We start from the raw sequence: 57416 nt of genomic DNA, 5'->3' as shown, positions 1-57416 counted from the left end.
ACATGACCCGCAAGGGCCAGCTGGGATCTTCGACAAGCGGATTCCGTCAATTCGCAGGGCTCGCTGGATAACAACACCCAATCAGAGCGTTAGCTTTGATCAAGGCAAAAGTTTGCGACACAACCGTTCGATCCGTCGTCGGACAAAAAGAAAATCACCGTGTTGTCCAGTTCCCCGATGTCGTCGAGAAAATCCAGAACGCGCCCGATGTGATAGTCAAGATTGTCGACCATCCCGGCATAGACTTCCATTCCGCGGACCTCGACCGCCTGTTCTTCCTTTGAAAGTGTGTCCCGAGGTTTTACCTGTGGCTGCATTTCAGACACCGGAGCATTCGATGGCACCAGTCCGATATCCTTCGCGGCTTCTACCCGTCGCTGGCGGAGAACTTCATATCCTTCGTCATAAGCCGACTGGTATTTCGATTTCCACGGCTCTGGCACATGCAGCGGGTCGTGGGGCGCCGTGAGCGCGAAGTAGCCAAGGAGAGGCTTGCCATTACCCCGGTTGGAGCGGATCGCATCCATCAGGAAATCCGCATAACTCCGGCTTGAATAGAACGTCGGGGGGAGTTCCCACAGCCGCTCTCCATTTAGTGTGTAGGCGGCGGGGGACTCTAACTCTCTGACTCCGGTCATGTCGTCAAAATGGCTCGCCCCTCCGTACAGCATCGAAAAGGTTTTCTCGAACCCCCTGTTGTAGGGATAATGGTCGGGTTCGTGCCCGAGGTGCCACTTGCCTGCCATGTAGGTATGGTACCCATTGTCTCGCAGCACTTCGGCCAGCGTCACGACACGGTTGTTTAAGTGGCCCTCATACCCCGGCTTGCCGATCTGGTTGGGCGCAAGCAACTCGCCCATGTTGCCCATACCCGCAATGTGGTTGTCTGTGCCGGTCAGCAGCATCGAACGGGTCGGTGAACAGGCAACGGATGCATGGAAATCGGTGAAGAGGACGGCTTTATCAGCTAACGCGTCGAGCGCCGGTGTGTCGATTTCTCCGCCATAAGCGCCGATGTCGGTCCAACCCAAGTCATCCACCATGATCAACAGAAAGTTGGGCGGGTCATCTTGTGCAACGGCAGCGATCGGAGCGCATAACAGGATCACCGCTCCTAAAAAGTTCAGGTTCAGAGTGTTAGTAAGCCTAGTCATAATAGCCTCGCTTTAGGTTCTTGATTGCCCTGTCCGTTGAGAAAACAAAACCAGCGCCGGAGGTCAGCGCCCTTTGGGCAAGACGACCTGAGCCTGCAAACGCAAGCGAACACCCTCGGCACCCACTTCGGGCGCCTCCAGCCAATAGCCGAGCCCGCCTTGCAGATTGACGGGTACCCCTCCCCATTGCACCAACTTTGAGACCGAGGCGTTTACCGGCACAGACCAGGCTTCCGCCTCCCAGTCATAGGTGCTTTCGCTTTGCAGCGAATAAGTCCAGGCACCCTCGGTAGAGTACGCAACAAAGGGCTGGAGAAAGCTTACATTTGTGGGGGTGTCGGGGTTGCTTTCCAAATCCCAAAGATGATTGGCCAGTGCACCATAGGTCCACGGCCCGGTCTGACGCAGAGCAATTCCGGTGATCCCAGCGGCCCATGTATCACTCGAAACGTCGCTGAAGGTCGGAATCCGCACAACTGGACCAACGCCCCAGGTCACGTCCCCGGTTCCGGTTGGCGAGAACCACGCAGAGAACAGGATATCGCCGAACCCCTCTTGACGCGTCCCTGGCACAACGTCTTCCTGCCAGATGTAAGGAATGATCGTACGGGTGATCAGATTGACGTTGTCATTCAGCTGAAATGGCACCACCGGTTGAAAGTTCAGCGTGGTGCGTGATCCCTGATCGGCGACGCCCAGATTATCATCATAATTCAATTGAAACGGAACCGAGATGATTGCAGCAAGCGGGTTGGCTAGTTCCTGGGCCAGATCGGCGGCTTCGTCTGCGGGGGATGATGTCGCTGCACAGATCGCGCACAACAAACTGGCACATGCAAGGGATCGTCGCATCTGAGTATGTTCCTTTTAGAGTGCCTCTGGCTAGTTGGCCGAACTAACCTGTTCGATACGCGGGAACGTCCAACTGCCGTCCAAGATCGATTGGTCTGGTTCGTAAAGGCGGATTGCGTAGTTCCAGCCTGGAGTAATCGGCAGACAGTTCACGCGGCCATCGTCGCACCCACCGAAATGCAACGTGACTGAGCCGTCTTCTGCTGCTTCGGCTGTGTAGCCGTTATAGCTGTTTACTCCCAGATCATTGGCTTCCAGAAAGCCGTCACCGTTATAGACAGTCACCGACCAGAACGCTCGAACCGGCACATCCTTGACCGTTACCGCATGTGGTACTTCGCCGTCATTCTGATCGACCGCGTCCAACAGATAGATCGCTGCCTCGGGGGGAAGTCCGCCCCAGCCCGAGAGCGCACCGACCAGAAACTGAACCGGATCAATATCGTCCTTGGTTCTGCCAAAGGCTCGTGCTGTATCGACGCCCAGCAAAGACAGGTCGTTTACCGCCTTACGCGCAGTGGCAAGCTGTTCGGTATTCCAGTTGGGCGCGTCAAACGGACCCGTTCCACCGCCGCTGACGACAATTCCATCCTGTGCCGCCTGTGCGGCAGCAATGTCAGCCGGGTCGTTCACATCAACAAAGGTGCGAAACGCGATGAAACCAAAGCGCGTACCAAGGTCTTCCTGTGTGATTTGGTAAGTGCCGGGCTCTGCCTCGGCGTACATGAAATGGTCCTGATTGATCACATGCATCGAAATGTAACGCCCCTCTGCCTCGGGCAGTGTCACTTCGACGGGTTCACTCAAATCCAGCAGTACGGCTGAATACAGCGTGTCCTGGTTCATGCGGATAACCGGCTGGTTGTCCGGTGTGGTGGCTTCGCGCATATGCCCCAGCTCGCCAACAGCGAGGCTGAGATTGGCCATGTTGGTGCGAAACATGTGATCTGTCTCGGCGCGCACAAGGGTGTCGACGGTCACATCGACCATGTCTTCGGCCCAAACGCCTGTCGGTAGAGCAAGTGCGACTGTCAGAAGAAGCTTTTTCATCATGAGCGTCCTGTTGTTCAGTTGACGGGTTCTACGGAGGGGAAGACCCAGATTCCGTCGATGACCTCTGGGCCGGGCTGATAGAGGCGCACGATATAGTTCCAGCCATCCATGATCGGGAGACAGTTCACGCGCCCGTCGTCGCAGCCGCCGAAATGCACGGTCACAATGTCATCGTCACTCTTGGTGCCCGAGACGGAATTGACCACATAAGAATCGCGGGCGTTGAGTTCAAAAAACCCGTCCGCATTATACAGGCTCACCGACCAGAATGCGTTCACCGGCACATCCGCTGGTACATGGATCTTGTATTCTCCGAGCGGCAGACCGGGCTCGATATTAAGATAATAGGCCTCGTCTTCGGGCAGGCCACCAAAGCCAACGGCAGTGCCAAGGAAATGGCGCAGTGGGTCTACATGATCGGCCGTACCGAAGGTTCGAACGCTGTCTACGGAGAACCTGCCCAGCTCTATCGCGGCCCGGCGCACGGCCTCGTAACTCTCGGTGTCGTAATTGGGCATCTCGAAGGGCGTCGCCGAGGCAGCATCGATGGTGAACCCATCCTGAATTGCGTTGACTGCTGCAACATCCTCGGGGCTTTGAGCATCCACCAGTATTCTCATGAAAACAAGTACGTAGGGGGTATGGAACGTATCCATGTCAAGCTGGAACTCGCCGCCACCGTCGAACACTTCATTGATGAAATGATCCTGATTGACCACCATCGTCGTCATGTACCGGCCGCCCACATCGGGCAGTGTCAAGGTTGCGCCGTTGCTGATATCAATAACCGCAACGCTGTAGAGTGTGTCGCGGTTCATCCGAATGGTGGGTTGATTGTCGATGGGGGTGGGTTCTTTGAAGTGGAAGAACTGATTTACGCCTCCAGCCAGGCCATTGTACGTCTTCAGTTCGATGTCTGTCGCAGCCCGAACAAAGTTGCTTATGGTAACGGGTACCTCATATGTCTCTCCAAGCGTATCGACTGTAAGGTCAAAGCTCTGAGCAGTGGCCGTGGTTCCAAGAAGAACAGCCAATGCAGCAAGTTTCCAGCGTTTGTGCGTGAGATTCATGTTTTGCTCGCTTCACTAGCCAATTACAGAAATGCATTACTTGATGGTCCCGGCACCTGATCAAAAGCGCACTCTCGCGCCTCTCATTTTGTGGTTTTGAAAATGCTACAATTGGAGCCGTGGCCAACTCTCTCCAACAAACCACAAAGTTCGAATGTATGCCCTGACAGTTAGAAGCCGCCGTCTCAGAAAATAGGCTCAAAATGACAGGTCGTTTGAAACTTTGACCCTTCGGTTGATGATTCCAGATCCACCATGGCGGTGCGAGGGCAAGTGTTTTTGTATATTCTTAACTGGCGTTTAGTCTTCGGCGAGATGAGCGCTGTCGTTGTGTGTCTGACACTGCCTGCGTAACCATGCCTGACATTATTGCTCTCAGAACTGTACCTGACGTTGACGCAGGTCAGGGACACCCGGCGTAGCCGCATTATACTGCAGCTGCTCGGCCGTGCAGTCGCAGCAGTTTAGGATGTGAAATGACGGAGCAAGACGCACAAGCTCAAGGCAAAACGCCATCGCTGGTACGTGGGCGTGTTATCCTGCCGCTTTTGTTGGCGTATCGGGAATCCGGTCAATCCGCAGAAGATCTTCTTGCGGGTTTCGATCTATCGTTTCCAGAACTGAGCGCGCCGAATTGCTTAATTTCGCACGATACAGTCTACGCCGTATTCGAAGCAGTTGCTCAAAAGACATCGCCAGACTTTCCGGCACTAGTTGGTCAGACTTCTGACCCGACCACCTTTTCCCCATTCGGTCAGGCCTTTCGCAACGCAAAGTCCCTGGCCGATTTCATCGCCCGGTTCTGTGTGCATGCTGGGAACAACACAAATGCGGTCACAATGACACTGGATGTCTCTGGAGAGTTCGCCGCGCTGTCTGCCAAACGCAGGTTTACGCCACGCAGCTCTCCGGCCTACATGGATGCGTTTCAAATCAGTCGGTGGGCCGCGTTGCTGCATGAAACCGCTGGTCAGCATTGGGAGGCAAAAAAGGTTCTTGTACGGGTGAACCGTCCTGACCTGCTCCCGTCCTACTTCTACGGTATCCGGGCGGTTGGTGCTGGACCAGATGGGTATTCCATCCGCTTCCCAAGCGCATGGCTTCTATTTGATTTGGTAGATCGAGCAGCGCCCGAAGGCGTATCGATAGCTCAGGACGACAATAATCCAGTACCGACAGACCTGTTGAGTTCGATCCAGAGCGTCGCCAACTCAATGGCAGGGCGGACTGATTTGTCAGCCATCACGCTCGCCCATGCATGCGGTGCGCGAGGTGCGGTTCTCAATCGACGGCTTGCAGCCTATGGCACATCACTCTCCCGCATCGTTCTCGAAGCCAAATGCGACCGAGCGAAGCATCTGCTTTCTAAGACTGCGACATCCGTGGGCGATCTTGCTGATCAGCTAGGGTATTCTGATGCGACTGCGATGACACGCGCATTCAAGAAATGGACCGGTCAAACACCGTCGGAATTTCGTGCCCGCAAACTGAACGGCGACGAGGCATCTGTTCCGATACTCGATCCGGTCGAGTGCAATTGTGAGAGATAACCGGAATTCGGCGCGGCTCAGCTGTCGCAGCGCTTCAAGCTTGAGAACGCCAAAGAGGAGCACGGTATGGAACGCAGGCAGGTTCGGAGTTTCGTTGGCAAAGTATTAGCCATCACAACTGCCCTTTGCTGTGGGTCGGCAGTGGTGGCACAAGACACGGGTTGGCGTTTTCACGGTAGCTTTTACATTTACGGCGCAGATACCGACACAACCATTGGCTCGTTGGAGTCCGAGCTCGGTTTCAGTGATGCGTTTGATAACCTGGACCTCGCCTTCATGGGCACAGTTGAAGCGCGGAATGGCAGATGGTCGTTGATAGCCGATTACATGCGCACAGATCTGTCTTTTGAAGGAGATACCCCTGGTCCAGTGTTCAGCGGCGCAGAAACAAGCCTGAAGACACAGTTCTTCAGCGGATACGCAGCTTACACGGCCTAACAGGACCAAACCCTGGCCTTGGATGTGGGGGCCGGATTTCGTTGGTTCGAGACAAGCAGCACAATCGCTCTGGTCGGCGGTCCCACCCCAGCGCCGAGCTCAATAACCAGCGACGATTGGGTAGACCCCCTGATCGCGGCCCGTATCCGGTATCAGATCAATGACCGCTGGTCGGCAGTTGCATTGGCCGATTATGGCGGGTTCAGGTCGGATCGCGAAACTGGGCAGTTTTTGGCGACGGTGGGGTATGCCATCACACCGAAGTGGATCTTGCAGGCTGTGTCGCAAACTTTGGTCGGCGTGTTGCACCTTCGCGCGGTTTGATCCAATGGCTGGCTGGTCTTTGACAGAGTTTAGGAATGTCCGATGATCGACTTCAAAGGTGCGCACTACCCGCAATCTGTGATCCTGTTCGCGATCTACTTCTACGTCCGGTACGGCGTCTCGTATCGTGACCTGGAAGAGATCATGGCCGAGCGAGGTGTATCGGTTGATCATGCGACGCTGAATCGCTGGGTTGTGAAGTATTCACCCTTGGCCGCTCGCGCAGCTCAGAAACGGAAGGCCAATACCGCTGAATCCTGGCGTATGGATGAGACCGACCTTGTTGCATAGATAGCCGAGCCGCAGTATCGCCAACGTTCACTCAGACGCGAGCAACAGTAGATGCCCCATAAATTCAATGATGCTCGTCGCAACAAGTTTCCTAAAGCAAAGTACCGGGTCACGAACTGCCCGGACTACAACGAAAGCCTCCGGCGTCGGGGTGACGTGAATATCTGGTTTTCTGAAGATGTAGTAGAGAAGTGGGCATCGCCACGCCGCAAGACACGCGGCGGTCAGTCCCGCTACTCCGATCTGGCGATCGAGATCTGTCTCACCCTGAGGGTCGTCTTTCGACTTCCACTCCGACAAACTCAGGGTTTTGTGCGGTCGGTTGCCAGGCTGATGGGTGTGGACATCGTTGTGCCGGATTTCTCGACCTTGTCGCGACGTGGCAAGGGGTTAAAGATTGCCGAAAATCGGCGAGCTGCAAGTAAACCAATCACCCTCATTGTGGATAGCACGGGTCTGAAAGTGCATCGCGGCGACAACTGGCATGAAGAAAAGTACGGCGCCAGGAAGGCCCGCAAAACATGGCGCAAACTCCATATCGGGCTCGACCGGGAAACTGGTGATATTGTTGCCTCGAAGCTGACCACGGAACATGTAGGCGACGAAACAGCGCTGCCAGAATTGCACACTGACATTGATGCCGATGTGAGCCGGTTTCTTGCGGATGGTGCGTATGACGGCCAAGGGGTGGTCGACTGCCTGGAAAGCAGGTTCGGGTCTGGAATAGAGATCATTATCCCTCCACCAAAGAACGCAGTGCGCGGCGAGAATGCACAACGCAATCGACACGTCGCTGCCATCGCTAAACATGGCAGAATGAACTGGCAAGCCGAGACGGGGTACAACCAGCGATCACAGGTTGAAGCTCAAATCGGCAGATGGAAACAGGTTATAGGTGATGGCCTGCAAGCGCGTGATTTTGGCCGTCAAATCGCCGAAGCGAAAGTAGCGGCAAAGGCGCTCAACCGCATGACAGGTCTCGGTCGTGCGATGTATGAGCGCGTCATCTGAAGTGATGGAGTAAGGGGTAGACTCGCCTAAGTCATGATCCATGCAACACAGCCGTACCACACGGAAGCGCTCGATTTCTGGGTTTGCCGGGTATGGTGCAAAAAATCGTAGCTATGGGTCTCTGGGTGAGTTGCGTTTTTTCTTCGCATCTAGACGATGAGATACGCAACGGCAACGGCCAGAGGGAAGCCGATGATCAGTCTGAGCATGAACAGCGCGGCCAGTCGCCAGAGCCTGAAATCAATCTTGCTTTTCATCAGCACCACGCCGGTTTCAGTCATGAAAATCAGTTGCACCAAGCCCATGATAGCGATTGCCACACGGTTGACTTCTGCCGGGATGTCAGCACCGATCAGGACCGGGAACAACGGGTCGGCCACGCCGGTGACAACCGCAGTCGCGGTGGCGGCTGCAAATTCCAACCCTAGCAGCTGAACCAGCGGCACAAATGGCATCGCTACCCACTGGAAGAAGGACGTGTATTCCACCACCACCATAGCAATGGTTGCAAAGGTCAGAACCGGTGGCAGGATGTTGCACCACATTCCAACCAGGTCCCGGATGCTATTGGTAATATACATACCGAAACCGGGTCCGGAATTGCCGCGTTCGAGTGCCGCCGAACAAGCGCGTGCCAACATGTGGCCGTCCTCGGATACCTCTTCGGGGCGATTGTCGATACCGTTGTAGAAACTGTCCTCGATCAGGCTCAACGGTGGAATGCGCGCCAGGATCATAGCAAGGATCAGCAAAATGCCGATCGAAGCCAGGTAATACTGGATGTAGTAATCCATAATGCCAGCAATATCCGCCAGAACAGCGGAAAAGGGGATTGCCAGCATTGAAAAGCAGCTGGCAATGATGGCGGCCTCACGGCGGGTATAGAGCCCCATCTCGTATTGACGGCTGGACAGGATGATACCAACGGAAGCCGAACCCAGGATCGAGGACATGCTGTCAACCGCGGCGCGCCCAGGAAGCCGGAACAGGACACGGAACGGTGTTACCAGCAGGGCACCAGCAAAATCCATCAACCCATATTCGGTCAGCATTGGCAGCAAAAGCGCCGCTAGGAACAGGATAGCCATAAGCTTGATGATCACCACGTCGACAATGATCTCTCCGGTGAATTCGCTCCAGATCGCTTCGGGTCCGACTTTGAACATTACCGAAATCAGGAAAAGCGCAGCGAGCGCGCGCACCAGGATCGTGAACCAATTGAAGCTAACCAACGGCTCCAACCAGGAAGGGAAGTCATCCGACGTAGACTTTGATCGCATCACCAGGGGCAACGCGAAGGATATCGTAAGCACCAGCAGCAGAATCCAGTGCATTGCCTTGCCTAGAACAGCGACGATCGAGTTGGCGAAATAGACAAGCGGAATGGTGTATTCCCCGCCTATGTTGAGCGGGACCATGAACAGAACCACGCCGATCACCGACGGCACAATACATTTGAGGAGGATACTAACAGAAATGGATAGGCTCTCCGTATCGTCCGCTGTACTCAATTTTGAACTTTCGTGCATTGATTCCTCCTGGAGAACCGCAGTTTAGGTTAGCCGGTTCCAAGTTGATCTGATGTCTGTAAGGGCCCCAATCGAACGATAAGAAGGACCGCTGGTTCCTACGATAAGGACAACCATGTCGAGGTTGATGCGTCTGCTCTTGTTAAGAGCAGACGCTGACAAAGCGAAACTGGGGAGGGAGAGGAGCCCGCTTTGTGTTTGGTTAGTTTGCAGATGCGGCCTTTAGGGCCGATACAACACGTTCGGGCGTCATTGGCATATCCACCCAGACCCCGGTCGCATTGTAAACAGCCTGTGCGACGGCTGCGATCCCTGCGGCGATCGGAGATTCCCCGGCACCGCGTGCTCCAAACGGACCAACGGGATCGGGATCTTCGACAAACAGCACTTCGGCATCATGCGGGAAATCTGCACACCGCAGAAGCTTGTAGTCGAGCAAGTTGCCGTTCTTCAGAGCACCGGTTTCCTCGTCAAAGATCATGTGCTCATAGATCGCAAAGCCGGACCCGCAGATCGCGGCACCTATGATCTGGTTTTTGAGAACCTGGGGGTTCACCACCGTCCCGCTGTCTTGAACGCACAAGAAATCGATCAGCTTGATTTGGCCGGTTTCGACGTCCACTTCCACCTCGCAGAACTGCGCGCCGAACTGACGGGCAAAGGTGGTCGAGGGTGGCATCGGCACCCGCGGGCTGCCGGTGATCGAAGACGTCTGGCCCAACGAGTCCGACCGCAGCTCGTTCAGCACATCCGAAAAGGGAACCCGCTGGTTGTGCTTGCCCGGATCACCGTGAACAACTTCGCCATTGTCCACATCCAGCTCGGACGGATCGACGCCATCGAAAAACTCGCGGGCTGCAATAGCCAGAAGCTGGTTCTTCACATCGCGGGCAGCTTCGCGGCTGGCCCATCCGGTGCGGTACATGGTCGATGATGCCAGTGAGCCGTGGTTCCACGGGCAGCTGTCGGTATCGCCGGTTTCAATGGCGACCTGATCAAGCGACAGACCAAGTTCCTCGGCCACGACCATGGCTTGGGTGGTTTCGGCCCCCGCACCCTGGCGACCCACTGCACAATGCACCTTGGCAGAACCATCAGGATTCATGCGGACCATGGAATTTGAAGCGCCTTCAAATTCCACACCACATACATGGGCACCGGTACCGACCCCGATACCGCGACGCAGCGCGCCCTCTGTTTGGGTGGGCACGGCCCAGCCTTTCCAGCGGTCCTTCCAGTTGAACTTTTCCGACCCCTTTTCAAGCAGCGCCCTGGTGCCCCCGGCCGACAGTTTGAAAAGCTCCGGCCAATCCTTGCGGAGGTGTTCGGGGACGTTGTTGATATATTCGTCCACCTGTCCTTTAAGATTGTGGCGACTGTGCTGCATCCGCAGTTCATCGCCGGTAACAATCTGGTTCTTGATGCGGAAATCGACCGGGTCGATGCCGACCTTTTCTGCCAGCTGATCTGCGCAACGTTCCACAGAGGCGCCGAGCGTGCAGTCACCAACCCCGCGCATACAGCCCGCAGTTACCATATTGGTGTTGATGCCGTGGATGCAGTAGTCGCCGTGGCCGTTCTTACCCCACATGTCGACGCAGAAGAAACCTACGTCGTCCTTGAAGCCATAGCCCCCATTGTCGATCAGATGATCAAACTCGAAAAAGGTCAGTTCGCCATCCTTGGTGCACCCCATCGAGCCGCGCGTGCGCTCCTGGTGGCGACGCTTGACGGTAGCCATGCATTCTTCGTTATCCAGTTCGATCTTTGCAGCTCTGCCAACCTTTTTGGCCAGAAGCACAGTGATGATCATGAAATTGTTCGACCACCACTGACCAAACGAGCTTCCGCTCGGCAATGCCTGAACACGAATTTTCGAAAGTGGAATTCCAAGGGCTTCGTGCACGCCATCGCGCAATTCGCTGGGAGTTTGAGATGAAGTGATCACGTTCACCCGATCCCCCATCCATTCAGCGATGCAGGCATTCCGGCCAAGGGGCGCATATTGCTGGCTTTCATAGAAGATGTCGCAATCAACGGTGACGTCCGCTGCGACCTTTCCGGCGTCGACATCACCCCAGGCCACTCGATAAGGGTCGCGCTCGTTTCCTTCACACCGGATCTGAGGGGCATCTGCTTTACGGGCTTCCTCCATGTCGAACACGGCAGGCAGCAGTTCATATTCGATCTCGACCAATTCAGCAGCTTTGGCGGCTGCCTCAGGCGTGGTTGCCGCAACAGCGGCCATATCGTCGCCAACAAACCGCCCGATCCCGTCGAACACCTTGCCGCGATAGTTGAACCAAGCCGCTTCCCAGTCGTTCTGTGGTACGTCGTGATGCGTCAGAATGCCGACATACCCCGGTACTTCCTCGGCTTTTCTTGTGTCGATCTTGACGATTTTGGCGTGCGGGTGCGGACAGCGAACGATCTTGCCGTGCACCATGTTTTGCACTTCGTAGTCGACACCGTAACGGATTGTTCCTGTTACCTTTTCAATGGCGTCTTTCACGTGCAATCCGCGGCCAACAACCTTAAGGCTTTTGTCGTGTTTTACCATGTCTTCCTCCCGCCCTGTTCCAGGGCGTATAGCTAAATTGTCGGGCTTATTCGGCGGGTTGCGCCTGCGCGTTCATCAGCTCGGCGGCGCGCAATACGGCCTTAACGATATAGGGGTAGGCACCACATCGGCAGATGTTGCCACTCATGCCTACAGAAACCTCATCGGCGGTTGGGTTTGGGTTCTCTTCCAGAAACGCTTTGGCGCTGAGGATGAAACCAGGTGTGCAGAACCCGCACTGGAACCCCTGCTCTTCGATAAAGGCTTGTTGGATCGGATGCAGGTTTTCGCCTTCGGCCAATCCCTCGATGGTCATGATGTTCTTGCCTTCGGCCTGTTGCGCAAGCATCAGGCAGGATGTCTGCGGCCGCCCATCAACCAGAATGGTGCACGAGCCGCACTCCCCTTCTGAACAGGACACCCGGGCGCCAATCAGCCCCAGATCGGTGCGCAGTGCATCGGCCAGGGTCCGATCCCCACGATCAGAGATTTCGACATTGCGGCCGTTGACTTTGAGTACAGTCATCAGATCCTACCTCCGTGATTTTTGATGGTATCTTCCAGCGCACGGCGCAGCATGATCTCGACCATGTCCTGCCGATAATCGGCGGATGCCCTTATATCCGAAATGGGTTTTGCGTGTTTCGCGGCTGTTGCGGCAACGGCGGCCAGTTTGTCGACAGTCACATCCGCCAAGGCCGTTCCTTCCAGCTCAGCACTGGCATCAGACGCATCAAGGATGATCGGCGCCACAGCGCCAAGGCCAAAGCCGACCTTGCTGATCACACCGTCTGATCCAACGGTCACCGCAGCAGACCCGTTGACCAGCGCGATGTCTACGACGGTTCGGTCGATCCGACGATAAGAGACGTGAACTTCTCCGTCAGAGGGCAGCGGAATGGTCGCCTCTTTGAGGATCTCGGCCCCGTTCAATGCGGTTTTGTTCACGCCTTGGAAAAAATCAAACATCGACACCTCGCGCGAGCCGTCTTTGCCAAGGATCTTTGCCGTCGCCCCAAGTGCAACAAAAGCAGGGCTCAAGTCCGCGGCGGGCGATGCATTGCACAGATTGCCACCAACGGTTGCAAGTGTTCTGGTCTGCGGGGTCGCCATCAGTTTGGTGATTTTGCTCAGCGACGCCAGCACGTGGTGCTGATCTGCTGAACGCTCGAGAGTTGCAAGCGAAGTCAGTGCTCCGATACGGATCGCATCGCTTTCGATCCTGATGTAGTCAAATTCTTTCAGATCGCGAATGTCGATGCAGGCTGTCGGTTCCGTTTTTTCCTGCTGCCAATGCAGCGTCATGTCGGTCCCGCCGGCCCAGATCTTTGCACCAGCACCCTTTTCCGCAAGCAGAGCTACTGCTTCGGCGGGGCTTGTGGCACGTTGGTAGGTAAATGAAGATTTCATGGCGTATTCCACACTTGTCCAATGCGGGGGCGGCACTGCCCCCGGCTGTTGAGGTCCAGCCCGGTAGACGGGCGGATTTGGGTACAGAAAGTGATCAGATTGGCAGGCGGCCAACCCAATTGTTGTTGCTATAGGTCTCGTCATAGCCTTCAGAATCCAGCCACTCGATGATCGAAGGGTCTATTCCGTCATCAGCGGAAATCGTGGCATCGGCAACACCGGCTTCGTGATAAACGTTGCTGAAGAGGTCCCACGTGTCCGCAAGATAGCCGGCTTCGCAATCAACATCCTTGCCGACCAACGCGCCCCAACCACTTGGTTCTCCATCCGGCTGTGGTGCCTCAGTGGGAATGCTCTCGCAAAGGGGTTTGCCGTCGCCCAGGCCAAGGGCGCCCTTATTTTGATCAATGGTCAGCATGACAGCGCCAGCCTGCGTCAGGCGCACATCTTCTTCTGGCCAATCAAGCCCTTTTGCTATGATCGCGTTGCCTTCGGCGGGATTTTGTTTCCACCAGTCGACGGCCTCGAACCAAGCGCGGATGACCTCGCGGGCAACTTCGGGCTTTTCCTCCAGCCAGTTGGTCGAGCATGCAATCGAGTCAGACACCAACCCGCGTTCATAAGTCTTGTCGGTGAACGTGCTCTTCAGGACGTGCGCCCCTTGACGCTCTGCAGATTGGGTCGAGAAGGGAATGAAGTTGACGTCCACATCCAATGCGCCGCTGGAAAAGGCTGCGGTCGCGTCCTGTGGCAACATGATGCTGTGGGTAGCGCCATCAAATGGGATGCCATTCTTTTTCAGGGTCAGCAGCATCCACATGTGATTGAGGAAGCCGTAATCTGCGGCATACGTCTTGCCTGCCAGATCCGCCTCGGACTGAATCGCGCCATCGACGACCATCTCGTCAAGCCCATAGGACATCAGGGGCACAGCGACATGCTTTACCGGTACGTCCGCGGCTGCCGTAACAACCGTTGAATCCATCGTTGTCATCATGCACTGAATGGAACCGCTGACCAGACCTGCATTGCGCGCCGTGATGTCTTCGATAATTTTGACATTGATGTCGACACCGTCTGCCATGCCATTCTCTTTGGCAATGAACCAAGGGCCGTAGACTGACACAGACAGCATTGTGACGGTAAATTCTTCTTCGGCTACCGCTGTTCTAGCTGTGCCTACGATCACCGCTGCACATAGAGCCAAAGTGCTGCCGGTCGTTTTTAGGATGGGTTTGATTTTCATTTTTCCTCTCCCGTGATGGACTTCAGGCGGCCTGCAGCTGAATTTCTTCGCGCATCCAGGCAAACATTTGTTTTTCGATTTCGAGGTATCCGGGCTGGCTCAGCAAATCTTCCTTGCTGGTAAAGCGGTGGCCCTTCTTGAAATCCATGTAGACGTCTTCTTTGATCCGCCCCGGAGTGCGGGTGTAGAATACGATGCGGTCAGCCATGTAGATGGCTTCCTGAATGTCGTGGGTGACCATGATCACTGTCTTCTTCTCGACATCCATGATCTCGACCATCATTTCCTGCATTTCCCAACGAACCTGAGCGTCCAGCGCGCCAAACGGTTCGTCCATCAAAAGAACTTCGGGCTTTTGGGCGAGCGTGCGGGCAATTGCGACACGTTGCTTCATCCCACCCGACAGTTCCGCCGGATACTTATCTGCGGCCGCAATCAGGTGAACTTCTTCCAGCAACTTCTGGGCGCGCTCACGGCGCTCGGCTGCCGAAACCCCCAGAATTTTCATGCCGTATTCGACATTCTGGCGTGCGGTCAGCCAGGGAAAAGATGTATACGCCTGAAAGATCATACCGCGATCTGGACCGGGGCCCTGCACATTGTGCCCGCTGACCTGGATTCCGCCCGTGGTTGGTGTTTCCAGTCCGGCTACCATCCGCATTACAGTCGTCTTGCCGCACCCCGAGGGGCCGACGAAGGCAACGATTTCACCTTCCTTGATATTAAGGGACACGTTGTCCACGGCGGTGAACGTTCCACCAAGGTATGTCTTGGTCACTTCGTTGACGCCGATGATGTTGATTTCGCTGATTTCACGCTTTAGTTTCATGATGTCTTCCCCTCAACCCTTGCGTTTCCGGTTCCATGGAAAGGCGTAGTGAGCCGCCACTCGGAACACGATATCGGTGAGAACTCCCATGATCCCGATGGTCAGAATGCCCGCCATGATGACGTCAACCTTCAGAAACCGCCCGGCCCGCATCATCACAGCACCGATACCATCCTGAGCCGCCACAATTTCAGCAATGACCAGATACGTGTATGCAACTGCGATCATGTTGCGCATTGAGTCCATGATCGCCGGGGACGCGGCACGGCCGACAACATTGATCACGATTTCCCGTCGGGACGCGCCCATGGTTTGGGCCGCTTCGATTAACTCTTTGGCCACTGCCTCGGTGTTGTCCAAAATCAAGGCAATCAGAAAGAAGACCACGCCAAGAACCAGCAGAGCCATTTTTTGGCTATCCGTTGGCCCGAACCATACCAGCAAAAGCGGAATGAAAGACGCGGCAGGCAAGTAACGCGCGCCAGAGATCACAGGATTGATCAAGGCGCGGATCGGAGCGAAGCATCCCATAAGTATGCCCAGAGGAACCGCAATAACGCATGCAATAAAGAAACTGCCAAAGATCCGGTACGCGGAGATACCAACGTCCGCCATATAGTCTTTTTCCTGGAACAGCGTTATCAGGGCCTGAACGACAGAGAGCGGAGAGGGTAGGAACCGCTTTGCTTCTTCCGCTGTCAGCAGATGGGCCACTTCCCACAAACCAAAAAACACAAGCGCGCCAATCAGGCCGTACGTCATCGTTTGCTTGCCGCTTAGTGTGACCAGAAGCTGAAGGTTTTTTGGCTTGTCTCGCTTTTTGGTCAGCTCTGGGTTTCCAGCTTTGATACTTGTGTCCGACATCTTTCTTCCCTGCACCGAGTTCATGGATGGCCTCCATGCCTAACTCTCGTTCACAACATGGCCTCTATTATTTAGTGATTGGATTGCAAGTTATTCACAGATACATTGAGGCCTATCGATGTAACGAAGGAGCTGTTGGTGTACCGGCTAAGCGATACCGACATCCGTTTGCTGCATGTCTTTCGTGCAGTTGTTGAATGCCGTGGCTTTTCGAATGCGCAGGCTGTCCTTAATGTGGGCCAGCCAACAATCAGCAGCCATATTAACCAATTAGAGCAAAGGCTTGGGTTTCGATTGTGTGATCGGGGTCGCACTGGGTTTCGTCTTACCCGTAAGGGCGAGAGCGTCTATGAACAGATATTGGTATTGTTCAAAGCGCATGAGAATTTTCAGAACATTACCCTGGAACTCAAAGGCAAACTCAGTGGTTTTTTGAAGCTTGGTCTGATCGATAGCACGGTTACGGATTCCAGCAGCCCGATCATCCGCAGCCTGGAGATGCTTAATAACAAGGCAAATGAAATCGCGATTCGGTTATCGATCTTGACGCCCAATCATCTAGAAAAGGCAGTGCTGGATGGGGATATTGACATCGCCTTTGGAACCTTTGACCAACAGTTGCCTAACCTGAGCTACAAACCGGTCTATGTTGAACACAACACGCTGTATTGCTCACACAACCATCCGATCGCGAGCTTGACAAAAAAGTCGGATATCCGCCAGGCCATTATCGATAGTCGCAAAGTCACCAGGTCGTATCTTGAAGGTGAGGATCTGTTTCCGCTGGGCAGCGATCACAGTGTCAATCACGCCTCAGTCGAGTTTTTGGAAGCGGCAGCTATCATGTTGTTGGCCGGTGGGCATATCGGCTTTCTGCCAAACCATTATGCCAAGATGTGGGAAGAAACAGGTAAGCTGCTCCCTATCCTGCGCGATGAATACGCCTATACGTCGGAATTCTTCATTGTGACCCGAAAAAATCTGCGTGGCTCAGTCATTGTCGAAACCTTTCTGGAAGACTTGGAAATTGCCATCGCAGAAATCAATGCGGACAACGAAACTGACCAGAGCCACTAGGGTCGGCCAAGATTTCTTTTGGTTTTGAAAGGGATCGGGCTAACCGGCGCGTCATAATATGGCAGTTGATCCCGCCGCGGCGAATATATCCCGTCGGCCGTTACCTTTTCTACATGTGCGGCAATTTTTTCCATGGGCGCGAACCAGACATCGCCCCGCTGCAGAACTTCTTCGAGAAAGGCGCTCATCACCTCCCAGCGTGCCAAACGACCCGTAGCAAACGGATGTACAACAGGTATCCACAGACCACCGTGGCGGTAGGCCGCCTCGAACTCCTGCCTGAAGGTTTCGAAACCTTCCCGCGGGGCACGGATGGGCATCATGTAGTCCAGGTCACTGGACTGGACATATTGCGGCCAGTCATCCAGCCCCCAATGTGTTGGCAATTCGATCAGGGAACCCTTGCTGCATTCCAAATAGTAAGGAACGTCGTCCCCCATCAACGAAGCGTCATAGACAAAACCTCGCTCGGCCAGAAGATCTGCTGTGCTATCCGAGAAATTATAAAGCGGAGCGCGAAAACCACGAGGGGCCTGCCCGGTCGCCGTCTTGATCACATCCAGCGCCCGATCCAGCCAGTATTCTTCTTCTGAAGGAGGCAGTTCACTGGGGTGTTCGTGTATGTAACTGTGATGAGCAATCTCATTTCCGCCTTCGATTATTGCTTCCACAGCCGAAGGGTAACGTTCGATGCACCAGGCCGGAACAAAGAAGGTCTGTCGCAACCCAAGCTGCTTATAGGTTTCGACGATGCGTGGCACGCCGACCTCGGGCCCATAGCGCAACATCGACAGAGCCGACACACGCGAATGGCCATCGGTCTTGTGAGCGACGTGGATCAGACTGTCGGCATCCATATCAAACGTGACGCAGGCCGCGCACTTGGCACCATTCGGCCAGGGGACAGTGTTCTTGATCATGGCATCACACTCCCTCCGTTGACGTGCATCCCTTGGCCGGTGATGAATTGTGATGAATTCGAGGTTAGGAAGACGGCCATATCAGCGATTTCCTCGGCTGCGCCGAACCGAGATAAGGGAATGTCCTGCTCTTTCCGGCGCCATTCTTCGGTCATCTGATCCGTCGACAACATCGCGGTGTCGATTGGACCAGGACAGATCGCATTGACCAGAATCTTTGGCGCAAATTCCTTGGCCCAAGATCGCATCAAGCCGATGACACCATGTTTAGAGGCTACATACGGCGAAAACGTCTCGCGCCCGAGGTACCCTAGATCTGATGCAATCAGGATCACCCGTCCACCATGGGGATGCATCGCACGGATTCCTTCGCGGCCAACCAGAAAGGTTCCGCGCAGATTGACATCGATCACACGATCGAACTCTTCGGTTTTTGTGTCGAGCAGGGGCTTTTCATGAATGACCCCTGCACAATGAACCAGAAAATCCAGGCGCCCGATATATTGGCGCACCTGTGCAAACAGCGCCAATACATCCTCCTCGCGCGACACATCACAGGTGATCGAAACCGCCCGACCAGAAGCCGCTTCAATCTCGGCCACGGTTTCATCAGGCGGAACAATATCAACACAGGCGGTCCACACCCCATGAGACGCAAGCGCCTTGGCGCATGCAGCGCCAATTCCGCTGGATGCACCGGTTACCACGGCCCGGCGGCCAATCAATTCTGATCCATGGTTGACCGACCCCATGACGCTACGTTGTCCTGTTGTGCAGGATGCGACCAATCAGGTTCATCAGGATCTGCGCAGCAAGAGTGGATGTCGACCCTGAGTGATCATAATCCGGCGCCACTTCAACCAGATCGATACCCACGATGGTACCGCGTTTGGTCAGCCCATCCAGGAATTCAAGAACTTCGTAATACTGAAAACCACCATGGCTCGGGGTGCCAGTACCGGGTGCAATCGAGGGGTCGAAAGCGTCAATGTCGATGGAGACATAGTATCGCTTGCCCTCGGGCACGCGATCCAGCACACCTTGAACCCCCAGTTTACGCAAATGCCGAACAGACAGAATATCCGAACCCATTTCACGGGCCTGATCATATCCCTCCTTCGCCGTGGAAGACACATTCCGGATGCCCAGTTGAGTCAATCCAGTGACATGGTCTTGCTCTGCTGCCCGTCGCATCGGATTGCCATGGCCATAACGCACACCGTGACGTTCATCTACAAAATCTAAGTGAGCGTCTATTTGGACAACATGAATAGGTTCCTGATCATCAAACGCATTGATGCAAGGAATATTGACCGAATGGTCACCGCCAAGCACAACTGGCAGCGCACCGGACCGCAGAATTGCACGTACTCCTGTTTCGATATTGGCGTGGCTATTTATTGTATCTGTATGGATTATGTCGGCATCACCGATATCGACAATCTTGGTGGTGTCAGCAGGCAGGTAGGTGACGTCATCTTCGAAATCATATGCCCCACCGTGACCGAACGAGAATAGTGTGGACGCTTCACGGATCGCGCGTGGACCGAAACGGGCACCTGATCGCCACTGACAACCAAAATCGAACGGCGCGCCCAATACCGCAACATCTGCATCAATTGCGTTCCAATCTGCCACGTATTCACCCTTGGCAAAAGTACAGATGCCAACAAAGGGCAAATTCAACCGCCCACCTTCATATCCATGGCTGCTCATCAGGGGATCTTTCATGTGTTAACAGGGTCTAGCTCCGGCCACAGTAACACAGCATAAACATCGTTAAACTCGGGCTATATAAATATCTACATTGATAGATATCGATGTATCTTGCTGGTCAGGCGATTGCATGATCGAAATTCACCCGGTCGTAACACGTTGGCCAAACGCCGTGAAATTACCGATAGTGAGTTGAAACCAAATGATATCAGTCGCAATGGGCGGCCTCAGCGCGTTGTCCCTCGGTGTCGCGGACTTTATAGCCAGTCAGAACTCCACACGAATTGGTGCGGCGCGATCGCTGCTTGGAATGCTGCTGGTCAGCTCTGTCGTGCTGAGCGTATTCTTGCTTTTACAGGGCGGGTTTTCCGAACTGTTCATACCGACAAAAGTACGGTCGGTTCTGCTGGCAAGCTTGCACGGATTCACGATGGCGTTCGCATTGCTTCTGTTCTTTTATGCAATGTCCATCGGCAAAATAAGCGTCGTCGCCCCAATAGTTGCGTCACATCCTTTGGTGATTGTTATCTTTCGCGCCGCACAAGGCGAACACTTGGCGACCACTCAAATAGTCGCCGTTATAGGAGTACTAACCGGTGTCGCGCTGGTGGGAGCGAGCGGCGGAAATCACTCCCCAAACGATAGACAAGCCAGGTACCACGCCAAATGGCAGATCGTAGTATGCATTTCCCTGGCATCAAGCCTGATCTATGGGACAGCTATCCTCTTCCTTCAGTCAGCTGCCAACGACATCACAATCTCGCAAGTGTTGTGGTTCGGACGCGTTGTCGGATTTACTACTATCTTGATCTATATCCTCTCCAAGAGACGAACACCATTTCCTCCTTCTTCGAATTGGTGGCCGCTGTTCGCGTTTCATGGAATGCTGGATTCAGGTGGGCTTTTGTTTTTGCTGCTGGGCACAAACGGCAGTCCAAATGATACTCTGACTGCTGTAGTGGCTTCCACATTTCCGGTCATCACCATGGGTCTGGCATGGTTACTTTTGAACGAGCGCGTAAGACCAATTCAGTTGCTGGGTACTGGGCTTGTTTTGGCTGGCGTGTCCACGATTGTTGGCCATTGATCAGTCCTTGATCTCAACAATGGAGACTGATGCATAGACCTTTGGATATGGTCAGCAAGAGACTACGAAGGACGGTCCCGAGAACAATTGCAGGTGCGGTGTGCCAGTGGTCAACATAACCAGCGGGATGATGCATCATCAACACCCCCTCAGCGTTCATTTGAGAAGTGGTTGCGTATCCTGCAGGTGATGGCGGTGTGAATCTGCCCTCCTCAAGGCGCCAGTCATGATCTGAAAACCGCGATCCGAAATTGCCATCTTGGTTTATGCGAATGGTTTTCATAGCAAGGTCTTTCTTTGGTTGGTGATAATGTTGAAAGCCGCGTTGCCAATTCCAAAGCACCCCTTTTCCAATCGACGCGCAATCTGCACGGCCAGGGCCCGGATTTGCCAAGTGCCAAAGTCTATTATGGCGTTCTAAACGAAGTTGGGCGGACAAGACGCGATGGTTCTGGGGTCTATTAACATGGGGAGTGCTCTCGTGCTGGTGTTGTCACGTTAACTGCCGTCCGGTTTTTCATGCCCGTGATTGGACGTAGGTGACATCGATGCAGTCATCGTCAATCAGCTACAAGCGCCACCGGTTTCCTCCTCAGATCATCGCGAACGCGGTGTGGCTGTACGTTCGCTTCAATCTGAGCCTGCGTGAAGTTGAAGAGATGCTGTTGCAGCGCGGGATCGATGCGTCTTACGAGACTATCCGGCGTTGGGTCATCAAGTTTGGGCCCGCGATCGCTCGAAACGTGCGGCAGATACAGAACCGTTCAGGTGATGTCTGGCATCTGGATGAAGTTGCTGTGAGAATCTCAGGTCGCAAGTATTGGCTCTGGCGCGCGGTCGATCAGCATGGCGTTGTGCTGGACGAAATTCTCCAATCGAAACGGGACAAACGGGCGGCAAAACGGCTTTTGCGCCGCCTGATAAAGCGCCTTGGTATGGTCTGTTCGGCCTTTAGTCCGAACGTGGGATCATTCGAAGTCAACATAGCATCCGGAAAAATTGGATCTGTACCGGTGCGTTGTAGGGTCGCTGATCCAATCTGATTGCCCCGAAACGACCTCGGGGGTATTCTGATCAATAAAGGTAATCTGTTGTTGCAGACAGCCTGATCAGCCACCGAGCAAGCGCGTTCATCATCCCTTGATCTTCTGAGAAAACGACCACCCGCGCTGTCGCACCAACCCTGAGGGGCTGCTCTGTGACCGGACCTTCCGGCGCGACCCGCACCTGAAACCTCTGAGAGAAACTGACCCACCGGGAGGGGTTGTGAACTTGCGGTAGGCTTCCTGAGGCTACGCCCTGCCCTCTTTCCACGCCCCAGCCGATGCTTTCCACCCGACCTGCGAACACCTGCCCGGGTAACATATAAAGACCAAATTCCACTTTCTGGCCGTCCTGAATGACCGACAGTGCGTTTTCCTCGAAATTTGCGACAATCCACCAATTCTCTGCATCGACAAGCGTCATCACTGACTTGCCATCAGTCGCGTAGGCACCTGCATGCAGCTGCAGGTTGTCGACAAACCCGTAAGCGGACGCCCTGACCGTCGTTTGCGTCAAGCTGAGATTGGCTTTGGCAAGCATTGACTTGATCTGCCGAATTTCAGCCCGCTCACTATCTGCGGCCTCCTGCCGATTGAGCGACAATTCCGCCTGATCCAACTTGGCCTTCAGACGGTCCACTTCAAGTTGGTAGGCCTGCGGATCAATGCGGAACAGAGGGTCACCTTTTTGGACCTTGGCACCATCTTCGACAAGAACCTCGACCACCTCACCGGACACCTGCGGGACCACCGGGATAACGGCTGCCTGTACATAGGCGTCCCGCGTCATCGGCGTGAAGCGGTCGGATACAACGTAGTAGATGAAAAGAAAAATTATCAGGCAAAATAATAGAGTTACCCAGAATCTGATCGTTGTCATACCGTGCTTCAGTACCGCCATCATCCTACCCCTTCATATGTGAGCGCCAATTTTGAGGTATCCGGCAGGATCGGCGTATTTTCTGCTTCTATCGACGTCACCACCAATGCTAGCTGATGGCGCATCTCGCGAATGAAGTTGACACCAAAGAGCCACGCACGTTGGCTCTCTCTTGCTTCTACCGGCATCGATTTGACCTCTTCTATCGCTGCATCCAAGGCGGCGAGCCGTGAGCGAATTCTTCCGTCCTCCGAAACGCCCCCCACTGTCAATTCGTCTGCCAGAGCGTTGACCAAATGGCGCACCTCATCCAGGGCGCAGGCGGTCGGCGCAATCATTGCCCGGCTGGTTTCGGGATCTTTGATGCGTTGCAAGGCCTGATGCAACGTCCACATCTGGTGAAACATGTTGCCGGTTGCATGGGTCATGCCACCATAGTCATATTTCGCGCGGATTTTTCCGCGCAACATGTAGCTGAAGTCATAGAGCAGCGCGAAGTCTGTCTGCACGTCCGTCTGCAGGCGCAGCAGATGCGCATTCAACAGGGCCGGATCGGGGTCTTTGGCCGAACAGATGCGCTGCAGGGCTGGCGTTAAGGCCCGCAAATTGTCTGCGACGTTCTTTCGCAACATATCAGCCGGATGCTCGGGCCAGAGGTTTTGCCCGATCACCAATGCAACGACAAATCCCAGAACGGCACCCAACACCCGCTCCTCGGCGGAAATCACGGTTGCAACCGGAAAGGCCGCAGTGCCGAGAATGACCGCAATACCGATGCAAATCTGAAATCCGGAATAGGAGATCCGGTCATGCCCCGCACCAATATAGGCTCCGATCAGAAACCCCGCAGCAAGCCATGCCAGCAAAAGCGGAAAGTGCGGCGCGACAGAGATCAGTCCCAACCCCAAGAGGCTGTAGGCCGAGCCCGCCAGCACACCCGGAAACCACAGGCGGACCCGCAGATGAGATTTTCCGAGGTTGGGTTGCACCATCACCACAACCAACCCAAGCACCAGATAGGCACCGGCCGGCACAAAGGAAATCAGATGAAGCAGCAGCGCCACGGCAACGCCCAGCGTGAGTTTGAGCGCAGCTCTCGCGCTGTCGCGCGCAATCAGCGCCGGCTGTCCTGCTGTTGATGGCTCGACGGGGATCGGTGCCTCGGACATCTCGGGGTTGGCAAGCGCCGCAAGATTGCCCAGCAACTCGCGCGCTGCCGTCGTGAAGGCTGCCAATTTGGACGGCAACCGCCTCAACTCGCTGTCGGGTTCCTGCAGGTTCTCCGCTGCAACAATCCTGCAGCGATCAATGACTCTCAAAGGCGCATCAAAGGCACCCATGCCGCTGGGGTCGCTCATTCCCTGAGCAAGGCCACGCAGGACCGATGCCATGGCGGCACGGACCTCGCCCACCTCGTCACCCATTGGCATATCCTGCAAGGTGCGCTCCATGTGGCGGACATTGACGTATGACAGCATCAAATTGCGCATACGCTGGCGGATCGCGTCATAGTGCTGCCGCTCTCCCCGGTAACGCCATTTCAGGCTATCAACCTGATGCCGCCACTTGCCAAAGTTCATAAGGCTGACCGGGCTTGGGTGATAGGAAATCACTTGCCCGGCCTCCAAGCGCTCTGCGGTCCGGTTCAGCAACACGGCACATTCCTGCGCGATACCTAAGCACAGATTGTCAAGATCGCGCGAGCTTGGCGCCGGCCAGAGGCACAGCATAACCAGCCAGGTTACCGCTAGGCCAATACCGATTTCCAAGGTCCAGTGAAAGGCGTCGTGCTCACCCAACTCCGCCCCCCCGATGGCGGCAAAAGCGGCGCCGACAACGATCAGGTTGGCGAAAAAGGCGGCAAACGCCCACGGCCAGCGCCCACGAAAGCCCTGAGCAGCCCAATAGCCCAGAATGCAAGTCACTACTAGCGTAGCGAGCAGAAACAGGGGCCGGGCGGTCAGCAGGAGATCGATTGTGACAAATGAGATAACTGCACCCAAAGCGGATCCCGCAAGCAGAGAAAGCCCTGCCATGGGGGATTCATCATGCATCATGAATGAAATCACCAACACCGGGAATATGACAAACACGCCGGTCCGCGTGCCCAACAGCGCCGCGAACCCGATACACAGGACCATGACCAGCGCAACACGCAGCGCATTTTTGATGCGAAGACGTTCAATCTGATCACTCAGGCTCATCATTCAAATATCGAACTAACTGCCGCGGCTACTTCTTCAAATTGGTAGCAACAAATTGCCGCTCTCGAAATGGGAGTTGGAGAATTTAAGTGCGGTCATTCAAACGCCTGGATTTCAGGCCAGACCTTGTGAAACCTCGTCTGTTGGATGCCAATCCTTGATGCGGGACGTCGTTTCTAACAGGGTACTATCTCTCGCAGCCTTTCAAGGGGACCTTTCTATTGGTCGAGCAACTGCGTCCGGGTTGGTTCCGGCTGGTGATTGATCTCGATGAGGCGGTGGACGTCGTGCGGTTCGAAAGCTTCTCGAACCTGCGCAAACAGATCCGCATCGTGGTGGGGCCAGATAGCCGCTCGAAAGATCGAACATCGGACCTCCAGCCCCAGATGGGGCTGGAGGTCCGATTTACCAGGCGCCGATGCGATGGTCCAAGTTGAGTAGACCTTGGTCGGGTCCTTGCCGTTGGCAAGCCAATGATCTGCTCGGGCTCAGGGCAGACACGCAGTGCCTCTGCGGGCTAGCGAGTCTAGGAGCAGGCATAGCTTGTATCGTTCTCCGGCCCATTGCCGCCGCTGGGCAAGTCGGCTCCCGCCGCGCTGCAGCTTCCTAATAGCAGACATTAGTCACTGAGAAATCGTGGAACCTAGTCAGGGCGCAGTAGCTCAATCCATCAAAGTGCCAAACTCAAGCAAGTGGCTCTTAGGCGCTAAGAAACGGCGCAGATGTCGCATATGTTGGAGAGAAGTCGCCTTTACGAGGCCATTCTACAGCGTGTAGCTTTTTTGGATTGACTGCGGATGACCTTCGCCACCCCTCCTTATTCCACGACGGAGAGCCACAAGTACGGTGCCCGCAGGTCTGATGCGGTGTAGTTTCTAAGCGAGAACTTCGCGTCCCAATCATAAATCCGCTTCATGGCGTCACCCGATATCGATGAAGACATCTCCGCCTTCGACCTTAACGGGGTAGGTTTTCAGATTCACACAGACCGGTGAGCGCTTTGCCTCGCCGGTGCGATAGTCGAATTGGCCGTTGTGCATGGGACATTCGATCAGATGATCGATCAACAGACCGTCTTCCAGATGCACTTCTTCATGAGTGCACAAGCCGTCGGTGCAGTAAAACTCGTCCTCGGGGCTTCGGTAGATGGCAAAGGTACGATCGCCATTGTCATAACGGATAAGGTCTTCGGTTTCGATGTCATCGCAAGCGCAGGCGCGGGTCCAGTTCGTCATAGGCTTTCCTGTATTCCGGGGATTGGGTCACTCAGCCGCTATGGCTGTTGGTCGAGTGTATTCTGGGCTTGGGTTCGCGGCCTCGGGCAGCAACTGCTTGCGGTCGACAAAGTAGAACGGATCGCGCCGCTGGATCAGAATGGCCGGGAGCATTTCGCGAAACGCCGCCAGTGTTCCCGAATAGGCCGGTGGGCAGTCGTCTTTGAGTTCTTCGTGCAAGGCAGGCAGATTATAAAACGGCACCATGGGGTACATGTGGTGTTCCACATGGTAGTTCATGTTCGAATACACGAAGCGAAAGAACCTGTTCATGTAGACAGTCCGCGAGTTCAATCGGTGATCGGGGACGTCTTCTGCCAGCCCGGCATGCTGCAGTGATGCCAGCAGGTGATGCAGCCACGAACCATAGAAAGTGGGACCGCCGATCAGCACAATGGGCAGCCATGATTGCAGCACCATTGCCAAAACAAATGTCATCGCGAGGATTGCGAGGTGAACACGCGACGCCCAAAAGGCTTTTGAGCGGTCGGCTTCGATGAGGAAGGTTTTTTGATCTTTGGTCAATCGACCAGCCGCCAGCCAAAACATCTTTTTCAACTCGTTCCAGCCAGACTGCAGGTGCAACATGTTCCAGAGGATGTTGAGTGGATGCGGAGGCCGGGGAAACGCAATCTCGGGGTCTTTTCCGACGATTACCGTATCCGTGTGATGGCGTGTATGGCTCCACCGCCAAAGATATGGGTTCTTCAGGGACATGAATGAGGCCAGCTGATAGGCTGTTGTGTTCAGCCTTGGCGTTTTGAACACGGTGCCATGGCAGCATTCATGCCAGCGGCTGTCTGCGCAGGATCCGTAAAACACCCCGTAGAGGATGACAGAAGGGACGGCCCACCACGTACCCCAGGTCAGAACGACCAGAGCACCTGTTGCCAACACCAACCCCAGCCAGATCCCGTAATCGATCAGGGCCGGAGCATCGCGGCGCTTCATCAGTTCCTTCATCCGTTTCCGGGGGACTGGAGTGGAATACCACTGCTTCGGTGTAAAGCTTGGGCCGCTGTCCCGGCCAGTCAGCGAATAATCCCGCCATGGCAGGGTATCGTACTTGGTCACATCGGGTTCCTTTTCTGCATTCATGGCGGCAAGCACAGCCGAGGAGTGCCTGATACGTCAAACCCGGGATGATATTTTCTATCATTTTTCTCAAAACCAGGCTTAGAATTAATGATAATTTCTATCATGGAGCGCGCTATGGCCCGTGTTACACTCAAAGACGTTGCAGAAAGGGCGGGGGTTGGCGTCGCAACGGTAGACCGCGTGCTGAATGCGCGCGCACCTGTTTCTGCGGCGACATCTGCGCGGGTGCTGTCAGCGGCAGATGCGTTGGGTTATCGCTCGTCAGGATTGTTGCGACGACGTGTTGAGGAAATGGCACCAGCAAAACGGCTGGGTTTCATCCTGCAAAAGGAAAGCAAGTGGTTTTATCGCGAGCTGGCAGCCGAATTGCAGCGACAGGCAGAGCAGCTTCGCAGCATCCGGGCGAGTGTTGTGATCCGGTATGTCGAAAGCCTGTCGCCATCCGGGCTTGCAGCCGCGATAATCGATATGCACGGCAAAGTGGACACCATAGGCTTGGTTGCGATTGACCATCCGGAGGTCAACCGCGCGATTGCCAGTCTTGATGTACCTGTCTTTGCACTACTTTCGCCGCTTTCTTCCCCGGACGTTACCGCTTATGTCGGGATCGATAGTCGAAAAGCCGGGCGGACGGCAGGTTGGGCAATGGCGCGGCTCAATCAAGCCGAAGGCGCCGTTGGCATCTTGATTGGTTCACATAGATATCTGGGGCACGAAGCGCTTGAGAGCGGGTTCAGGAGCTACATGCGCGAATTTGCGCCTCAGAAGCCCCTTCGAGACTCGGTGGTGTATCTGGATGACGCCGCGGTTGCATATGAAGCCACGGCAGAACTGCTGCAGGCCCACAAAGACCTCTCAGGTATTTATCACTGTGGCGGCGGAGTGAGTGGAGCATTGAAGGCGCTGCGCGAAGCGGGGCGCGCACGGGACGTTTTTTACATCTGCCATGAACGAACGCCGGTAACCGAAGCAGCACTTGCCGATAGCAGTGTCGATATGGTGATAAACAACCCGTTGGATCAGGTTGCCGATCGCGTGACCTACCTAATGTCCCGGTGTCTTGCGGGAAAACCGTTTCAGGCACAGATAGGAACTATTCCGTTCTATCTCTGCACATCTGAAAACCTGTGAGCGTCAGCCGAAGGTAGCGCCGTTGATGTTTTCCCGGGTGATAACTTCAACCGGAACGACCTCTGCCTGATAGGAGCGGTTTTCCAGTTTCGCGATCAGAGTTTGAACGGCTTGTTCAGCGATCCGCCGCATATTCTGGTGGATGACAATATCCATTGACCCTTCCAGCAGGTAGTTACGTGTTTTCGGCGTGAGGTTGTGGCCGATCAGCATGATTTCTCCGGTTAAGCCGCGATCAGCCAGAGCCGCCACAATGCCTTCATTGCCGCCTCCAACATTGTAAATACCCAGCAGGCCAGGATGTTCGTCCAGCATCTGACCAACGACCATGCGGTTTTCGTGTACGTCATCGTGGCCAATATAGGTGCCCACGACACGGAGATGGTTGAAATCCCTTCTCAAGGCCGACCGAAATCCCATCTCGCGGTCCGAGTGATTGCGATACAGTTGCTCTCCGGAAATCACGCCGACGGCCCCCGATTGTCGCAGAATTCGACCCATAAAATATGCCGCTGTTCGTCCTGCAGCCATGTTGTCCGTCCCGACAAATTGGCCCAACACGTGGCTGATCAGATCGGATACGACCGGGATGCACGGAATATTCAACCCGTGCAGTTCTTCGACAGCGTCGCGAACCCGCGGATCATCCAATGCCTGAAAACCTACTGCATCAATACCCTGACTGGCGCAGGATCTTAGCTTACGGGCCAACACGGAGGGTTCCAGTTTCTTGGAAAACACGCATTCGACGGTGGCGCGGCCATTGGTGAAGACATTCTGAAAACAGTCGCCCAGAAATTCTGTCGACGGCCCGGCTTCTTCTGGCAAGAAGATTTTCAATCGCCAGGGACGCGTTGGCTGGTCCAATTGAGCGCCGGATTCGATCGCGTGCTTGGCCTGCAATACGCGCTGGCGGGTCTCAGGCTTGACGTTCGATCTGTTGTTCAGAACCCGGTCAACCGTGGCGGTACCTACTCCTGCAATCCTGGCAATCTCGGATACACGCGCCTTCTTAAGGATTTTTGGAACTTCATCGTTCATTGACATAATATACCATCATTTAGGATCAAAATCATCCTCAAAGATAACCACACCAGCATCAAAAAACATCAATACCGTCATTTGATGCAGTTTTTCTTGCCAGCCAAACAGGAGGGGGCCTATCCCACTGTCATGCAACGGGATCGAGTCCCGTTCAGGGAGGATAACATGACCTACACAGCCAAATTGCTGGCCAGCGTAACCGGCCTAATAATGACAGCCGGTACAGTACTGGCAGCGGACTTTACCTTTAAGTATGGCAACGAGCAGCCGGAAACTTCAATCCGTTCTCAGTCCATGGACTGGTTCAAGACCGAGCTTGAAAAGCATTCCGACGGTCGCATCGAAGTCGAGAACTTCTTTGGCGCAGCTCTCGGTAACGAGCGCGAAATGATGGACCAGGTGACGGCCGGATTGCTGCAGGGTACGCGTGGTGGTTTCTTTGCTGACGCGTCCGGTGCATTCAACCTGTATCAACTACCGTTCCTTGTCGCGAACTGGGATGAGATGGAATGTCTGGTGGGCTCGGACTTCACTAAGGGTGTTCAGGCCCGCGCAGAAGAAAACGGATATCACATCCCCGCCACCGGCATCAGCCAAGGTTTCCGGGCCTATACCAACAACGTTCAACCAATAACTTCGGTTGATGATCTGCAAGGTCTGCGCATTCGTGAGCCTCAATCCGACCTGATGATCGCCACGGGTACCGCCATCGGGTCAGTTCCGGTCGCCATGCCTTTTTCCGAGGCGTATCAGGCGTTTAAGCAGGGCGTAATCGACGGTCAGCATAACCCGCCGCAAAACATCTGGGACTTTAACATTCACGAAGTTCAAAAATTTCTGACGCTATCGAACCACATGACCGGCCCCGATCCGCTGATTGTCAACAAGGCATGGTACGACGGTCTGCCCGAAGACTTGCAGGCCACTTTTGACGAGGTTGCTGTCGAAGCGATGGCGATGTCGGACAAGCTATACCGCGATGCCGAGACCAACATTGTAGGCGAACTTGGCAAACACATGGAAATCAACGAGTTGTCACCAGAAGCCCTGGCAGGTTTCCAGGAAGCAGTCGGGCCGGTCTATCAACAGATGATCGACGCTGGCCATTTCACGATGGACGACATCGATGCAGCACGTGCCGCAGCAGCGTCCTGCGGCTAATCTGAAACGGCAATTCCGGGCGCTGTGACCCTGCGCCCGGATCCCCTTCTTACCGGAACCGGTTTATGGATACGCTCTCTGCAATCGACCATGTACTGACGCGAGTCATTGAAGCGCTGATGGTCGTACTATTCGGGGTGTTTCTGGTGATTGTTGTCACCAAGGTCCTGATGCGCCCATTTGACATGGCGATCTACGGTGTCGACGAACAGGTCAAGATTGCGTTTCTTTGCACCTCTGCCTTAGGCGGTGCCGTTGCGATTACGAAGCGTGAGCATATCGCGATCACGTTCTTCATCGACATGATGCCATACTACATCAAAATGGCCTTCTACGTGGCAGGGCTTGTCCTTGTCGGGGTGATGAACGCGGCGCTGGTCTGGTTATCCATCGATTGGATCGCAGGACCGGGCAAAAACATGTGGCAACCTTTCGGGATGCCTCAGGGCTACGTGTTCATCATCGTTCCAACCTCCTGCTCGATTGCAGTTTTCTACTGCTTCGTTCGTGTGGTTCTGACCTTGGGTGGGCGCGATTCAATCGATGTTCTCTGGATGCCGGAGGACTGACATGCTGATCCTGTTCGCCACTCTCGGAATATTGTTGGTTTGCGGAGTCCCAATTGCCTATTCGCTGGGACTGGCCTCGCTTGCCTACTTCCTGATCGAAGCCCCAGCTGCGACCGGGTTCGTCGTTCAGCGCTTCTTTTCCGGCATCAACAATTACCCGCTGGTCTCGTTGCCCTTTTTCATCCTGATGGGCCTGGTGATGAATTCTGGAGGCATCACGCGGCGCCTGCTGGACCTGTCCATGTTTTTCGTCGGTCGCCTCAAGGGCGGGCTTGGGCTGGTCAATGTAGTCGGCTCGATGATCTTTGGCGGGATTTCCGGGTCTTCCGCTTCGGACACTGCGTCCATCGGGTCTGTGCTGATCCCTGAGATGGAAAAACGGGGATATCCAAAGAGCTTTGCGGCAGGGATCACGGTTGCCTCTTCCACAATGGGTATGATCATCCCGCCATCTGTGCCGATGATCATCTACGCAGTCGCGGCAGAAGAGAGCATCGGCCGCCTGTTTCTGGGTGGGATCATTCCGGGCATCATGGTTGGCTTGCTGCAGTTAATCGTGGTCTGGCTGTTGGCTAAACGGAACGATTACCCGACCGAGGACGTCCCGTTCACAGTGGCCGAGGCGGCACGGCAGGCACGTCGTTCGGCTGCCGTGGCGTTGATGCCGATCCTGATCGTGGGTTCTGTGGTCTTCGGTTTTGTTACCCCAACTGAGACAGCCGGGGCAGCGGTAGTTTATGGCCTGATCATCGGTTTGTTCATCGTTGGTTTTGGCGTTCTGAAAGAACTGCCCGGAGCCATGCGGCATGCCATAATAATGTCCGCCAAGATCATGATGATCATCGCGTTCAGTCAGGTGTTCATCACCGTACTGGCGCTGGAACGTGTGCCCAATCAGCTTGCCGACTTCGTGTCGGGCCTTGGGCTTGGCCCGGTCGCCTTCATGGTTCTGACGGCCATCCTGATCCTGATGGCGGGTACGTTCATCGACGTCAGCCCCGCCATTCTTTTGCTGACACCAGTTCTATTGCCAGTCGCTGAAAAGCTGGGAGTATCCGGTGTGCATTTTGGCGTGGTTATGGTCTCGGGTCTGGCGGTTGGAGCGTGCACGCCGCCAGTGGGGAATTGCCTGAACGTCTGCGCTGCAATCTGCCGTCTACCAATTGGGACGATTTTTGTCGGGGCCGCACCGTTCCTGCTGGCAAATGTGGTGGTGCTGATCCTAATCGCGGTCTTCCCGCAACTGGTCATGTGGATACCTGACGCAGTGATGGGGCCGTAGCAACACAGAATTGGGCAGCGGGGTGTCTTCCGGACCTGCCCGGCCTTGGTCAGCCAATGCCTGAAATCCCCCCACAAATCGACGCCCACAAATTTATGGGCGCCAAACCTCAACTCCGGCCAGGCCGGGCGACACACTAGGAAGACAATTATGCAACGTGCAGGTGTCATAGGATTGGGTGATATGGGCAGCGGGCTGGCCAAGAACCTGATCAAAAACGGGTTCGAAACCATCGGTTTTGATCTAAGTAATGCGCGGCTAAACGCACTGGCCGATATGGGTGGGACCGCGGCGGCCAGTGTGGCAGATGTCGGGGCCAATTCGGGTGCTGTCTACGTCATGGTAATGAACGGTGATCAGGCCAAAGCCGTGATCCTTGGCGAAAACGGTCTGGTCGGTCACATGGCGCAAGGCGGAGTCGTGATCCTGACCGCCACGATCAAACCCCGCGAGGCGCGCGAGATTGGCGAGGCCATGGCCGGTTCGGGCATCCACCTGATCGACAGCCCGGTGTCAGGTGGTTTTCCTGGTGCGCAGGATGGCACCCTGACCATGATGGCCGCAGCCCCCAATGCCGTACTGGACGAATTCCAGCCTGTGATGGAGGCGGTCTCGGCCACCATTCACCGTGTAGGTGACGCGCCCGGGCAAGGTCAGACCGTAAAGGCGTGCCTGCAGACTCTGATTGGTTCAATATTTTCGGCAACATTTGAGGCGTCAGTTCTGGCAGCCAAGGCAGGCGTGAAAGGCAAGAACCTGTTCGAGGTTTTCTCGACATCCGGGGCCGGCTGTGGGTGCACAAACACGGCGCTCGAAAACATCATCGACCGTAAGTTTGCAGATACCGGATCAGGCATCGGCACCATGCACAAAGACCTGACCATCTCGCTGGATCTGGCCGAAGAACTGGGCGTTCCGATGCATACCGCATCCTCGGCCATGCAGATTTTCCATGCTGGCAAAGCCAAGTTCCCCGAAGGCGACAATTGGGCCTGCACCCGTGTGATCGAAGACATTGTCGGCGCTGAGCTGCATCGCTGAGAAAGGACAAGAACATGAAACTTGGCGTTATCTGTGACGGTATCAGCCGCGATCTGAAACACGCGGTCGATGTGATGGATGAGTTTGACCTCGAATATGCCGAACTGCAATTCGTGGGCGATACGGAAGTTGGTGATCACACGGCTGACGAGGTCAGGGAAATTGACACGCTGCTCCGGGATCGGGGCAAGCCTGTTTCTTGCCTGTCGCGCCACATCTTTGCGGGGATGACCGCGGCGAATAAGCCGGGGGATGAATTGCACAGCAAGCATATGGATGCTTTGAAGCGCGTGATCGATATGGCGCATGTGGTTGGCAGCCCGTTGGTGCGCATTATGACCCCGAAAAAGGAGCAAATTCTTTGGGGGTTCGGAGGTGCCGAGAAATGGAATGTCGCCAAAGGCGCATGGGACGCCATGTTGCCCCTGATCGAGCCCGCGATCGACGTCGCCAAGGATGGCGGAGTGACTTTGGTCGTCGAAACAGGCAACGGCACCATGGTGAATTCGAACTACACCGCCCGCAAACTGATTGATGATCTGAATGCCAAGGGCACGTTGAAAGTCCTCTGGGATCCTGCCAACAACTGCTGGTGCCATGAGCGGGCATTCCCTGCCGGATACGACGAAGTAAAAGACGGTTATCTCGGGCATATCCATATCAAGGACGTTCAAGCCGACACACCCCGCGCAACACTGTCGGTCAAACAGATGGGCGAGGGTCAACTGGCCGATCAGTTTCAGCCGATGGCGGATGCTCTGAAAGCCGACGCTTATGATGGTGTCGTATCATTCGAAAGCGTCTACCACCCCGGTAACGGAAACTTCGAAGACGGTTTCCGCCGCTGCGTTGATCGCTTCAAAGAGCATTTTGGCTAGCATCAAAAAGAGCGCTTCGGCCAATCGATGTCCCTCCCAATACATCGCACGGCCGAAAAACAGGCCCGCCGTCAGGCGGGCCTGTTTTGACGTTTTCAGATGAAAAACAAAACGACGGTCTGCTGGGTATACCTCAGGTTAATCCCGAAACGCTTTAGGCCGCGAACTAAGCGAACTGCCGAAACGGACAGAGTTCAGGCGTGAATTGGCCCTTGCGGATCATGTGCGCAGGCACCGCAAACTTAATGCACAGTTCTCGTTGAAGTGCGATTGGGCTGCATGACCAACACCAACAGCTCTTCCATTTATCACCGCCACCGCTTCCCGCCAGATGTGATCGCACATGCGGTCTGGCTGCATTTTCGTTTCCCTTTCAGTTTGCACATGGTCTAGACACAAAAAAAGGGCAGGTCTTACGACCTGCCCAAAAAATTGCACCTAACTGGGAGGAAAGGGCGCAATTTGTCTTCAGCGATTACTTCGCGCCTGCTTTCTTGGCAGCAGTGGTCACGTCGTTGGTCGCTTTCTTAACTGCGGCGGTTGCATCTTCGGTGATGTCTTTGCCGGCAGCCATCAGCAGCTCGACGGTGTCCATCTGTACTTTCTTTGCAACTTCAGCGTAGGCAGCCAGGTTTTCAGCAGCAACTTCGGCCGAGGAAGAGGCGAAGTCGGTTGCGGCTTTGGCGTAGTCTGCCGGCTCTGCCTTGGCTTTGGAATAGTCGCCCATCTTGGCCAGGGTGTCCTTGGTCCACTTGCTGGAGATCTCAGCCGACTTTTCAGCCGCTTCCAGAGCAACACCCGAGAGCTTTTCGCTCAGGTTGGTGGTGGTTTTGAAAGCGTCCTGGTAGGCAGTGGTGTCAACCGGGAAAGCACCCAGCGCGTCTTTGAAGATGGTGGTGAAGTCTTGCGAATTTGCCATTGTCTTAATCCTAAATGCCGGGTCCGGGCCCACCCCGTTTCCTTCGGCTTGAGGTGTATATGGATGCTGCAGCACAGCATTGCAAGAAAATGTTGCTGCACTGCAGCAACTCTTTAATTTTCACATGACAATCGACCTTGTTGCATAGACAGCCGAGCCGCAGTATCGCCAACGTTCACTCAGACGCGAGCGACAGTAGATGCCCCATAAATTCAATGATGACCGTCGCGGCAAGTTTCCTAAAGCAAAGTTCCGGGTCACGAACTGCCCGGGTTACAACGAAAGCCTCCGGCGTCGGGGTGACGTGAATATCTGGTTTTCTGAAGATGTAGTGGAGAAGTGGGCATCGCCACGCCGCAAGACACGCGGCGGTCAGTCCCGCTACTCCGATCTGGCGATCGAGATCTGTCTGACCCTTAGGGTCGTCTTTCGACTTCCACTCCGACAAACTCAGGGTTTTGTGCGGTCGGTTGCCAGGTTGATGGGTGTGGACATCGTTGTGCCGGATTTCTCGACCTTGTCGCGACGTGGCAAGGGATTAAAGATTGCCCAAAACCGGCGAGCTGCAAGTAAACCAATCACCCTCATTGTGGATAGCACGGGTCTGAAAGTGCATGGCGGCGACAACTGGCATGAAGAAAAGTACGGCGCCAGGAAGGCCCGCAAAACATGGCGCAAACTCCATATCGGGCTCGACCGGGAAACTGGTGATATTGTTGCCTCGAAGCTGACCACGGAACATGTAGGCGACGAAACAGCGCTGCCAGAATTGCTCACTGACATTGATGCCGATGTGAGCCGGTTTCTTGCGGATGGTGCGTATGACGGCCAAGGGGTGGTCGACTGCCTGGAAAGCAGGTTCGGGTCTGGAATAGAGATCATTATCCCTCCACCAAAGAACGCAGTGCGCGGCGAGAATGCACAACGCAATCGACACGTCGCTGCCATCGCTAAACATGGCAGAATGAACTGGCAAGCCGAGACGGGGTACAACCAGCGATCACAGGTTGAAGCTCAAATCGGCAGATGGAAACAGGTTATAGGTGATGGCCTGCAAGCGCGTGATTTTGGCCGTCAAATCGCCGAAGCGAAAGTAGCAGCAAAGGCGCTCAACCGCATGACAGGTCTCGGTCGTGCGATGTATGAGCGCGTCATCTGAAGTGATGGAGTAAGGGGTAAACTCGCCTAAGTCATGATCCATGCAACACAGCCGATATCCTGCAAAACCTCGAACGTATGGAAAAGGACTTCATGCGGGCGCGGCGTGACAAGCCCGCCTCGGCGGGGCGCATCCTGAAACGTGCCAAACCGCTCTATCGAAAGGCGGCGCAAGCGCTTCTGAAATTTCTTGATGCCTGCACTGCGGTCGAGGAAATGGCAAAGAAGGTTGAGGCGACCAAGTCAGCCTCTGCCAAGATCAAGCCGCTTGATTCTTTCCATCAGAATGATATCCGGGGTCGCCAGCTCATCCGTGATCTTCGGCAAAAGAAAACGCTGAAGAAGATGAGAGAATGTGCCGATCGCGATGCGCCGGAGTTCAAGGAAATCCGTCTCAGATATTTGCGACTCGAAGTCGAGGCGGAAAAAGCCCACAAGCTGTGGTGGTCAAACGCGGAGATTGTTTTGAACCTTCAGGAAATGCACAACCGCGCGATACCCACAGCATCGTCGAAGGAGTTGAAGAAGCTCAGGGACCGACATTTCAAGCAGATGATGAAATGCCTTACACTCATGAAGGCGTCGGACCGGATGCGCAAGAAGGCAGAAGCAATCGACGAGGAACTGGAGGCATTGCAGAAACTGCAACCAGCATAATTACGACCTTGATGGTCTTCCTTTTCTGAGCCGCGCGAGCGGCCAAAGGTGAATACTTCACGACCCAGCGGTTAAGCGTCGCATGATCAACCGACACACCACGTTCCTACATGATCTCTTCCAGGTCACGGTAAGAGACGCCGTACCGAACGTAGAAATAGACCGCGAACAGGATCACAGAGTTTGGGTAGTCTGCACCTTTGATGTCGAGCACCGGACATCCCCAAATGCAAACAAACTGAATGGAGGCGTCCACACCTTCATAGCCTTTCGAGGAAAAGGAACGGCCCGCAATTTCGGGCCGCTCTTACCTTCGTGATTACAACGATCAGCGGGTTTGCCCCAATGGATCCAGCTCATCTCTCAGCCAGTCACCGAGCAAGTTCAGGCCGAGCACCGTCAGCATGATGGCAACACCTGGGAATACGGTCACCCACCAAGCGGTCTGGATGTAGCTGCGCCCCTCTGAAAGCATGCCACCCCAGCTTGGCGTCTGTGGGTCGGCGCCGAGGCCAAGGAAGGTCAGGCTGCTTTCAAGAAGGATATTGTTGGCCACATTCAGTGTCAGAAGAATGATCAGCGGACCCATGGCATTCGGCAGAATGTGCGAAAAAATGATTTTCACATCCGGCAGGCCGTAGCTGCGTGCGGCTTGGACAAATTCACGCTCTCGCAGGCTCAGAACCGAGCTGCGCACCAGACGCGCATATTGTACCCATTGCGATACGATCATCAGGATGATGATCCGGTCGATCCCAGGGCCAACGATGGCAATGACGGTGATAGCCATCAGAATGAACGGTAGGGCCAACTGAACATCAGCGAACCGCATGACAAAGGTATCCAGGAAACCGCGATAGTACCCGGCAAAGAGCCCTATCACTGTTCCAAGCACTACCGAGCCGATGGCGGAGAGCACACCGACCAACAGTGAAACACGCCCCCCGTGGATAATTCGTTCCAGAATATCCCGGCCCAACGGATCTGTGCCCAATGGGTGTTCAGACGATAGGAAAGGCGGCGTCAAACGTGCCAGAAGGTCAACTTTGGCCCCCCCGTCGGGATAGATGACCCCGGAAGACAGAACCAGCAGTGTTAAAATACCCGTCAGCAGCGCACCCGCGATAAATTCGAACTTGAAATAGCGGCTCATCAGGAACTTAGGAATGGCGCGCACAGATTTTTGTTGTGTTTGGTCAGTCATTTAAGCCACCCTGATGCGCGGGTCGATCAGGCCATAGACCAAATCAACAGCGAGGTTTACGGCGACAATCATGATCGCCAGAATGGAAACGGTTGCCTGCAGGAGTGGGTAGTCGCGTTGTGCGATAGCCTCGATGGACAGCGTGCCCATGCCAGGCCAGTTGAAGACCAGCTCGACCACCACAAGCCCACCGATGAGATTGCCAAATTGCAGTCCAAGGAAGGTTACAATGGCAATTGCCGCATTGCGCAGGGCGTGCTTGTAAATGACCACTCCCTCTGTCATGCCCTTGGCGCGTGCCACCATCACATATTGGGCCGACAACGTCTCCAACATCTGTGTTCGGACCAGACGAACATTCGTCGCCGTCAGGATGATGCCAATTGTCATGGCCGGCAGGATCAGAGCGGACCAACTTTCAAAGCCCGAAGCCGGCAGGAGCGGGAAGGTGATCGAAAAAAGAAGAACGAACATGATCCCGAGCCAGAAGTTCGGGAAAGAAAGTCCCACCAGCGACAACACCCGGATGATCTGATCAGACAGACCGCCTTTGTGGAGCGCCGAGTGAATGCCCAAAGGGATCGAAATGAGGATTGAAACCCCAAGTGAAGCGACCGCCAGCAGCAAGGTTGCGGGCAGCGCTATTCCGATCAGATCGCGGATCGAGCCCCGAAAAAACGAATCTCCGAGATCGCCGGTCAGAAGGCTTTTGATGAAGTCGAAGTACTGAACGAAGAACGGACGGTTCAGACCCAGGGCCTCGCGGATGCGGGAAAGGTCTTCTTCAGTAACATTGCTTGATTCAGCGGTCATCATGATCGCTGGATCACCGGTCAGGCGGATGGCAAAAGCAACGAATAGGGTCACAGCAAGTGTCACAAGTATCGCTTGAAAGACACGTTGCAGTATAAAGCGGAAGACTGGCATGAGTTCTCCTCCCAGCGGCCAATGCTGATGGCAACCAGCTCCCAACCCCGCGGGATTGGGAGCCGGAACAGGTTTATTTCAGGGTGATGTCCATGTAGCGGACGCGGTCATCTGGCGCCGGAACAAAGCCTTCGACTCGCTTGTTCACACCATAAAGCGTTGATAGGTTGTAGAGTGGCAGATCGAGCGCGTGCTCGTGGGCATAAGCGGCCACCTTCTGCAACGCGTCGCGGCGCACTTGGGTGTTGTAGGTCGCCCTTTCTTCTTCGAGCAGCGCATTTAGCTTTGCATCATCGATGTAGGGATTATTGCGCTCACCTGTATGGTACAGAAGATAGGCCGTGTTATCGAAGTCAAAGGTCCAGCCACCCCAGCCAAAGTAGAACATTTCGCCGGATTTACCGTTGGTCACGATCTCGTTGAAGAAGACGCTGGTCTCGTGGGTGCGAACCTTTAACTTCAGACCAACCTGGTCAAGATAAGCTGCCATGACCTGCGCGATTTCGCGGAACGTGTCATTGTTGCTTGGAATATCGAGCGCGATTTCGGAACCCGGCGCAACGCCTGCCTCTTGCAAAAGGGTTTTTGCGCCTTCCGGGTCGTAAGGATAGGGCTGCAGTGACGTATCATTTCCAAAGGATCTCTCGCCCTGAGCACTGGAAATCGGGCTTGCGAGTCCGCCGAGCAGCGCCTCAATGATGGTGTCACGATCAACTGCCATTGAGATCGCTTTGCGCACACGCGGGTCAACGGTGATACCGTTTTCCGTATTGAAACGCGTGATGACAACGGACGGACCATCGACGTCTACAAGATCCACGACATCGCTTTGCTTGATGGTTTCAACCGAAGGCGTCGGAATGTTCAGCGAGATGTCGATACCGCCGGACAGAAGCTCTGCCATGCGCGTCGCGTCTTCCGGAATGAATCGGATGTTTACGTTGTCGACATTGGCGTTACCGTTCCAATAGTTGTCGAACCGCTCAAGTTTCACGCCAACGGTTGGAGTGTATTCCACGATCTTGAACGGACCGGTGCCGACCGGTTTCATGTCAAATGCTTCTTCCCCGACTTCTTCGATGTACTTCGGCGGAACAATCATCGCCCCATAGCCGGACAGCTTGGTGATCAGGACTGGATCGGGGCGTTCCATCAAGAAATCTACGGTGAGCTCATCGACAACCACAACTTCGCGGATCGAAGTGTAATTGCCGCGCTGCGGGCCTTTTGCACCTTCTTCGCCGAGCAAACGGTCAAAGGTGTATTTGACTGCTTCTGCATTGAAAGGCTCACCGTTGTGGAATTCGACGCCTTCGCGCAGCGTGAATCGAATACGGGTTTCGTTATCGAGGAATTCCCAATTGGTGGCGAGACCGGGTTTCAGCTGCAGGTCTTCGCCGCGGAAGACCAGACCGTCAAAGACGTTGCTGGCGATCGAGCCCCAGGCCAGGCGGAAAGTATCGATTGGATCGAGGTTTTGTGGATCGCGCCCCTGCGCGACATTTAGTGTGGTTTCGGCAAACGCCATCATGGGCGTTGCGAAAGTGAGGCATGACGCCAAAAGGGTCGAGCGGACCACGTTCTTGGCTGTGAGATATCGAAATAATATTCGCATAAGTCCTCCTGTCGGTGGTGTGTAAGAAGGGCATTCGCCCTCGTTGTAGCGCTGATTGGGTGGCGGGCTAGCGCAGCGATGCCCCCATTTCCTCGGCGGACTGTGCGGCATAGAAATGGCCGTCTTCGACGGGCTGAAGGTCGACAAGCGCTGGTCCTTCTCCAACGGGACACATTGCGCTTGGGATTTCCCCTTCCAACGGTGGTCGGGTGGGGCGGTGGCCCGGATTTAGAACCGGAACAGCTGACAAAAGTCTTTTCGTATAGGGATGCTGCGGGTTTTCAAAGATCTGCTGACGGCTGCCGATCTCTACAATCTGACCCAGATACATCACCGCCACCCGGTGGCTGATCCGCTCAACCACGGCCATGTCATGGGTGATGAAGAGGTAGGATAAACCTTGCTCAGCCTGAAGCTGCATCAAGAGATTCACCACCTGCGCTTGGACGGATACATCAAGCGCCGAGACCGCCTCGTCAGCGATGATCAGGCTCGGGTCGCAGGCCAGAGCGCGGGCAATACAGAGACGCTGTCGCTGACCACCCGAGAACTGATGCGGGTATCGGGTGGCATGCGCTGCAGGCAGATCGACCTTGGTCAGCAGATCAGCAGTTTTCGCCTCGGCTTCCTCTTTGGAAGACACCAACCCGTGGACTTTTGCAGGTTCAATCAGGCTTTCGCCTACGGTCTTGCGCGGGTTCAGCGAGCCATAGGGGTCCTGGAAGACATACTGGCTTTGCTTGCGGAACGTTTTTCGCTGTTCCGCAGGCAGAGTAAAGATGTCCTGACCGTGATAGCGCATCACGCCTGAGACAGGCTCCACCAGTTGTTGAATGGTTTTCCCGACCGTGGATTTGCCGCTGCCGGATTCACCAACTAGGGCAAGCGTTTCTCCGGGATAAATTTTGAATGAAATTTTCTCCGCCGCGTGCACGCGGTACGTCACGCGGTTCAGGAGTCCGCCGCGGATGTCATAGCGCGTTGTCAGGTCTTCAATTTCAAGCAATGGCTGTCTGTGGTCGATGGCCTTGGCCGGGGCCGTGTCGTGGATCTGTGTCTGACCGGGAATATCGAAGAGTTTCGGTTGTGTGGTGCCGGTCATGCTGCCAATGCGCGGGACTGCCGCCAACAGCGCCTGTGTGTAGGCTTCTTTGGGGGTGCCCAAGACGGTTTCCACCGGTCCGGTTTCGACGAACTTGCTGGCCTTCATCACCAGAACATTGTCAGCCATCTCAGAGACGACCCCCATGTCGTGGCTGATGAAAATTACGGAAGTTCCCATCTCGGCCTGCAGTTCACGAACGATATGCAGAATTTGTGCCTGAATGGTCACATCGAGTGCCGTTGTCGGCTCATCCGCAATCAGGATTTTTGGCTGACAACACAATGCCATGGCGATCATTACGCGCTGGCGCATCCCGCCGGACAATTGGTGCGGGTAGCTGTCCAGCAAGCGTGCGGCATTGGGCAGGCGTACAAGGTCCAGAAACTCCAGTGCCTTGGCGCGAGCGTCGCGTTTGCCCAGACCTTGGTGGAATGCCAGCGTCTCGCCCATCTGCCCCCCGATCGTGAACACCGGGTTCAATGACGTCATCGGTTCCTGGAAGATCATCGCGATTTCATTACCGCGGATCTTGCGAAGCTCGCGCTCGGAGAGCTGGGCGAGGTCCACACGCCGCCCCAGAACCTTACTTTCGAAAAACAAACTGCCTTTCGGAACACGGCCACCAATATGGCGCAGCAATCCCAGTATCGCGAGCGAAGAGATCGATTTGCCAGAACCGGATTCACCGACGATGGCCAAGGTCTTGTTGTGCTCAAGATCGAAGGACACGCCATCGACAGCCCGAACCGCAAAATCTCCATAACCGAATTCGACCGTCAATTCGCGAACGGAAAGCAGGGGTGCAGCGTTTGTAAAGCTATCTGGCATGGCGGTGATCCTTATGCTGAGAGCGTTTGCTGGGTTGTGAGCTGATGGGTGAGCGTGTCGATGCAGATCGCGATGGCCTCGGTGATCATCGCCAAACTCATGGAGGGTACTTTCGCCTCAGGGCGCTTTGTCATGGCGATGTTTGCGGGGGTCTGGGGCACATGAATGAAACCGTGCAAGGTAGACATGCCGCGTTGGCGGACCAAATGCGCGGTGGTGTAGAGCATCTGATTGCAAAGGTGGGTGCCTGCGTGAAAGGACAGCGCGGCAGGGATGCCCGCTTTGTTGATCGAACCAACCATCTCTTTGTTGGGAAGCGTCGCGTTGTAGGCGTCAGGTCCAGCGGTCAAAATCGGGGTTCTTTCATAGCTTTCACCCGCCACATCCGGCACAGAAAAGTGTCGCCAATTGATGCCTACCATTTCAGCCTCGATGATCCCTGCGTCCGAAACACCGAGCCCAAGCCAAGCGTCCGGGCGGTGTTCATCGAGCAGCGCATTCACATTGTCCGCCAGGCGCGTACTGCACACAGGAATGACATGCAGGCTCAGATCGCAGTCATGCCAATCGCGCTTGTGCAGTTCCTCCACGGCCTGCGCCGCCGGGTTGATTTCCGCCTTTGCCCAGGGACCATATCCCGCGACCAGTATTTTCGGCTGATGCGCCATTCGTATTCCCTTGGTTTGCTATTTCAGAAACCATGGACGAACGAGGTTGATAATCTCAAGTCATATTAATACATTAGTCTATACGTAAATATTATATCTTGGATTTTTGCAGTGAAACACCGCCAAGTCGAAGCCTTCCGCTGCGTCATGCAATCAGGGACCACGGCCCAGGCTGCGAATTTGATGTCTGTGACCCAACCGGCAGTCAGCCGATTGATTGCCGATCTTGAAATTTACCTAGATTTCAAATTGTTCGAGCGTACCAAGGGGCGCTTGCATCCAACGCCAGAAGCTCTGCGTTTCTACAATGGGGTTGAAAGGTTTTACATTGGCATCGAAGAGCTCGATGGCGCGGCGAAGCGAATTCGAGAGGAGCGACCGAGCGACCTCAAAATTTGCGCAACGCCCGCCTTATCAACCAGTGTCATTCCCATGGCAGTCAAAGAATTTCGCGAATCTCACCCCTCTGTGGCCTTCCAAATCGAGACCGGGTCATTCACGCAGATCGCACTCAAGCTCCAAACACATCAGGCCACTCTTGGGATTGCGCATGGTTTCCCGGACTTGCCGGGCATGCAAAAAGAGACGTTGATCAAGGCCGCCCACGTCTGCGCGATGCACGAAACAAATCCACTGGCGACGCGTGAGGTGATCAGGCCCGAGGATTTGGAAGGCGAAAACGTACTGCGGATTTTGCCGGAACAGCAGGTCAATTGGGACGATACGCACATCGTGCTCGACGATGCTGGGGTTCAATACAATTCCGATATCGGCATCCAGAGCTCTCATACAGGCTATTCAATGATCTCGGAAAACCTGGCAATCGGAATAATCGAACCATTTGGCGCCGGTCCCTGGCGTGCAAACGGCGTAGTCACTCGACGCTTCGAACCCAGTATTGTGTACTCATACACGATCGCCCGGCCTGAGGGGTTACCTTCCTCACAACTGGTTGAGGCTTTTATCGATATCCTAAAAGACGCTGCGGAAACATTTTCGCGTTTCACCGACCGAACAAGAAGCCTTGAGCAGTGCTAGCACCGAAGGAAACGTTTTTTGACGTCGTGCGGCTTTGTTGATGGCATGGATGCGCTCTCCTTCTGTAATGCCTTCAACAACCGTCACGTTGGCCCATTGCGATGCCGTCGGAAGGGGACACCCATGCCATCAACAAAGCCCAACAAAGCCCCTAATGACGACGAAACCAGGCTTGTCGGCCGGTTAAGAAAAATCGTCGTCAATTCAATTGAGGTGAGTTCATGAATGCCCAAAGGATTACCGGTTGATGTCTGATCTGCGCCCGCTGTTGGAAGACATCACTGACAGAATATACCGAGAAGCCGATTGGGGTCAGCCGGCTCAGTACATCCGAGAACTGGCTGAAGTAGACCCTTCTCAGTTCGCTATATGCGTGTGCACCGAAGACGGAAGAATGATTTCGGCGGGTCTTGCAGAAAGGCGCTTTTCCATTCAAAGCGTTTCGAAAGTATTTGCTCTGATGGCGACGCTGGGTCGGATTGGTGGCCAGCTTTGGTCGCGCGTTGGTAGGGAACCGTCGGGTACGTCTTTTGACTCAGTCGTCTTGCTGGAAAGCGAGCGAGGCAGACCGAGAAATCCGTTTGTGAATGCCGGTGCCCTCGTCACGACCGATGCACTATTGTCGGGTCGAGAACCAAAGCTCGCTTTGGCGGAAGTTTTAAGTCTTGTTCGAGCGGCTGCCGAAGATGATGACATTCACATGAACGCAAAAGTCGCCAAATCGGAAGAGCGCACTGGATCCAGAAACAAGGCATTGGCGCACTACTTGGCCTCCTTTGGCAACCTGATTAACCCACCAGAAATGACGCTCGGAACCTATTTTCATCAGTGCGCGATCGAAATGACGACAAGCCAACTGGCTCGGGCTGGGCGCTGCCTTGCTGGGTTTGAAGGGGCACCCAGTGTGGTTTCGACACTAAACGTGCGCCGCGTAAATGCGTTGATGATGACTTGTGGTCATTACGACGGGTCAGGAGACTTTGCCTTTCAGGTCGGCCTACCTGGTAAAAGCGGAGTCGGCGGCGGGATTCTGATCATAGCGCCCAAAGTAGCTTCGATAGCAATTTGGTCACCGGGCTTGAACGACTATGGCAACTCCAAAGCTGGTACGCGCGCCGCTGCCTTGCTGAGCCAAGCAACCGGGTGGTCGGTGTTTTGAAAACAGGCTTGGAGACAGCCGCTATGACTTCGGGATGGACCGTGTTGCACAGATCATAAGTGAGGCGAGATTGCCCCAAGGGGACGTCCGTCCCTCACCCGATTTGTGCAACAAAGCCGATACGATGTGAAACAGAAAACTGGCCATGATGCTTGGTCGAGTTTAGAGACGTCTCAAAAGGTCCTATCAAAGATTATGCTTAGCCTTTGGTATGAACTCTCTGACTCAGCAGTTGGAGAAAACGAGTTTCCAAACGACTTGATGAAGAGTTTGTCCTTCGGATCGCCCCTAGAGGTCTATGAAACTGAGGGTGATCAAAGGGAAGAAACACCAGGCGATCTTCAAGATAAGGTGTCGTCGTCGCCATTGGCATCGTGGTGATCAAATCAGTCTCGGCGACAATCTCGAGCACCGAGCGGATTGAATCAGTTTCACAGCCAATCTGCATGGACCGAACACCAGAGGCGATCATAGCTGCTTCTGTCTGTTGCCTCAGCAGGCTACCTCGGGAATGCGCTAGCCAAATCTGGGCTTCGAGATCCGATGACATGATGTGCTTGAGGTACGTTAGGGGATGATCCGCCCGGCACATCACTCTGACACCGTCGTCTATCAGGTTTTCAAATTCCAATCCGTCGACTGGCTCCGCCAGGTTCTCTGGACCGAAGACGAGATCAACCTGGCCGCGCTTCAACATTGTCCGAAGCTCATGGACCAATCCGGTACGTATCTCGACGCTACAATTAGGGTTGGCTCGAATGAACTTAGTCAAAACGCTACTGAGAAACCTTCCCGACACAATCGGTGGTGCGCCGATACGCAACTCGCCAACGGAGCCTTTTGCAGCTTGATCCGCGACGATGCCTGCCTGCTCTTCGGCCAAACGGATCGCCAGCCCGTTTCGAGCCAGCCGGAGGGCTAAATTGTTAGGAATTGATCGGCGCCCCTCCCTTTGAAACAGGGATGTACCCAGGCGGGCTTCCAGGGCTTTCATGTTCCGGCTGAGCGCTGGTTGCGTCGTACCAAGCCGATTGGCAGCGGACTGAAAAGAGCCAGCTTCGACAATAACGGACAACTGAGCTAGGTGCTTGGGATCTATTTTCATACCTAATTGGTATGTATAGCACTGTATGTTTGATTATTCCATATAATTGAAAACAGGTAGTCTCAGGGAAAGTCTATGGGAGGACACCATGTTTCATTTCAAATTAGCTAGCCGGACCTTTCTGGTTGCCACAGTCTTATTGGCGCTGCCTGGAATGGCCTCGTCAGAGATCTTCAAAGGTGAGACCGCTGGGGTTGGCGACCCGGTGCACACTATGTTTGTCGCCTTTTCAAACCAGGCCGGAAAAGCAGGTGTCGAGATTCAGGTGAATGCAGGGCAAACGCTTACAAAGTCGATGCTCAAAGGGGGCAAGGGTGATATCGACTTTTTCTCGACCGTTCCGTCTCTAGTCAATCTTATGGCGGGGCAAAAAAGGATGTACGAGAAGGTTGACGGTGCACCGGAATTCGCCGGTAACATCCGTGCCATTCTTGGCTTTAAGGCCGGGGCGTACCATCCTGTCACACTTGCCGGCTCGGGCATCGAGACATGGGACGACATCAAGGGTAAGACGGTCTTCACTGGACCGCCTGCCGGTTCGGCTTCGGCTACGTCGGAAGCGTTGATCAAGATCATCACGGGGTATGTGCCGGGTGAAGACTATACTGCGGTTCGCCTGAGCTGGGGCGAAGGATACGCAGCCCTCGCTGATGGCAAGATCGACATGATGGTGCGACCGGCGGAAATCGGCTCGGCAAACATCGAACGGTTTGGCCTGTCAGGTGAGTTCCGCATTCTTTCCATCCCCGAAGACAAAATTAACAGTGAAGAGATGATGGCGCTGTTTGGTCGGCCCGGGCGCGGCATGATGCAGTTTGATGGTGACGTCTATAAAGGCCAACTGACTAATGGAGAGATCACCGCACTTGGCTTCACACAATTCGTTGGCACCCACGCCGGTGTTTCTGATGACGTCGTGTACGATGCGACCAAAGCATTTTGGGAGAACCTTGATGAGGTTCATGCGACGGCGTTCTTCCTGAAAGACGTGACAAAAGACAGCGCCTTTACCTCGGTCAATGTTCCGCTACACCCAGGCGCTTTGCGTTATTACGAGGAAGCTGGGTTCTCAGTCCCCGACGAGCTTCGCCCAGATTCCTGATGCGCCGCCGGGCCGGGTTTTCAGCCCGGCCGACAAACGCCCTTATTGAAAGGTAGTCTGATGTCTGATGCGACCCCTCTCGTTCGTGTCGCGGTGCGGCTGTTCTCTGTCGCTTCTGTGGCTGCTAGTTTCGTACTTGGAATCATTACACTTTATTCTTCGGGCGTTGGGTTGATTGACCCGAAACTGCACCGGGCCATCGGATTTGCCCTGGCGCTTATCATCGCCGTGGCTGTGTCGCAGAAGCGTCGGACCGATCAGGGCAAATCGACGCCGCTGTATCTTGCCATTGATGCTGCTTTGGTCGTCGCCGGGCTCTGGTCGATCTGGTCGTTCCTCTTCGTTCAGACCGAAATGGAGACGGCATTATACGATGTGACTACCAGGGATGCGCTGCCTGCGCTCGCAGGTTTGGTTGTCTTTCTCGAGCTCTGTCGTCGCCTGTGGGGATGGGGCCTTTTTGCGGTCGGCACTTTTGGCGTCCTGTATCTATTATTTGGGCAAGATCTGCCTGGCATTATGGCGCATTCCGGCTTCTCACTGAAAGAAGTCGCCGAAGCGCTCTGGTACAACACCAACAAGGGTGTTTTCGGCTCTATCACCAATATCGTGCTCAGCACCGTCTTTATATTTATCATCTTCGGTGTATTGCTCGAAGGCACAGGAGCGGGCGATACGCTGTTGAAATTCGCTTTTCTGGCCACGCGCCGCACGCGAGGTGGTCCGGCTCACGCCGCTATTCTGGCCTCGTCATTGTTTGGCACCATGTCGGGTTCGACCGTCGCGAACATCGTTGGAACCGGTACATTCACCATCCCTATGATCAAGAAGCGAGGATTTTCACCAACATTCGCGGCAGGAATCGAAGCGACGGCATCCTCGGGCGGGCAAATCATGCCACCAATCATGGGAGCAGCGGCGCTTGTGATGGCTGATCTGACCGGGGTTGGCTACCTCAACATCATCATCGCCGCTCTGTTCCCCGCGCTGTTTTACTATTTCAGTTTGTTTTCAGCCGTGACGGTCGAGGCGCGCAGGCAAGGCATCGACGTTCAAGAGATGACAGTAGATGACCATATTACCCGAACGGACATGATCAATTCAGTGCTGTTTGCCGGACCCATTCTTGTCGTGATCGGGTCGCTGCTGTTCGGGCTCTCCACCTCCGCTGCCGGGTTCTATGCCGTCGTCGTTTTGTTGGGGCTTTCGGTCATCAACCCTGAAGTCAGAGGAGATCCTGCACGGATTTGGCGGTCTTTTCTCAAGGGGGCGGAAGCCGGAGCAACCCTGTTGATTGCCATTGCTGCCATCGGAATTCTTGTCGGGTCACTGGATTCTACGGGGCTTGGCCTGAAACTGGCCAACATAATCGCATCGATCCGGGGTGAAAGCCTATTCTCTGCCCTGCTTGTTGCTATGGCCGGGGCACTGATCCTTGGCATGGGAATGCCTACTCTGCCCGCTTACCTCATCATCATTCTCGTGATGGGTCCGGCGATCCAGGCATTGGGTGTGTCGATGCTAACCGCACATATGTTTGTTTTCTACTATGGTGTTGCATCCTCGCTTACACCACCTGTCGCCATTGCGGCCTATGCAGCGGCACCAATCGCCCGGGCGAATCCGCTGATGACCGCATTTATGTCGTTCCGGTTGGGTATGGCCAAATTCATCATCCCGTTCGTCTTTGCATTCTATCCAACGATCCTGATTGTTGAGGAATTCAGCTTGCTGCCATTCTTGTGGATCGTCGCCCGCACTTGCTTTTGCATCTGGCTGTTTTCTTCAGCTTTGTCCGGATTTGATAGGCGCAAACTGTCTGTACCGGAAATCGTGATCCGCTTTGTAACTGCGTTCGCCTGTCTTGTAACCGATCCTATGTTCCATTTGCCCGCCGTTGCACTCGGCCTCGCACTCGTAGCATTTGATGTGCGTGCGGGCCGATCTGCGGCAATGAAAACCGAGGCGACCCAATGACAAGACGTCCCAACTTCCTGTTTGTCATCACCGATCAGCACCGGGCCGATCACCTTGGCTGTTATGGCAACAGACTTGTAAGAACTCCGAACATCGACAGGATCGCTGAAGGGGGCACTCGGTGGGACAGGTTCTATGTTGCCAACCCGATTTGCATGCCCAATCGTGCCTCGATCATGACCGGGCGGATGTGCTCGGTGCACGGGGCACGTCATAACGGCATCCCGCTGTCAAAAGATCACACCACCTTTGTCGAGTTGCTTCGCGACGCCGGATACAACACTGGACTGATTGGAAAATCTCACTTGCAGAGCTTTACTGGTCTGCCCGCAACCAAGAAGTTTGAAACCAAAGAGGGAGCGTCCGCACCATCCCAGCACCTGCGTGACGCGTATAAGAACAACCGCCATTCACCCGATTATGATCTGGAAGTTGCACCCAAGTGGGATACACCCTTGGCCGAGCGATTAAAGGGTGATTTCTACGGGTTCGATCATGTTGAAGTGTGCGCCGATCACGGGGATCAAGCCTCTGGCGACTATCTTCTTTGGGCCCGCGAACAGCACCCAGACTTCGATGGATTAACCGGCCCTGAAAATGGGCTTCCCGACAACCGGATCAATGCACCACAGGCCTGGAGAACGGCGGTTCCCGAAGAGCTTTATTCCACGTCTTGGATTGCCGACCGCTCGGAATCCTGGTTGACTCACCAGGCAGAACAGGACGCTCCGTTCTTTCTGCAAATGTCTTTTCCTGACCCACATCACCCCTTCACGCCGCCAGGGCATTACTGGGACATGTACGATCCGGCAGATATTTCTTTGCCTGCATCCTTTGGCAAGGGCGACCTGCCTCCCATTAGAGCCATGCGCGAAGCGATGGAGAAGGGCACTGATCCGAGAGACAACCAGAATCCATTTGTCGTGACTGAGGATGAAGCCCGAGCCATCATCGCATTGACCTATGGCATGATCACCATGATTGACGACGCCATAGGCCGTGTCCTGGCACGTCTGGAGGCCTTAGGATTGGCGGACAACACGGTGGTAGTTTTTACGTCGGACCACGGGGACTACATGGGTGATCACGGCCTGATGTTGAAGCTGTTGCTACACTATCAGGGGATCATCCGGGTGCCGTTCATTTGGAAAGATCCTGCAGCTTCGGCTGACGGGAAGGTAGAAAAGGGCCTGGGCTCTTCTATCGATATTGCTGCCACCGTCCTCGCCAGGGCCGGGATAACCCCTTTCAATGGAATACAGGGCCGCGATTTGCTCACGACCGAACCACCTGAGGCAATCATCGTCGAAGAAGACAGCCAGCGCACTATGACAGGTTTTGAACGCCCACAGCGGGTGCGAACGGTGGTAACCGACAGGTATCGAATGTCACTTCGCGAAGGCGAGAAGTGGAACGAATTGTATGATCTTAAACACGACCCGGAAGAGATCTCGAACTTGTATGGCAATAGTTCAAGCAAAGATACCCAGCACGCACTAACCGAAGCGATGCTGCGTCGAATGATTGCGCTCCAAGACCGCGCACCCTTGCCTGCCTATCGCGCTTAGCGCAACGTATGAAACGTCAAATGAGCCTGCTCAGCTGAACAACAAGAACGTCCAACATAGTACCAATGAGGCAAGAAATCAGAAAGTCGCAGCACCACGATCTGTGTGGGGATCGGGGGGGGGGTCGTGTATCAGGACAAATCACTAGCTATACTTGCTCAGCCAGCCAACGCCTCACAATTGAGACGATAGCAGGATTCCTTGGTTCGCGTGGAGCGACCACATAATATCCCTCGTCTGTCTCCATTGAGAACTCGACAGGTTGACACAAACGGCTTGCCCTTAGATCCGCCTCCACAAACTCGCGATTGGCCAACGCAATGCCTTGGCTTGCCAATGCAGCATCGATGGCCATGGATGTTTGACTGAACGCCATGGTTTTTGCGTCTTTTACTGGCTGTTCTCCCAATGCCGTTTCAAGGAACAAAGGCCATTGGCCGTGGGTGTCCTCAAGCAACACGTGGTTTAGCAAATCATGCGGTGATTGAATCGGTTTCGGGCCCGAGACTAGATCCGGGTGGCAGACTGCAATCAATCGAGCAGCGAACAGCGGATCCGCTACAAGACCTGGTCCAAATGGCGGTCTTCCCTGTCGTATGGCAATGTCAACTCCGTCGGTCTGGAAATTCGCACGTTCGTTTGAGGCGTCCAAGCGTACTTGAATATCCGGGTGGTCTTGGGAAAATCTCCCTAGCTTGGGCACCAGCCACCTTGTCGCAAATGACGGAGTGGAACTTATCGTTACCACCGTACTCTGCGGAGACAGATTACCTGTTGCCTCGGCCATCATGTCAAACGCGCGCCGCACGGGCGGCAAATACTTACGGCCTTCGTCTGTGAGAGAAAGCCCCCTTGCATGCCTCTCGAACAACTTGATTTTCAAAAGTTCTTCCAGCGCACGCACTTGTTGGGCGACTGCGCCCTGTGTAACGCCAAGTTCTTCGGCCGCTAGCCTGAAGTTTAAGTGCCGCCCCGAGGCTTCGAACGACTTCAGAGAATTCAAAGGAGGAAGCTTGCGCATCTGCGCCTACACTTAGATTGTAGAATTTCTATGGTGCTAAAGCAGAATTATTGGTTAGTCAAACGCGCGGGGACTCTCCATGTTGAAGTCAGATTAACCAACTGAACACACGGAGACGAGAAATGGCTGACGAGAAAGTTGCAATCATCATGGGTGGCGGCAGCGGCATGGGCGCCGATAGTGCACGTCGCCTTGCCGCCGATGGCTTCAACGTCGCCATCCTGTCTTCATCTGGCAAGGGCGAGGCATTGGCCAAAGAGCTGGGCGGGATCGGAGTGACCGGCACAAATAAATCTAGCGGGGACATGCAGAAACTGGTCGACGCAGCAATGAGCAAATGGGGTCGCGTGGATGTATTGGTCAACTCGGCAGGCCACGGGCCCCGCGCGCCTGTCCTCGAAATCAGCGACGAAGACTGGCATGAGGGTATGGAGGTCTATTTTCTGAATAGCGTACGCGCCTCACGGATTGTTGCTCCGATCATGCTTGCTCAGAAATCCGGAACAATCATCAATATCTCAACCTTTGCCGCCTTCGAGCCTGATGCAGTTTTCCCGACTTCGGGTGTGATGCGGGCAGGTCTGGCTGCTTTCACCAAACTGTTTTCAGACAAGTACGCCGCAGACAATGTGCGTATGAACAATGTGCTGCCCGGATTTATCGACAGCTTGCCGGAAAATCCGGATTTCATGGCCAAGATCCCGATGGAACGTTACGGCAAGTCATATGAAGAGATCGCTGCCACGGTTGCGTTCCTCGCCTCAGACGGAGGCGCCTACATCACAGGTCAAAACATCCGCGTTGACGGCGGCATCACCCGCTCGGTCTGACCAACACAACAACCACGAAAGAACAATCATGAAGCCGACTTCCAAAGACTCCTCGTGGGAGATGGATCTCCCTATGTTTTCCGCTACCGCGAAACATGATGCTTATGATGTTGTCATCATCGGTGGGGCCACCATGGGGGCCTGTACCGCTTGGTTTCTGGTGTCGAACCCGGATTTCAAGGGCAAGGTACTGGTTGTTGAGCCCGATCCAACCTTTTCCAAGGCGCAAACCGGGGCTTCGAACAACTGCATGCGCCAGCAGTTTGCCAATCCCATCAACGTGCAAATCGGTCAGTACGCGGCCGAGTTCGTGCGCAATTTCCGTGAGAACCTTGGTGGTGACCCGGGAGTGCCAGAGTTGAGCATTCGCAATTTTGGCTATCTGTATCTGTCTGACAATGCTGACCTGACCAAAGTTCTGAGGCGAGATCAAAGCGTACAGGAAGAATGCGGTGCGGGCACCCGGATGGTAACGCCGTCTGACATCGCAGAGGCCTACCCGTTTTATAAGCTTGACGATATTGAAACAGGCAGTCTGAATACTGTCGACGAGGGGTATTACAATGCCCCGCTGATGGTTGAATGGCTGATCAAGAAATCGGTCGAAAAGGGTGTTGAGTACATCCAGAACTCAGTCACGGCAATCCACCGCACAGGGGACAAGGTCACCGGGGTGACGCTTGCATCGGGCGAGATCATTAAGGCCGGTGCCATCGTCAATGCGTCGGGCACCCGAGCCGGGATGGTGGCCGATATGGCCGGGCTAAAGCTCGATATCCAACCCAAGCGACGTTACACATTCATCTTCCGTGCCAAGGAACCGCTGGACCGGGACCTGCCGTTGACCATTGATCCGACGGGTGTGCATTTCCGTCAGTTTGGCGATGATTATCTGGTCGGTTGCCCACCCTTGGGTGAAGACGCCACTGTGGATGTCGACGATTTCAGCGCCGAGGAAACCATCTGGGAAGACAAGGTTCATCCGATCATCTCAAACCGCATTCCGCAGTTCGAAGATGTTGAAGTCGTGGATTTCTGGATGGGGCACTACGACTTTAACCCTTTCGACTTCAATGTCGTCATCGGGCCGCATGATCAGGTGGCGAACTTCCACTTCACCAACGGCTCTTCCGGGCACGGCTCGCAACAGGGTCCAGCAGTGGGGCGCGGCGTGGCAGAGCAAATCATATATGGCGAATTTCGGTCAATGGATCTGTCCCCATTCCTGTATGAACGCTTCACCAAGGGCGAGCGCGTGATCGAACGTGCAGTCATCTAATCGCAATCATTCGGTGTCCGTGCCCCGGCGCGGACCCGCCGTCTTCGCGGCGAAAGGATCCAAAAATGACCTATAACGTCAAGCTTTCCGGCGTCATGCCAGCTCTGGTCACCCCCTTCGATGCCAATAACCGGATCGACTTTGCAGCCTTTGAAAAACTGCTGACGGCACCGTAAACTTAATGCACAAGTCTCGTTGATGTGCGATTGGGCCGGATGACCAACACCAACAGTTCTTGTATCTATCGCCGCCACCGCTTCCCGCCGGATGTGATCGCAAATGCGGTCTGGCTGTTTTTTCGCTTCCCACTTAGCTTGCGCATGGTCGAAGACCTGTTGGCAGAACGCGGTATCATCGTGTCACACCAAACGATCCGCATGTGGGCGGAGAAATTCGGGCGTCAGTTTGCCGGAACAATCAGGCGCCGCTCAGCTGGGCAGTTTGGTGGTAAATGGCACCTCGACGAGGTCGTTATCGTGATCCAGGGTAAGAAACACTGGCTTTGGCGAGCGGTTGACCAAGACGGATTTGTCCTTGATGTGCTGGTGCAGAGCCGACGCAACACCAAAGCAGCCAGGCGGTTGATGCGAAAGCTGCTCAAGCGGCAGGGAATTGTCCCGCGCGTCATGATCACTGATAAACTGCGCTCGTACGGGGCGGCGAAGCGGAGGACCATGCCGAGTGTCGAGCATCGATCACATAAGTGCTTGAACAACCGGGCTGAAAATTCCCACCAGCCAACGCGACAACGAGAGAAGGTGATGAAGAGGTTCAAATCAGCAGAGCACCTGCAACGCTTCGTATCCATCCACGACCCAATAGCCAATCTGTTCCATCTGCCCCGCCACGAAATGACATCAGCCGACTTTCGGGAAATGCGGTCTCTTGCTGTGCAAACCTGGCGCGAAATCGCACAGGTCTCAGCAGCCTAATCGCAAAGTCAGTGGAATTCGCTGACCTGTGACGGTTAAGTTTACGGTGCCGACGTGACGATCTGGGTTTCTGATGATGTGGTGCAGAAATGGAGATCGCCGCGCCGCAAGACACGCGGCGGTCAGTCGCGGTACTCTGATTTGGCTATCGAGATCTGCCTCACTCTGCGCGTCGTGTTTCGACTCCCGCTCAGGCAAACTCAGGGCTTTGTGCGGTCGCTTGCCAAGCTGATGGGCATGGCCCTTGTGGTGCCGGACTTCTCGACCTTGTCGCGGCGCGGTAAAGGGCTGAAGCTCCACCAAAACCGGCGAGCTGCGAGCAAACCAACCACACTCATTGTGGACAGCGCGGGTCTGAAAGTGCATGGCGGCAACGACTGGCATGAAGAGAAGCACGGCACCAAGAAGGCTCGCAAAACATGGCGCAAGCTCCACATCGCCTTCGATCCGGAAACGGGTGAAATCGCCGCGATTGAGTTGACCACTAAACATGTGGGCGATGAAACGGCACTGCCAGCTTTGCTAACAGACATGGATGCCGATGTGAGCCGGTTTCTGGCGGATGGTGCCTATGACGGCCAGGGCGTGGCAGACTGCCTGATCGAGAAGTTCGGGCATGAAGTTGAGATCATTATTCCTCCGCCGAAAAACGCGGTTCACGGCAAGAATGCACAACGCAACCACCACATCGACGTCATCGCTCAAAATGGTAGAATGAGCTGGCAAACGAAGACGGGATACAACCAGAGATCACGGGTCGAAGCCCAGATCGGAAGATGGAAACAAGCTATCGGCGACCGGCTGCAAGCGCGCGACTTTGACAATCAAATTGCCGAAGTGAAAATGGCATCAAAGGCGCTCAACAGCATGACTGGTCTCGGTCGTGCGGTGTATGAGCGCGTCGTCTGAAGTGATGGGGTAAGGGGCCAATCCGCCCCAATTCTGATCCATGCAACACGGTCGCCGAAAGCCAGGAACTTTTCCACACATCACAAACGTTCGTTTGTGAAACATGCTGATCGGATACGCGCGCGTCTCAAAAGCCGATGGCAGCCAGTCGCTTGACCTGCAAAAGGGCGCTCTGGTCGAGGCGGGCGTCGATGAAAAGCAAATCTACTCCGATCAGGCCTCGGGTAAGAAAGACGACCGCCCAGGCCTCGAAGCTTGCCTGAAGGCCTTGCGAGAAGGCGATGTCCTTGTCATTTGGAAGTTGGACAGGATGGGCCGCAGTCTGAACCATCTGGTGAAAACAACCACCCTACTGTCAGAGCGCGGTATCGGCCTGAAGGTGCTTACAGGCCAAGGGGCACAGATCGACACAACCACCGCAGCCGGTAGGTTATCATTTGGAATCTTTGCCGCGCTTGCTGAGTTCGAGAGCGAGTTGACTCGGGAACGCACCATGGCTGGGCTGCAAGCCGCCCGTGCTCGAGGTCGCAAAGGCGGACGAAAGTTCGCACTCACCAAAGCTCAGGTCCGGATGGCACAGGCCGCAATGGCCAACCGGGACACATCCGTTTCAGAGCTGTGCAGTGAACTGGGCGTGAAACCCGTCACCCTGTACCGATACGTCGATCCCAAAGGCAACCTGCGTGACTATGGAAAACGACTGCTCGGCGCTTAAGGTGTCATTCTGCACTCAGCCGGAGCAGACCCCTTTGATAGCGCCTGCTGTTCTTACTAGGTCGCAATTCCGTTCCTATGCCCGCACGGACTGTGACTTTGCGTAGGCTTCCAT

The 57416-nt window shown here is 54.8% G+C and carries 51 protein-coding genes and 5 pseudogenes (2 of these 56 running past the window's edge); 27 read left to right on the top strand and 29 right to left on the bottom strand.

Annotated elements, in window-relative coordinates; translation table 11 throughout:
• Window positions 1-71, top strand: a pseudogene (locus AB1E33_RS17600) (IS6 family transposase) (it extends 610 nt beyond the left edge of the window).
• A gap of 18 nt (window positions 72-89) precedes the next feature.
• On the opposite strand, the gene AB1E33_RS17595 reads toward AB1E33_RS17600, so the two are convergent.
• From AB1E33_RS17595 to AB1E33_RS17580, 4 genes are all read right to left on the bottom strand, one after another.
• Complete coding sequence (locus AB1E33_RS17595; RefSeq protein WP_372578574.1) at window positions 90-1154, bottom strand: sulfatase-like hydrolase/transferase; 1065 nt, start codon at window positions 1152-1154, stop codon at window positions 90-92.
• 63 nt (window positions 1155-1217) lie between these two features.
• Entirely contained in the window at window positions 1218-2006 is a 789-nt protein-coding gene (locus AB1E33_RS17590) for a transporter (protein ID WP_372578573.1), read from the bottom strand.
• A gap of 30 nt (window positions 2007-2036) precedes the next feature.
• The gene (locus AB1E33_RS17585; protein WP_372578572.1) at window positions 2037-3056 is read right to left on the bottom strand and encodes a DUF1254 domain-containing protein; all 1020 of its coding nucleotides are present in this window, start codon (window positions 3054-3056) and stop codon (window positions 2037-2039) included.
• Window positions 3057-3073: 17 nt separating this feature from the next.
• On the bottom strand, window positions 3074-4129 hold the full coding sequence (locus tag AB1E33_RS17580) for a DUF1254 domain-containing protein (protein ID WP_372578571.1): 1056 nt from the start codon (window positions 4127-4129) through the stop codon (window positions 3074-3076).
• A gap of 476 nt (window positions 4130-4605) precedes the next feature.
• Here AB1E33_RS17580 and AB1E33_RS17575 point away from each other — a divergent pair, with 476 nt between their 5' ends.
• The 4 genes and pseudogenes from AB1E33_RS17575 to AB1E33_RS17560 all read left to right on the top strand — a co-directional run bounded on the left by AB1E33_RS17575 (window position 4606) and on the right by AB1E33_RS17560 (window position 7743).
• Entirely contained in the window at window positions 4606-5679 is a 1074-nt protein-coding gene (locus tag AB1E33_RS17575) for a helix-turn-helix domain-containing protein (RefSeq protein WP_372578570.1), read from the top strand.
• Between the two features lie 66 nt (window positions 5680-5745).
• Window positions 5746-6117 (top strand): hypothetical protein, encoded by a 372-nt coding sequence (locus tag AB1E33_RS17570; RefSeq protein ID WP_372578569.1) that lies wholly within the window; start codon window positions 5746-5748, stop codon window positions 6115-6117.
• A gap of 366 nt (window positions 6118-6483) precedes the next feature.
• Window positions 6484-6717: pseudogene (locus tag AB1E33_RS17565) on the top strand (IS6 family transposase); the annotation flags it as partial.
• Between the two features lie 66 nt (window positions 6718-6783).
• Window positions 6784-7743 (top strand): IS5 family transposase, encoded by a 960-nt coding sequence (locus tag AB1E33_RS17560; RefSeq protein ID WP_372578568.1) that lies wholly within the window; start codon window positions 6784-6786, stop codon window positions 7741-7743.
• Between the two features lie 149 nt (window positions 7744-7892).
• Here the strand turns inward: AB1E33_RS17560 and AB1E33_RS17555 are convergent, their stop codons facing one another.
• The 7 genes from AB1E33_RS17555 to AB1E33_RS17525 all read right to left on the bottom strand — a co-directional run bounded on the left by AB1E33_RS17555 (window position 7893) and on the right by AB1E33_RS17525 (window position 16205).
• A complete protein-coding gene (locus AB1E33_RS17555) occupies window positions 7893-9272 on the bottom strand; it encodes a YjiH family protein (RefSeq protein ID WP_372578567.1) in 1380 nt (459 codons plus the stop codon).
• A gap of 202 nt (window positions 9273-9474) precedes the next feature.
• Window positions 9475-11832, bottom strand: coding sequence for a xanthine dehydrogenase family protein molybdopterin-binding subunit (locus AB1E33_RS17550; protein ID WP_372578566.1), 2358 nt, complete (start codon window positions 11830-11832; stop codon window positions 9475-9477).
• Between the two features lie 46 nt (window positions 11833-11878).
• Window positions 11879-12358, bottom strand: a complete 480-nt coding sequence (locus AB1E33_RS17545; protein ID WP_372578565.1) for a (2Fe-2S)-binding protein — start codon at window positions 12356-12358, stop codon at window positions 11879-11881.
• Window positions 12358-13242, bottom strand: a complete 885-nt coding sequence (locus AB1E33_RS17540; protein ID WP_372578564.1) for an FAD binding domain-containing protein — start codon at window positions 13240-13242, stop codon at window positions 12358-12360. Before AB1E33_RS17540 ends, AB1E33_RS17545 begins: the two co-directional genes overlap by 1 nt.
• Before the next feature lie 94 nt (window positions 13243-13336).
• The gene (locus tag AB1E33_RS17535; protein ID WP_372578563.1) at window positions 13337-14551 is read right to left on the bottom strand and encodes an ABC transporter substrate-binding protein; all 1215 of its coding nucleotides are present in this window, start codon (window positions 14549-14551) and stop codon (window positions 13337-13339) included.
• Complete coding sequence (locus tag AB1E33_RS17530; RefSeq protein ID WP_372578562.1) at window positions 14511-15317, bottom strand: ABC transporter ATP-binding protein; 807 nt, start codon at window positions 15315-15317, stop codon at window positions 14511-14513. The genes AB1E33_RS17535 and AB1E33_RS17530 overlap by 41 nt, the downstream gene beginning before the upstream one ends.
• A gap of 12 nt (window positions 15318-15329) precedes the next feature.
• Window positions 15330-16205: an ABC transporter permease gene (locus tag AB1E33_RS17525; RefSeq protein WP_372578561.1), complete on the bottom strand. Its 876-nt coding sequence runs from the start codon at window positions 16203-16205 to the stop codon at window positions 15330-15332.
• A gap of 114 nt (window positions 16206-16319) precedes the next feature.
• Here AB1E33_RS17525 and AB1E33_RS17520 point away from each other — a divergent pair, with 114 nt between their 5' ends.
• Complete coding sequence (locus tag AB1E33_RS17520) at window positions 16320-17258, top strand: LysR family transcriptional regulator (RefSeq protein WP_372578560.1); 939 nt, start codon at window positions 16320-16322, stop codon at window positions 17256-17258.
• On the opposite strand, the gene AB1E33_RS17515 is transcribed toward AB1E33_RS17520, so the two are convergent.
• Genes AB1E33_RS17515 through speB form a run of 3 tightly spaced genes read right to left on the bottom strand, consistent with a single transcriptional unit; the run spans window position 17255 to window position 19894 of the window.
• On the bottom strand, window positions 17255-18178 hold the full coding sequence (locus tag AB1E33_RS17515) for a polysaccharide deacetylase family protein (RefSeq protein ID WP_372578559.1): 924 nt from the start codon (window positions 18176-18178) through the stop codon (window positions 17255-17257). The genes AB1E33_RS17520 and AB1E33_RS17515 overlap by 4 nt on opposite strands.
• Window positions 18175-18930 carry an SDR family NAD(P)-dependent oxidoreductase gene (locus AB1E33_RS17510; RefSeq protein ID WP_372578645.1) on the bottom strand — a complete coding sequence of 252 codons (756 nt, stop codon included), beginning with the start codon at window positions 18928-18930 and terminating at the stop codon, window positions 18175-18177. Before AB1E33_RS17510 ends, AB1E33_RS17515 begins: the two co-directional genes overlap by 4 nt.
• A gap of 4 nt (window positions 18931-18934) precedes the next feature.
• The gene (gene speB / locus AB1E33_RS17505) at window positions 18935-19894 is read right to left on the bottom strand and encodes an agmatinase (RefSeq protein WP_372578644.1); all 960 of its coding nucleotides are present in this window, start codon (window positions 19892-19894) and stop codon (window positions 18935-18937) included.
• Between the two features lie 217 nt (window positions 19895-20111).
• On the opposite strand from speB, the gene AB1E33_RS17500 reads away from it, so the two are divergent.
• The gene (locus AB1E33_RS17500; RefSeq protein ID WP_372578558.1) at window positions 20112-20981 is read left to right on the top strand and encodes an EamA family transporter; all 870 of its coding nucleotides are present in this window, start codon (window positions 20112-20114) and stop codon (window positions 20979-20981) included.
• A 548-nt stretch (window positions 20982-21529) separates the two neighbouring features.
• Window positions 21530-21919, top strand: a pseudogene (locus AB1E33_RS17495) (IS6 family transposase); the annotation flags it as partial.
• 136 nt (window positions 21920-22055) lie between these two features.
• Here the strand turns inward: AB1E33_RS17495 and AB1E33_RS17490 are convergent.
• Window positions 22056-22928 carry an HlyD family secretion protein gene (locus tag AB1E33_RS17490; RefSeq protein ID WP_372578557.1) on the bottom strand — a complete coding sequence of 291 codons (873 nt, stop codon included), beginning with the start codon at window positions 22926-22928 and terminating at the stop codon, window positions 22056-22058.
• Window positions 22925-25111: an FUSC family protein gene (locus tag AB1E33_RS17485; RefSeq protein ID WP_372578556.1), complete on the bottom strand. Its 2187-nt coding sequence runs from the start codon at window positions 25109-25111 to the stop codon at window positions 22925-22927. The genes AB1E33_RS17490 and AB1E33_RS17485 overlap by 4 nt, the downstream gene beginning before the upstream one ends.
• Window positions 25112-25296: 185 nt before the next feature.
• On the opposite strand from AB1E33_RS17485, the pseudogene AB1E33_RS17480 reads away from it, so the two are divergent.
• A pseudogene (locus AB1E33_RS17480) lies at window positions 25297-25545 on the top strand (glyoxalase superfamily protein); the annotation flags it as partial.
• A gap of 483 nt (window positions 25546-26028) precedes the next feature.
• On the opposite strand, the gene AB1E33_RS17475 reads toward AB1E33_RS17480, so the two are convergent.
• Both AB1E33_RS17475 and AB1E33_RS17470 read right to left on the bottom strand, forming a co-directional pair.
• Entirely contained in the window at window positions 26029-26343 is a 315-nt protein-coding gene (locus tag AB1E33_RS17475; RefSeq protein ID WP_372578555.1) for a MocE family 2Fe-2S type ferredoxin, read from the bottom strand.
• A gap of 27 nt (window positions 26344-26370) precedes the next feature.
• Window positions 26371-27456, bottom strand: a complete 1086-nt coding sequence (locus AB1E33_RS17470) for a fatty acid desaturase (RefSeq protein WP_372578554.1) — start codon at window positions 27454-27456, stop codon at window positions 26371-26373.
• A gap of 111 nt (window positions 27457-27567) precedes the next feature.
• Between AB1E33_RS17470 and AB1E33_RS17465 the strand changes: the two genes are divergently transcribed.
• The gene (locus AB1E33_RS17465) at window positions 27568-28611 is read left to right on the top strand and encodes a LacI family DNA-binding transcriptional regulator (protein WP_372578553.1); all 1044 of its coding nucleotides are present in this window, start codon (window positions 27568-27570) and stop codon (window positions 28609-28611) included.
• Between the two features lie 3 nt (window positions 28612-28614).
• Here AB1E33_RS17465 and AB1E33_RS17460 read toward each other — a convergent pair whose 3' ends face one another.
• Window positions 28615-29658, bottom strand: a complete 1044-nt coding sequence (locus AB1E33_RS17460) for a LacI family DNA-binding transcriptional regulator (RefSeq protein WP_372578552.1) — start codon at window positions 29656-29658, stop codon at window positions 28615-28617.
• Window positions 29659-29736: 78 nt separating this feature from the next.
• Between AB1E33_RS17460 and AB1E33_RS17455 the strand changes: the two genes are divergently transcribed.
• The 5 genes from AB1E33_RS17455 (at window position 29737) to AB1E33_RS17435 (ending at window position 34586) form a co-directional block, all read left to right on the top strand.
• Complete coding sequence (locus tag AB1E33_RS17455) at window positions 29737-30816, top strand: TRAP transporter substrate-binding protein (RefSeq protein WP_372578551.1); 1080 nt, start codon at window positions 29737-29739, stop codon at window positions 30814-30816.
• Between the two features lie 65 nt (window positions 30817-30881).
• Window positions 30882-31385 carry a TRAP transporter small permease gene (locus AB1E33_RS17450; RefSeq protein ID WP_372578550.1) on the top strand — a complete coding sequence of 168 codons (504 nt, stop codon included), beginning with the start codon at window positions 30882-30884 and terminating at the stop codon, window positions 31383-31385.
• Window position 31386: 1 nt separating this feature from the next.
• A complete protein-coding gene (locus AB1E33_RS17445; RefSeq protein WP_372578549.1) occupies window positions 31387-32667 on the top strand; it encodes a TRAP transporter large permease in 1281 nt (426 codons plus the stop codon).
• Window positions 32668-32817: 150 nt separating this feature from the next.
• Window positions 32818-33708 (top strand): NAD(P)-dependent oxidoreductase, encoded by an 891-nt coding sequence (locus AB1E33_RS17440; RefSeq protein WP_372578548.1) that lies wholly within the window; start codon window positions 32818-32820, stop codon window positions 33706-33708.
• Between the two features lie 14 nt (window positions 33709-33722).
• Window positions 33723-34586 (top strand): sugar phosphate isomerase/epimerase family protein, encoded by an 864-nt coding sequence (locus AB1E33_RS17435; RefSeq protein WP_372578547.1) that lies wholly within the window; start codon window positions 33723-33725, stop codon window positions 34584-34586.
• 475 nt (window positions 34587-35061) lie between these two features.
• Here the strand turns inward: AB1E33_RS17435 and AB1E33_RS17430 are convergent, their stop codons facing one another.
• Window positions 35062-35505: a phasin, PhaP gene (locus tag AB1E33_RS17430; protein WP_372578546.1), complete on the bottom strand. Its 444-nt coding sequence runs from the start codon at window positions 35503-35505 to the stop codon at window positions 35062-35064.
• A 199-nt stretch (window positions 35506-35704) separates the two neighbouring features.
• On the opposite strand from AB1E33_RS17430, the gene AB1E33_RS17425 reads away from it, so the two are divergent.
• Both AB1E33_RS17425 and AB1E33_RS17420 read left to right on the top strand, forming a co-directional pair.
• Window positions 35705-36664, top strand: a complete 960-nt coding sequence (locus AB1E33_RS17425) for an IS5 family transposase (RefSeq protein ID WP_372578545.1) — start codon at window positions 35705-35707, stop codon at window positions 36662-36664.
• 77 nt (window positions 36665-36741) lie between these two features.
• The gene (locus AB1E33_RS17420) at window positions 36742-37320 is read left to right on the top strand and encodes a hypothetical protein (RefSeq protein WP_372578544.1); all 579 of its coding nucleotides are present in this window, start codon (window positions 36742-36744) and stop codon (window positions 37318-37320) included.
• 16 nt (window positions 37321-37336) lie between these two features.
• On the opposite strand, the pseudogene AB1E33_RS17415 reads toward AB1E33_RS17420, so the two are convergent.
• From AB1E33_RS17415 to AB1E33_RS17390, 6 genes and pseudogenes are all read right to left on the bottom strand, one after another.
• Window positions 37337-37534, bottom strand: a pseudogene (locus tag AB1E33_RS17415) (IS6 family transposase); the annotation flags it as partial.
• A 114-nt stretch (window positions 37535-37648) separates the two neighbouring features.
• Window positions 37649-38524 carry an ABC transporter permease gene (locus tag AB1E33_RS17410; protein ID WP_372578543.1) on the bottom strand — a complete coding sequence of 292 codons (876 nt, stop codon included), beginning with the start codon at window positions 38522-38524 and terminating at the stop codon, window positions 37649-37651.
• Window positions 38525-39451: an ABC transporter permease gene (locus AB1E33_RS17405; RefSeq protein WP_372578542.1), complete on the bottom strand. Its 927-nt coding sequence runs from the start codon at window positions 39449-39451 to the stop codon at window positions 38525-38527. It lies immediately after the preceding gene.
• A gap of 73 nt (window positions 39452-39524) precedes the next feature.
• On the bottom strand, window positions 39525-41213 hold the full coding sequence (locus AB1E33_RS17400) for an ABC transporter substrate-binding protein (RefSeq protein WP_372578541.1): 1689 nt from the start codon (window positions 41211-41213) through the stop codon (window positions 39525-39527).
• A complete protein-coding gene (locus AB1E33_RS17395; RefSeq protein WP_372578540.1) occupies window positions 41134-42999 on the bottom strand; it encodes an ABC transporter ATP-binding protein in 1866 nt (621 codons plus the stop codon). Before AB1E33_RS17395 ends, AB1E33_RS17400 begins: the two co-directional genes overlap by 80 nt.
• Window positions 43000-43010: 11 nt before the next feature.
• Entirely contained in the window at window positions 43011-43667 is a 657-nt protein-coding gene (locus AB1E33_RS17390) for a pyroglutamyl-peptidase I (RefSeq protein ID WP_372578539.1), read from the bottom strand.
• Window positions 43668-43778: 111 nt separating this feature from the next.
• On the opposite strand from AB1E33_RS17390, the gene AB1E33_RS17385 reads away from it, so the two are divergent.
• Both AB1E33_RS17385 and AB1E33_RS17380 read left to right on the top strand, forming a co-directional pair.
• A complete protein-coding gene (locus tag AB1E33_RS17385; protein ID WP_372578538.1) occupies window positions 43779-44705 on the top strand; it encodes a LysR substrate-binding domain-containing protein in 927 nt (308 codons plus the stop codon).
• A 247-nt stretch (window positions 44706-44952) separates the two neighbouring features.
• Window positions 44953-45864, top strand: a complete 912-nt coding sequence (locus AB1E33_RS17380; RefSeq protein WP_372578537.1) for a glutaminase — start codon at window positions 44953-44955, stop codon at window positions 45862-45864.
• Window positions 45865-46063: 199 nt separating this feature from the next.
• Here the strand turns inward: AB1E33_RS17380 and AB1E33_RS17375 are convergent, their stop codons facing one another.
• Window positions 46064-46969: a LysR family transcriptional regulator gene (locus AB1E33_RS17375; RefSeq protein ID WP_372578536.1), complete on the bottom strand. Its 906-nt coding sequence runs from the start codon at window positions 46967-46969 to the stop codon at window positions 46064-46066.
• Between the two features lie 88 nt (window positions 46970-47057).
• On the opposite strand from AB1E33_RS17375, the gene AB1E33_RS17370 reads away from it, so the two are divergent.
• Genes AB1E33_RS17370 through AB1E33_RS17360 form a run of 3 tightly spaced genes read left to right on the top strand, consistent with a single transcriptional unit; the run spans window position 47058 to window position 51616 of the window.
• A complete protein-coding gene (locus tag AB1E33_RS17370) occupies window positions 47058-48071 on the top strand; it encodes a TAXI family TRAP transporter solute-binding subunit (protein ID WP_372578535.1) in 1014 nt (337 codons plus the stop codon).
• Window positions 48072-48131: 60 nt separating this feature from the next.
• Complete coding sequence (locus tag AB1E33_RS17365) at window positions 48132-50048, top strand: TRAP transporter permease (RefSeq protein ID WP_372578534.1); 1917 nt, start codon at window positions 48132-48134, stop codon at window positions 50046-50048.
• Window positions 50045-51616: a sulfatase family protein gene (locus AB1E33_RS17360; RefSeq protein ID WP_372578533.1), complete on the top strand. Its 1572-nt coding sequence runs from the start codon at window positions 50045-50047 to the stop codon at window positions 51614-51616. Before AB1E33_RS17365 ends, AB1E33_RS17360 begins: the two co-directional genes overlap by 4 nt.
• 148 nt (window positions 51617-51764) lie before the next feature.
• Here AB1E33_RS17360 and gcvA read toward each other — a convergent pair whose 3' ends face one another.
• Window positions 51765-52637, bottom strand: a complete 873-nt coding sequence (gene gcvA / locus AB1E33_RS17355; protein WP_372578532.1) for a transcriptional regulator GcvA — start codon at window positions 52635-52637, stop codon at window positions 51765-51767.
• Between the two features lie 122 nt (window positions 52638-52759).
• Between gcvA and AB1E33_RS17350 the strand changes: the two genes are divergently transcribed.
• From AB1E33_RS17350 to AB1E33_RS17330, 5 genes are all read left to right on the top strand, one after another.
• Window positions 52760-53467: an SDR family oxidoreductase gene (locus AB1E33_RS17350; protein WP_372578531.1), complete on the top strand. Its 708-nt coding sequence runs from the start codon at window positions 52760-52762 to the stop codon at window positions 53465-53467.
• Window positions 53468-53540: 73 nt separating this feature from the next.
• Entirely contained in the window at window positions 53541-54746 is a 1206-nt protein-coding gene (locus tag AB1E33_RS17345) for an NAD(P)/FAD-dependent oxidoreductase (RefSeq protein ID WP_372578530.1), read from the top strand.
• A gap of 215 nt (window positions 54747-54961) precedes the next feature.
• Window positions 54962-55678, top strand: coding sequence for an IS6 family transposase (locus AB1E33_RS17340; protein ID WP_372578529.1), 717 nt, complete (start codon window positions 54962-54964; stop codon window positions 55676-55678).
• Between the two features lie 54 nt (window positions 55679-55732).
• Window positions 55733-56587 carry an IS5 family transposase gene (locus AB1E33_RS17335; RefSeq protein ID WP_372578528.1) on the top strand — a complete coding sequence of 285 codons (855 nt, stop codon included), beginning with the start codon at window positions 55733-55735 and terminating at the stop codon, window positions 56585-56587.
• Window positions 56588-56690: 103 nt separating this feature from the next.
• Window positions 56691-57302 (top strand): recombinase family protein, encoded by a 612-nt coding sequence (locus AB1E33_RS17330; protein WP_372578527.1) that lies wholly within the window; start codon window positions 56691-56693, stop codon window positions 57300-57302.
• Between the two features lie 75 nt (window positions 57303-57377).
• Here AB1E33_RS17330 and AB1E33_RS17325 read toward each other — a convergent pair whose 3' ends face one another.
• Window positions 57378-57416, bottom strand: partial view of a hypothetical protein gene (locus AB1E33_RS17325; RefSeq protein WP_372578526.1) — the 3' portion only. Its footprint extends 1293 nt past the window's final position; only the last 39 of its 1332 coding nucleotides appear in the window; its start codon lies off the right edge, out of view; it ends in the stop codon at window positions 57378-57380.

The sequence above is a fragment of the Ruegeria hyattellae genome (assembly GCF_041537925.1).
Taxonomy (GTDB): domain Bacteria; phylum Pseudomonadota; class Alphaproteobacteria; order Rhodobacterales; family Rhodobacteraceae; genus Ruegeria_C.
Note: the sequence above shows the minus strand (reverse complement) of the source record. Positions and strands in the feature narration are given on the sequence as shown.

What these genes read in the sequence shown, in the direction of transcription:
- AB1E33_RS17365 (WP_372578534.1), top strand. Translation starts at nt 48,132, where the DNA reads ATGTCTGATGCGACCCCTCTCGTTCGTGTCGCGGTGCGGCTGTTCTCT.
- AB1E33_RS17590 (WP_372578573.1), bottom strand. Translation starts at nt 2,006, where the DNA reads ATGCGACGATCCCTTGCATGTGCCAGTTTGTTGTGCGCGATCTGTGCA.
- AB1E33_RS17555 (WP_372578567.1), bottom strand. Translation starts at nt 9,272, where the DNA reads ATGCACGAAAGTTCAAAATTGAGTACAGCGGACGATACGGAGAGCCTA.
- speB (WP_372578644.1), bottom strand. Translation starts at nt 19,894, where the DNA reads ATGAGCAGCCATGGATATGAAGGTGGGCGGTTGAATTTGCCCTTTGTT.
- AB1E33_RS17430 (WP_372578546.1), bottom strand. Translation starts at nt 35,505, where the DNA reads ATGGCAAATTCGCAAGACTTCACCACCATCTTCAAAGACGCGCTGGGT.
- AB1E33_RS17570 (WP_372578569.1), top strand. Translation starts at nt 5,746, where the DNA reads ATGGAACGCAGGCAGGTTCGGAGTTTCGTTGGCAAAGTATTAGCCATC.
- AB1E33_RS17410 (WP_372578543.1), bottom strand. Translation starts at nt 38,524, where the DNA reads ATGACTGACCAAACACAACAAAAATCTGTGCGCGCCATTCCTAAGTTC.
- AB1E33_RS17380 (WP_372578537.1), top strand. Translation starts at nt 44,953, where the DNA reads ATGTCTGATCTGCGCCCGCTGTTGGAAGACATCACTGACAGAATATAC.
- AB1E33_RS17575 (WP_372578570.1), top strand. Translation starts at nt 4,606, where the DNA reads ATGACGGAGCAAGACGCACAAGCTCAAGGCAAAACGCCATCGCTGGTA.
- AB1E33_RS17435 (WP_372578547.1), top strand. Translation starts at nt 33,723, where the DNA reads ATGAAACTTGGCGTTATCTGTGACGGTATCAGCCGCGATCTGAAACAC.
- AB1E33_RS17445 (WP_372578549.1), top strand. Translation starts at nt 31,387, where the DNA reads ATGCTGATCCTGTTCGCCACTCTCGGAATATTGTTGGTTTGCGGAGTC.
- AB1E33_RS17530 (WP_372578562.1), bottom strand. Translation starts at nt 15,317, where the DNA reads ATGAAACTAAAGCGTGAAATCAGCGAAATCAACATCATCGGCGTCAAC.
- AB1E33_RS17515 (WP_372578559.1), bottom strand. Translation starts at nt 18,178, where the DNA reads ATGATCAAGAACACTGTCCCCTGGCCGAATGGTGCCAAGTGCGCGGCC.
- gcvA (WP_372578532.1), bottom strand. Translation starts at nt 52,637, where the DNA reads ATGCGCAAGCTTCCTCCTTTGAATTCTCTGAAGTCGTTCGAAGCCTCG.
- AB1E33_RS17540 (WP_372578564.1), bottom strand. Translation starts at nt 13,242, where the DNA reads ATGAAATCTTCATTTACCTACCAACGTGCCACAAGCCCCGCCGAAGCA.
- AB1E33_RS17375 (WP_372578536.1), bottom strand. Translation starts at nt 46,969, where the DNA reads ATGAAAATAGATCCCAAGCACCTAGCTCAGTTGTCCGTTATTGTCGAA.
- AB1E33_RS17425 (WP_372578545.1), top strand. Translation starts at nt 35,705, where the DNA reads ATGCCCCATAAATTCAATGATGACCGTCGCGGCAAGTTTCCTAAAGCA.
- AB1E33_RS17560 (WP_372578568.1), top strand. Translation starts at nt 6,784, where the DNA reads ATGCCCCATAAATTCAATGATGCTCGTCGCAACAAGTTTCCTAAAGCA.
- AB1E33_RS17395 (WP_372578540.1), bottom strand. Translation starts at nt 42,999, where the DNA reads ATGCCAGATAGCTTTACAAACGCTGCACCCCTGCTTTCCGTTCGCGAA.
- AB1E33_RS17490 (WP_372578557.1), bottom strand. Translation starts at nt 22,928, where the DNA reads ATGATGGCGGTACTGAAGCACGGTATGACAACGATCAGATTCTGGGTA.
- AB1E33_RS17340 (WP_372578529.1), top strand. Translation starts at nt 54,962, where the DNA reads ATGACCAACACCAACAGTTCTTGTATCTATCGCCGCCACCGCTTCCCG.
- AB1E33_RS17475 (WP_372578555.1), bottom strand. Translation starts at nt 26,343, where the DNA reads ATGACGAACTGGACCCGCGCCTGCGCTTGCGATGACATCGAAACCGAA.
- AB1E33_RS17545 (WP_372578565.1), bottom strand. Translation starts at nt 12,358, where the DNA reads ATGACTGTACTCAAAGTCAACGGCCGCAATGTCGAAATCTCTGATCGT.
- AB1E33_RS17370 (WP_372578535.1), top strand. Translation starts at nt 47,058, where the DNA reads ATGTTTCATTTCAAATTAGCTAGCCGGACCTTTCTGGTTGCCACAGTC.
- AB1E33_RS17485 (WP_372578556.1), bottom strand. Translation starts at nt 25,111, where the DNA reads ATGATGAGCCTGAGTGATCAGATTGAACGTCTTCGCATCAAAAATGCG.
- AB1E33_RS17345 (WP_372578530.1), top strand. Translation starts at nt 53,541, where the DNA reads ATGTTTTCCGCTACCGCGAAACATGATGCTTATGATGTTGTCATCATC.
- AB1E33_RS17420 (WP_372578544.1), top strand. Translation starts at nt 36,742, where the DNA reads ATGGAAAAGGACTTCATGCGGGCGCGGCGTGACAAGCCCGCCTCGGCG.
- AB1E33_RS17580 (WP_372578571.1), bottom strand. Translation starts at nt 4,129, where the DNA reads ATGAATCTCACGCACAAACGCTGGAAACTTGCTGCATTGGCTGTTCTT.
- AB1E33_RS17360 (WP_372578533.1), top strand. Translation starts at nt 50,045, where the DNA reads ATGACAAGACGTCCCAACTTCCTGTTTGTCATCACCGATCAGCACCGG.
- AB1E33_RS17330 (WP_372578527.1), top strand. Translation starts at nt 56,691, where the DNA reads ATGCTGATCGGATACGCGCGCGTCTCAAAAGCCGATGGCAGCCAGTCG.
- AB1E33_RS17440 (WP_372578548.1), top strand. Translation starts at nt 32,818, where the DNA reads ATGCAACGTGCAGGTGTCATAGGATTGGGTGATATGGGCAGCGGGCTG.
- AB1E33_RS17450 (WP_372578550.1), top strand. Translation starts at nt 30,882, where the DNA reads ATGGATACGCTCTCTGCAATCGACCATGTACTGACGCGAGTCATTGAA.
- AB1E33_RS17525 (WP_372578561.1), bottom strand. Translation starts at nt 16,205, where the DNA reads ATGAACTCGGTGCAGGGAAGAAAGATGTCGGACACAAGTATCAAAGCT.
- AB1E33_RS17350 (WP_372578531.1), top strand. Translation starts at nt 52,760, where the DNA reads ATGGCTGACGAGAAAGTTGCAATCATCATGGGTGGCGGCAGCGGCATG.
- AB1E33_RS17455 (WP_372578551.1), top strand. Translation starts at nt 29,737, where the DNA reads ATGCAGTTTTTCTTGCCAGCCAAACAGGAGGGGGCCTATCCCACTGTC.
- AB1E33_RS17595 (WP_372578574.1), bottom strand. Translation starts at nt 1,154, where the DNA reads ATGACTAGGCTTACTAACACTCTGAACCTGAACTTTTTAGGAGCGGTG.
- AB1E33_RS17510 (WP_372578645.1), bottom strand. Translation starts at nt 18,930, where the DNA reads ATGGGGTCGGTCAACCATGGATCAGAATTGATTGGCCGCCGGGCCGTG.
- AB1E33_RS17585 (WP_372578572.1), bottom strand. Translation starts at nt 3,056, where the DNA reads ATGAAAAAGCTTCTTCTGACAGTCGCACTTGCTCTACCGACAGGCGTT.
- AB1E33_RS17405 (WP_372578542.1), bottom strand. Translation starts at nt 39,451, where the DNA reads ATGCCAGTCTTCCGCTTTATACTGCAACGTGTCTTTCAAGCGATACTT.
- AB1E33_RS17465 (WP_372578553.1), top strand. Translation starts at nt 27,568, where the DNA reads ATGATAATTTCTATCATGGAGCGCGCTATGGCCCGTGTTACACTCAAA.
- AB1E33_RS17460 (WP_372578552.1), bottom strand. Translation starts at nt 29,658, where the DNA reads ATGTCAATGAACGATGAAGTTCCAAAAATCCTTAAGAAGGCGCGTGTA.
- AB1E33_RS17500 (WP_372578558.1), top strand. Translation starts at nt 20,112, where the DNA reads ATGGGCGGCCTCAGCGCGTTGTCCCTCGGTGTCGCGGACTTTATAGCC.
- AB1E33_RS17550 (WP_372578566.1), bottom strand. Translation starts at nt 11,832, where the DNA reads ATGGTAAAACACGACAAAAGCCTTAAGGTTGTTGGCCGCGGATTGCAC.
- AB1E33_RS17390 (WP_372578539.1), bottom strand. Translation starts at nt 43,667, where the DNA reads ATGGCGCATCAGCCGAAAATACTGGTCGCGGGATATGGTCCCTGGGCA.